Raw genomic sequence first — 55807 nt, 5'->3', positions numbered from 1 at the left:
GTTATCTCCGCTGCCTCTTCTGCTGCAACTGATAGCCGACACTGCCGGACTCTCCAGGTCGGGGACGGCGACCTCAATTTTCTGGTTAGTCGGCAATATTGGCGCCACGATAATGATCGCGACGTTGGGGGTTATCGCCGACCACGGTGATTGGGGAATGGCAGCGGTATTGCTGTGTCTGGTTCTGGTTGTCCAGATAACGATTTCTCTCATGGGCTTTCGAATGGTCGGCGCTCGCACTACCTGACTTCATACGGTTCTGTGTAGATATCCGTTGCTGCGGTCACGGCCGCTTAGGGTTTCGCTCTTACAGCGACTCACTTTTGAAAAGCGCAAAAGTAAGCAAAACGCTCCTGCCCTCGCATCCGGCGCCTCGCCTAGGCTCGGCGTTCCCTCACTCCGGCATTGCTCCGGGGGCACGCCGCCACAGGCCATCCATGGCCTGGGGCGGCTAGCTCGGCATCCATGCCGAGCTGCCCCCTACGCAATGCCTGCGTTCGGCCTTCTGGAGGGGGCAGGAAGAGCAAGAGCAAGAGCAAGATCAAAAGCCAAAGCAAAACCGAGCGCGTTTTACGCGCTTTCGTAGGAGTCGGCTTGCCGACGAATTGGCCCATAAGCCATACATCAGCCCTTGCTGACGCCTGCGCTCGGCTTCCTGAATAGCCAGGAAAATCAAAAGCCAAAGCAAAGCCAAGCGCGTTTTACGCGCTTGTTGAGTTCAATGGCGTGCAGGGCTCTTGCTCTGTTCGCCACTGAATCACCTCCAGCACCGCGCAACCCTCCCGGGTGAGCAGATGCACCCCTCGGGTGACTCGCGTCAGGTCGCAGTCGGCAATGTCTTTCAGGTTAAGCGTGGACAGCGTGTCCATCAGATCCCGCACCACGGTGAAACGATGGGCCGCACTGCTGGCCAGATCGCTCAGAGAGGCTTGGGTGTCGAGGTAGAAAACGGCTTGGTTGGCGTCGTGGGTGTCGACGGCGGTAAAGCGCGAGAGTGGCTGGTCAATCATCGGTACAGCTCCTGTGCAGGGAGCAATCACCTGAGTTGCCGACGACGAAGAAAATGACCGCTGTGCGCGCCTATGACGACCGGAGAATCACCGCGCACAGCTGTCATAACATCTTGTCGCGGGCACCGGAAAGGTGATTGCAAAGGTGTTGTTGACGCTGATGCTGCGTTGTATTTCGACCGGCCAAGGTCGTCGCGGATTTTGCTGCGAGGGGGAACTATAGGGGCGGGGAGTGGGGACCAGCAACGGTGGATTGGAGGGGATGTTTGAGTGGGTGTGTCTAGCGGCAGCAATGGCTGCGGTAAGGTAAATCGCGTTCTGTTTTTTCAGGCGTGTATGAGAGACAGCTATCGGCCAGAAGCGGTCCTTTAGAGTAGGAAAAATAAATCCGCCCCGTAAGTCTGTGATCCGTCCCAAATCTTCTCGAGGACGAAAAAGGACGAAAAGTGTTTTCATCTATCATTGCAGGCGCTAGCCGCCCACAGGACTTATCATGCGCGTCCTAGAAAATGCTTCGCTTGTCTAAATTCAAATGGTTCGGAGGCAATGTTCGGCAGTGTTCAAGAAAATAAACGGATGGCTGTTGAGCTATCTCGCAATTGTGTTGCTGTTTAGTGGGGCGTACTACGCCATCTGGGGAGCCCGGCCAGACAGTTTTATCATTAACAGTTAACTGAACTTGGACCCACTGTCGGATATTCCGTTGCTTGCCTGGCAGGAAATGGATACTCACGCCACGACCGGTGCTCCTAACATGGGTGAGATCAGTGCAAAGCTGGCAGGCATCAAAGCCGGAATCAACGAACTTGACCTCAAGGTAAGGTCGTTGGACCAGCAAGTCGACTCTGGTCGCGCAGAACTCGCCGAGGTCGGCAGGCGCAATCAAACTATCACCATGGCCAATGGCGAGCATTATCGGCTGGACATTACCGCAGAGGCTAGCCGAAGTGTTGTTGATGCCGAGCGAGTGTTGAAGGCGTTTTCGGAGCGTGACTCGTCAGAGCGGGATTATGGTGTCGCGGAAGCTAACCTGAGGGTGAAGCTTGCAGAGATGCGGGTCGTCCAGGCTGAACAAATGGCCGAGGCTCACCGATATTTCATCAGCAACATCGGGCAGTTTGGCGATCCCCAGCTTATGGCACAGATGGATCAACTGCATGACAAGACCCAAGCCCAGGCCCGTGAGCGTGAACAGGCTTGGGAGCTGCTTAGCGAGAAGCGTACAGAACTCATCGACGTTGCCCAGACGTGGCGCAAACAACGCCTAGACGCCGTATCATGGTTGGATTTCCTCTTTTTCAGTATCGGTATTTCCACGACAACTACGTATGGTGATGTGGTCGGCAACTCAAGGTTGGTGCGTAGTCTGATCGCGTTACAACTGTTGATCTGCGTGTTCGTGATGGCAGGCTTCGTGTCGTCGGTGGTATCCAGGTCTGGACGGCGGGGTGGTGGCACATCGCCTAGCCCCGCTCCGGACATCAGAGCATCCTAGGGGGCTCGCGTCCTTCAAAAGAAAAGAATGCGCAATTTTTTCATTTGAATGGTGAACCTCCTCGGGGTCGAATCGAGCACCAACGAATTATGCATACCGCTTCAGCCTTCGCTGCCAATTTCTCCAATGACGGTTGTGCCTGAGTTAAAGCGTGTTAAAAATCCGACTGTTTTCAACAAAGTTGGCCGAAATCTGCCTGATCAGGCGTTGACCAGCTCCATGATGTGAGTGGCATGGACATCTTCTATTCGCATGAAACCGCAGCGCAGGTAAAACGCGTCGCCTCCAGAAGTATCGGTGGAAAGACGCACCTTCTGAAAGTGAAGAGCAGCCTGTGCAACCAACGCGTTTACCAACGCCTGACCGACGTGTTGATTCCTCGCCGCAGGTGCCACGTACACTCGCCGGAGCCTTGCGGTATCGGGGTTATTATAGGGATCAACTGATAGTCCTCCGATTCCTATGACTTGCTGGTTCGAATACGCAGCCATGAGACATTCACCGGGCGCATTGAAGCGATTAGTTCCAGAGTGCCACTCCGAAATCAGGCGCGTAAGAAACCTGAAACCTTCTGCAACTGCCTCTTTCTCCAAGGTAAGAACTTCCGCCGGCAGATGCGTAATCTGTTGAATCTCGATTAGTTTCATTCATTATCCCTGATTCAGTGTGAATCCTTTTGGCTGATCGAGGATGCATCGGACGCATGCTATGAGCGATGCAAGTGGCCGCTACCGACCATAGCTGCCGTTCACCCTAACCGCTACCGGCCAGGAGCTACCATCAAGAGGCTACTAATTTAGGGGCGATTCAAACGACCCGAAGCAGATTCCATACCTTGCAATTTGTGGATCTTGGGTCTGCCGGCAGGAAAGCAGTTCTAACTTCCAAGCCGTGAGTCCAACGCCCTGCGCGCTTGCTCAGACTCATCCAATGCTTTGGTTAAGGCATTCATCAAGACAGAAGTAAAAGTCGTTTTGGATGGAGCACTGGGATCGGTGCGCAACTTGTTCATCACCAGGTTGCTCACGCTCTGATCAGGGCATGCCCCATACGCATCAGTTCAGTGCCCCGGTGATCCCCAGCTACTCTGGAAGCTTGGCCCATCCGATATGGGAGGTTGGGTTGGTCGACTGATTTGAATCGTAACCGGGATCGGGAAATCCACACCCACCATCGCTACCTCGCCTTGCTTGAGGTTCGGCAGAAATGCTGCAGCGGAGCGATCAATCTCACCGCACGCTCGTTCAACGACTTCACGGTCACGGTCGTTCGTGAGCCGGTGGACGAGCAGGGTACCCATCTGACTGAGCACGCCTTCGGTTATGTCGCGCGGTCGCTGGGTCGCCAGGCAAATGTTCAGCCCGTATTTTCGACCCTCCTTCGCGATCAGTTCAAAGGCATCCAGATTCTGTAGGTCATCCTCGTTTCCGACGGTTTTGCCCAGAAAATTATGGGCCTCGTCTAGGATGGTGATTAACGGCCTTTTCCTGAAAACCTCACCCCGGGCTCGCTGCAGTAGAAGTCTGCCGATAACGTTGGCCACAACCTCACGGGCGTTGAACTCGTATCCAATTGAGCTCAAGCAGACCCTGAACAGTTTCTTGTCGCTGTTAATGAAGTTGTCCAGTTGATCTACGAAACTGGGAAGGCCGGCAGCGGGACTGAAGACGCAGCCCAGCGACGGCGATTCCATCACGCCGAGGATGCGGGTCATCAGGGATGAGCAGTGTGAGATCTCGTTACTTGCACCCCCAAAACGCTCTGAGTCGTTGAAAGCGGTCGGGTAGCAACACTCCTGCACCAACTGAGGTACCAGCTTGCGAGGGTTAAATGGCGTTGTTGGATTTCCTACCAGACTTGCATTGGTGCCTCTGTTCATGGCCTCGCGATAGACCTCTTTCGATTGGTCTACCTTCCAGACGATGTGCTTCGGGAACAGATCAGGTGCGAGATGTACGAGTCGGAGGCTTTTGATCGCCTCCCTCAGCTTAGGGCCTTGGGTTTTGCCCGATGGCTGGAAGAGGGCTATGAAGTCGGACTCGGTGAAGCTCGTCGGCGGAATCGCGACTTCTACAGAGCCTCCAGCCAGGTGGAGAGGGCTGCCAAGGTGGCAATGAACCGTGTCATCGCCAACGAGCGATCGGTATTCGCCCGTGGCATCGATCAGCACGACTTTGGCTGAGAAGCGGCGACACTCCTCGATCAGCTTGGATGTCGTCCAGCTCTTGCCTCCGCCTGTGGAACCCAAGATTGCGCAGTGCCGTCCGAATATTTTTTCGGGAGTGACGGCAATAGGAAATCCGCCATCCCCGGCAACGTGACCAAGACTCAACGCTACCTCAGGTGGCGCACCGTCTACCCCCGTTGAGGTCAACAAAGGGATCTGAGAAATAAATTCTCCGGGGGCGGAGTAGACCCGATCGCCAAGTCGTGGGTATGAGCTAACTCCTGCTGTGACTCGCAATGAATGCGGGTTTACGGAGCCCAGAAGGCGTATGAAGCCGATTGCATCGATTTGGCGGCTACCGGCAAAGTCCTGTGAAATCTCCGAGCGATCCCTGTCAGGCAGCGTCACCTCAGTTATGCGACCTAGCAGCACTGCTTGCTGGCCTTCAACGAGCACAAGCTCGCCGACCTCACCTTTGCCGTAACGGTTGTGGCCCAAGTACTGGCCGCTCACATTCCCGGCATGCGCCAGGTTCGTCTTTACCAGGTGGGCGCTCACACTCGAAACCACACCAATTTTGAGATTGCTGGCCAGAATCCCGTCGAGAGCACTCATGCGTTTTGGCTCCCCAGGCGCCTGACGGCATTCGCCAACTGCTCTGCTGGTGAAGCTGTTCTCAGGTGCGGAATGTGGCTGACCAGATCGCTGAACGAACCACTGACGAAGTGGATGTCCAGGCCACGCTTGGCGAGGTCATGGAATCTGCCCCAATAGTCGCTTGAGCCATGGTGTCCCCGGTTATGCAGGTGCGTGATGCATTGGAAATCGCAGAGTATGAGTTTCAGACTCGGGTTAGATTGGATGGCTGAGAAGATTGGCTCGGAGAGGTGATCATCGTTGAAGCCAAAGCCCGCCACGATGAGGCAACTGTTGGGCTGACGCAGAAACTCCAGGTAGCGCGACAGAAGCTCTAGGTGAGGCTGCAGGAATGCCTGCTGGTATTTGCCTTTGGCTGGGTAGATGAGGCACGCGTTCGCAGGTGTAGGCGCTGTGTCCTCATAGATGTCTTTTCCCTCTCTGCTCCAACTGACCGATCCATGCAACTTCAGTAGCTGGAACACACCTTCGGCGAACTCATGACCTTCCACCTCTCGCCTGACGATGTCGTAGCTGAAATGCTTTCCATCGAACCGCCGCCTACGGGTATAGGAAAATCCATCAATGGCCATCATCCCGAGGTCAGAGGCTGCTGTCTCGAAGCACATGTCATAGTTTGTGGTAAAGACCTTCAGGCGAGGATCTCGGACTCGTCGTCTCGCCAGCTTCTGCAGCAACTGCCTGTATGCAGAAATTTCGGCGTTCGGGGCCCGAAGGAATGCCGAGCATGCATCCAGGATGACTGCTTTGACCTCGCTGACGAACCCTTCAACGGTCACGTCTTTGTTGAAGGCGAGATAGGCGTCGCACTGAGAAAGGAAGTGCTCGATGTTTGGATTGATGATTTCTTTGTACCGCACCACATCCATCACGCGCGCTGCCGCTTCAGTGGGATCCCCTGAGCCGGGTGTGCACATGGAGCGCTTCCATAGATCCCACATGCTTGGCCCGCCTGGTGCACCAAGCGAAGTCCCACTTCCTGCCAAAAAGCCAAGATTGGGAACTTGCAGTGCCGCAGCGAGCATGTCCGACAGCGCTGTGCGGTTGGAAACGATCCTTGCAGGATCAGGTGGTGGTGCGCCCTTGAGGACGATATAGGCTTCTTCATTCAAAGGCGCCCAATCAGATGCCCCTGGTGCCAAGTAGGCCTGAAGGCCCTTGCGGTTGGCATCAAGCTCCACAGGTTTGTCAGCAGGTGGCGGGGGGGCTATGGCATCTTCAGAAGAGGTTGCGGCTGGTGGGGCGCTTTCGTTGGACATCAACACGATCCTTGAAGGTGTGGCGTATCCCGATGGCGTGCTATGGGCCAGTCGAGTGCGCGTGATGAAACCTGTGGGCAACGCAGTGTTGGCATAATGACATCGGTGCTACGACGCCGGAAGGGCATTATGTCTCGCCTTTATCAAATCCCTCTTTAGGTCGAGCATTTTCTCCTAAATGGCAACCGGCCTCGACAGCCCTAAACATCCTACCGGGCATTCTCAGGATGTGGAGGACGTCATAGATCCGCATGCTGCAGGTGCGTACATCGCGTACTGTAAACAAGCAAGGTAGACCATCATGGGCCCCGGTCAGGGCCTTTCGGATAGGGGTTTAGGAGGTGAAATGGCTTGGAAAATCGAGCAGTGGATGCGGGATGTGTTCCCTGGTGCAGATAGAATTTACGAAGATTATCGAGGACTGCCGAGACGTGAGCTAGCTATTACTGCCGGCGCGGTTCTCGATCTCGCACTTGTCGAAATTCTATCCATGACGCTGACAGGGCCAGAGCAGGAAATACATTCGTTTCTAGGCATTAACGGCGATGGCCGTGCACCGTGTGGCTCGTTTGGTGCCAGGATCCAACTCGCGTTGCTCCTGTCGATAATCTCTGAAAGGGATGCCGCGATCCTCAGAGCGATCAAGAATATTCGAAATCAGCTCGCCCATCAGGTCAATATAGATTTTGACTCTTCATCGGTTCTACCTCTGCTTAATAAGCTCCATGACAATTTTCAAGAGCTAGCGGAGAGCTTGAAGGCGTCAGGAAGTCTTTCAAGCGCATCCCGTTCAGCGTATTCAATCAAGCCTTTTTTAGCCACGGAAGCTGAGGCCGGAGCTGGATTGTTGCTGGTCATTTTTTGCATCTACCAGGCATACCTGCATCGCATTTATGAACGGTTGTCCGCCACTAAACAGGGCTGATTTTCTGAATGCGGTAACGTCCGTTACGGGTTGAATGATGCCGGCCGTACATGGATGCTTTTTTCGACCTATAGCTGCTCCTTGGGAACGACCGCTTTGGGTCGAAAACCGCCGCGCGAGAACGACCGCTTGTGGCCGATAACTGTCCGTCACGAATGCTTGTTAATGGCCGTTTGCTGTTGGCCGTGATCATTGCAGCACGCAATATTTTCGGTCCATCGATTTGCTCCTCTGCTCATTCTTGGTCATGGGTGACGACTGAGGGGCTGCTCCAGGTATTGCGGTGCAGGACCTTCTTTTTGTGCTGGTAGGTACCAGGACTCCTGGGAGGGATAACGTGGAGTGTCACTCGAAGTTCGAACTGTATAGATAGCCTCCCTTGAGATCGCTGCGCCCGCTTCGAGGTCGTTCGCAGCCTTCGGCAGCGGCTACATGTAACGCACACAGCATTAAAACAGGCCGGCCGGTAGGCCGCCGTCTGCTTTTGCTCTTGCTTTGGCTTTTGATCTTCCTGCCCCTTTAGACACGATGGCCGAACGCAGGCATTGAGCCGTGGGTAACCCGGCAGGACGCCGGGTTAGCCGCACTGGGCCATGGATGGCCCATTGCGGCGGCCCACGGTTCAATGCCGGAGTGAGGGCATGCCGAGCCTAGGCGAGGCACCGAGTGGAGGGGCAGGAGCCCTTTGCTTACTTTGGGGCTCTTCCAAAGTGAGTCGCTGTAAGAGCGAAACCATAAGTGGCCGTTACCGCAGCAACGGATTTGTCCACTTACCTCAATGCACAATCTGCGCAAGAAACGCCTTAGCCCTCTCACTCTTCGGCGCCCCAAAAAACGCCTCCGGCGGCGCATCTTCAACGATGCGCCCACCATCAAGAAACAACACCCGCTCCGCCACCTGCCGCGCAAACCCCATCTCATGAGTCACACAAAGCATGGTCATGCCGCTGCCAGCGAGCTTCACCATCACATCCAACACCTCACTCACCATCTCCGGGTCCAGCGCCGAGGTCGGTTCATCAAACAACATAATCTTCGGCTCCATGCACAACGCCCGTGCAATCGCCACGCGCTGTTGCTGCCCACCTGAAAGCTGGCTCGGGTATTTGTTCGCCTGGTTCTCGATGCCCACCTTGGCCAGGAATCCCCGCGCCAGTTCTTCAGCTTTTTTCCGCGACAACCCGCGCACGGTCATCGGTGCCAGGGTGCAGTTGTCCAGCACGCTCATGTGCGGGAACAGGTTGAAGTGCTGGAACACCATGCCCACTTGGCTGCGCACCTGGGCGGCTTCGCGGGTGTTTTGCGAGAGGTCGGTGCGGTCCACCAGGATGCGGCCTTTTTCGGCAATCTCCAGGCGGTTTATGCAGCGGATCAAGGTCGATTTACCCGAGCCGGAAGGCCCGCAGAGGACGATGCGTTCGCCCTGGCGCACTTTGAGGTCGATGTCGTGCAGGACGTGGAAGGCGCCGTAGAACTTGTTCAGCCCGGCAATATCGATCACCACTTCACGCGGGTCGGCAATGGGCTGGGCGGGCGCTTGGGAGGCGGCGGGAAGCGGGGCGGTCTGGGTCTGCATGGCGGTTCTCCGTCGGTCAGTTGAAGCGCTCGGCGCGGTAGGGGGTGGGGTCGGTAAAAGGCGTTTCGCCGGTGACCATTTGCGCCAGCAGCTGGCCGCTCACCGGGCCCAGGGTCAGGCCGTGGTGGGCGTGGCCGAAGTTGAACCACAGGCCGGGGTGGCGCGGGGCGGGGCCGATCACTGGGCACATGTCCGGCAGGCACGGGCGGCGGCCCAGCCAGGGTTCGGCGTCGAGGCGTTCGCCCAGGGGGTAGAAGTTTCGGGCCAGGGCTTCGCAGCGGCGCAGTTGGATTTCGTTGATCGGGTCGTCGCAGTCGGCGAATTCGATGCCGGTGGTCAGGCGGATGCCGCCCACCATCGGCGCCAGGACGTAGCCGCCCACCGGGTCGAGGATCGGGTGCTGCAAGCGGGTGCCGGGCAGGGCGGCGTAGTGCATGTGGTAGCCGCGCTTGATCGCCAGGGGGATGCGGTAGCCCAGGGGTTCGAAGATGCCGCTGGCTTGCGGGCCCAGCGCCACCACCACTTCCTGGGCGGTGATGGGGCCGAGTTCGCTGTGCACCTGCCAGCCGCCTTCGACCTGGGTCAGGCTCAGGGCGTCGCCGATGACGAATTGGCCGCCGCGTTGCTTGAACAGTTCGGCGTAGCCGCGGGTCAGGCCGCCGGGGTCGCTGACGGTCTTGGGGTCGAGCCAGTGCAGGCCGCCCACCACGTCTTGGTGCAGGCCGGGTTCCAGGGTCAAGAGTTCGGCGCGGTCCAGTACCCGGTAGTTGAGCTGGTAGTCGCGCAGGTCGGCGGCGGCGCGTTGGGCGAAGTCGAAGGCCTCTTGGTCGTTGAAGGCTTCGAGCCAGCCGCCGTCGGCGATCAGTTGCAGCATGTTGGCCGGGCGGGCCAGGGCCAGGTGTTCGCTCACGCAGCGTTCGATCAGCGGCAGCATGGCGCGGGTGGCGGCGGCCAGGCCCTTGGGCGAGGAGTGGCGCCAGTATTGCAGCAGCCAGGGGCCGGCCTTGGGCAGGTGGCGCAGGCTGTAGCGCACGTCCGATTGCTGGTTGAGGCCGTAGCGCACCAGCTTGGTCACTTCCCGGGGGAAGGCGTAGGGAATCACGCTGGCGCGTTCGATCAGCCCGGCGTTGCCGTGGCTGGTGCCGTTGCCCGGGGGCTGGCGGTCCAGCAGCACTACTTGGCGGCCGCGGGCCTGCAGGTGCAGGGCGCTGCTGACGCCGACGATTCCGGCGCCCAGGACGAGGGTTTGGCAATGCATGTTTCAGTCCTTATGACAGGGGCCGCGCGGCGGCCCGCTCAAGGGTTCAGTTCAGGTGCCGGCCCAGGCGGCCTTCCAGGTACTTGAGGCTGCGCCGCACCACTTCGACGATCAGCAGGTACAGCACCGCGGCCCATAGGTAGATCTGGAAATCGAAGCTGCGGGAGAAGGCCAGCTTGGTCACCCCCATCAGGTCGTAAATGGTCACCAGGGAGGCGATGGCGCTGGCCTTGATCATCAAAATCAGCTCGTTGCCCAGCGGCCCGATGGCGATCAGCAGCGACTGCGGCAGTATCACTTTGCGAAACGCGGTCCAGCGCGACAGGCTCAGGGCCTTGCAGGCTTCGCGCTGGCCCTGGGCCACGGCCAGCAGGCTGCCGCGCAGGATCTCCGCCTGGTAGGCGGCGGTGTTCAGGGTGAAGGCCAGCAGGGTGCAGAACCACGCATCGCGGAAGAACCACCACAGGCCCACGTCCTGCCAGAAGCCTTTGAACGAACCCAGGCCGTAATACAGCATGAACAGCTGGGCCAGCAGCGGCGAGCCGCGGAAGAAGTACACGTAGGCCCCGGTAAAACGCCGCAGGAACTGATTGCTGGACAGCCGCCCGAGGGCGATCAGCAGGCCGAGCACGGCGCCCAGGCTGAAGGAAATCGCCACCAGCTTGGCGGTCACCAGCAGGCCGTCGATAAAGCGCGGGCCGTAGCGTTCCAGCAGTTCCTGGTTGAGGAACAGGTTCAGCAGGTCATCCAGGCTCATGGTTGCAGGCTCCGTTGCGCACGGTTGAAGCGCCGTTCAAGAAAGCTGAACAGGTGCCCCGACAGCGCCGAGAAGAACAGGTAGCCAAAGCACGCCACGCTGTAGAACAGCATGGGTTCCTTGGTCACGCTGACCGCGAGGTTGGTCTGGCGCATCAGGTCCACCAGGGAAATGGTCGAGACCAGGGAGGTGTCCTTGAGCAGCGACAGCCAGTTGTTGGAAAGCCCCGGCAGGGCGATGCGGGTCAGTTGCGGCAGCAGCACCCGGGTGAAGGTGGTGCGGCGCGACAGGCTCAGGGCGCGGGCGGCTTCATATTGGCCCTTGGGCAGGGTCTTGAACGCGGCCAGCCAGATCTCGCTGGAGAAGGCGGCGAACACCAGGCTGAAGGCGATCATCGCGGCGACGAAGGTGTTGATCGCCACTTCACCGGGGTAGCCCAGGGCGCCGAGGATCTTCTGCGCGGCAATCTGGCAGCCGTAGTAGATGATCAGCAGGGTCAACAGCTCCGGCAGGCCGCGAAACACCGTGGAAAAGGTCGTGGCCCAGGCCCGCGCCCAGCGGTTTTTCGAGCGCGCGGCCAGGGCTACGGCGAGGCCCAGGGGCAGGCCGATGGGCACGCAGGCCAGCGCCAGGGCGATGGTCACCAGGGCCCCGGCGAGCAAGGCCGAGCCCCAGCCGCCGCTGGCAAAGGACAGGAGTGACAGCTGTTCGAACATGCGCGAACCCTCTGGAAAAATAAACCGTGCAGGACGCCGCCGCGCTCAAGGGAACGCGGGGCAAGGGCAGCGGCAAAGGCGGGCGGTCAGTAGATGTCGAAGGCGAAGTAGCGGCTGGAGATTTTCTTGTAGGTGCCGTCGGCAACGATCTCGTCCAGGGCCTTGTTCAGGCGCTCGCGCAGGGCGTTGTCTTCCTTGCGCACGGCGATGGAAGCGTCAGCGGTGGTGCCGTTGACGTCGCCGATAATCTTGCAGCAATCCTTGCCGGTGCTTTCAGCCCAGGCCAGCAGCGGGAACTTGTCGGCGATCACCCCGTCCACGCGCCCGGCCGCCAGGTCGCTGTTGGCTTCGTCCAGGGTCGGGTAGAACTTCACGTCGGCACCGGCCGGGCCGTAGTGGTCCTCGGCGTAGATGGCCTGGGTCGAGGAGGCCTGGGCGCCCACGGTGCGGCCCTTGAAGTTGGTCTGGGCGTCGGTGATGTCCGAGTCCTTGGGCACCGCCACCGACAGCGGGGTGCGGTAGTAGTGGTTGCTGAAGGCGATCTTCTTCTTGCGCTCGTCGGTGGCGATCATCGAGGCCACCACGGCGTCGTATTTCTTCGCCAGCAGCGCCGGGATGATGCCTTCCCAGTCCTGGGCAACGATCTGGCATTCAACCTTCATGCGCTCGCACAGGGCGTTGGCGATGTCCACGTCAAAGCCGTGCAGCTGGTTGTTGGAGTCCACGTAGTTGAAGGGCGGGTAGGCGCCTTCGGTGGCGATCTTCAAGGTTTCGGCCTGGGCCGTGGAGGCGGCGATGACCAGGGCGCAAGCGCCGGCGAAGCGGAGGACGTTGTTCATGGAGCACCTCGGTTATTTATTGTTTTGGTCGGGCGGACGATGTGTAACCAACAAACTCGTTATGCAGGGCAGCGGTGGCTTCCAGGCGTTTTTCCACCTCGGGTCCCAGGTGTTTGCACACCTCGTTGACCAACAGGTGCACCAGCGACAGCATGGCCGCGGTGGACTCCCAGAACAGGTTGAATTCAGTGGGCACGCGGAACACCTCGTCGGCGTTCTGCTCGGCCCAGTCGCAGAAAGTGTCGGTGACCAGGGTCACCGGAATCCCCGCCTCGCGGGCCTTGTGGCACAGGGTCAGGGCGTGGCGCGAATAGCGCCGGGCCTCGAACACCACTAGGGCGCAGTCTTCGGCGGGGCTCAGCAGCACGTCGGCGAAATGCCCGGCGGCGCCGTCCACCAGGTGCACGCCGTCGCGCAGGTATTGCAGCAGGTGGACCATGGAGGCAGCGATGCCGCGCTCGGTCTGGAACCCCGCCACGTACACCCGGCGCCGGCTGGCCAGGCGCTGGACCACGGTCTGCCAGGCCGGGGTCAGGCTGTATTCGTAGACCTTGACCAGCGCCGCCACTTCCAGCTCGAAGCTGCGGGGCAGGCCCTGGGCCGCCGGGTTGGGCTGCTGGCGAAATTCCTGCAAGCGGTCGCCCACTAGCCACGGGCCTTCGCCGAGGTCGTTCTTCAGGTCGTTTTTCAGGTCCTTGAAATGGCTGTAGCCGATGGCGCGGCAGAAACGCCCGACGCTGGATTCGCTGACGCCGAGTTTTTCGGCGATGTCGGCGGCGGTCTGGAAGGGCAGTTCATAGAGGTTGGCCAGCATGTAGCTGGCAATCGCCCGGCCCGACGCGGTGGCGCTGGACAGGCTGCTTTCAAGGCGTTGCTTGATGGGTTGGCTCATGGTTGTTTTCATTCTTGTGGGCCGTTGACAATGGAAAATGAATGTTTTCTGTCATGAAGTCAATATTTGACAGTTAACTGGCGTGACGCGATAGTCAGGCACCTTCCAATAACAATTCCAATGGAGCCTCCATGTCCCACGCGACCCTGGCGCAGGCTGATGTCGAGTACCTCGACCTGCCGGCCTTGACCGACTTGCTGCAACGCATTTTTCTTCGCCACGGCACCTCTGCCGAGGTGGCCCGGGTGCTGGCAGACAACTGCGCCCGCGCCGAGCGCGACGGTTCCCACAGCCACGGGGTGTTCCGCATTCCCGGTTACTTGTCGTCCCTGGCCAGTGGCTGGGTGAATGGGCAGGCGCTGCCGCAAGTGGAGGATGTGGCCCCCGGCGTGGTGGCGGTGGACGCCGCCGGCGGCTTCGCCCAGCCGGCCCTGGCGGCGGCCCGCGAGCTGCTGTTGAGCAAGGCCCGCAGCGCCGGGATCGCGGTGTTGGCGATTCGCAATTCCCATCACTTCGCCGCGCTGTGGCCGGATGTCGAGCCCTTCGCCGAAGAAGGCCTGGTGGCCTTGAGCCTGGTCAACAGCATGACCTGCGTGGTGCCCCACGGCGCCCAGCGCCCGCTGTTCGGCACCAACCCGATTGCCTTTGCCGCCCCCCGCGAGGGCGCCGAGCCGATTGTCTTCGACCTGGCCACCAGCGCCATTGCCCACGGCGATGTGCAGATCGCCAAGCGCCAGGGCCAGCAGTTGCCACCGGGCATGGGGGTGGATCGCGACGGCCAGCCCACTTGCGACCCGGCAGCGATTCTCGACGGCGGCGCCTTGCTGCCCTTTGGCGGGCACAAGGGCTCGGCATTGTCGATGATGGTGGAGCTGCTGGCGGCGGCGCTGACCGGCGGCAACTTCTCCTTCGAGTTCGACTGGTCGCAACACCCGGGGGCGCAAACGCCCTGGACCGGGCAACTGCTGATCGTCATCGACCCCAACCACCTGGGTGGTGGGCGTTTTGCCCAGCGCAGCGGCGAGCTGGTGCGGCAGATGCAGGCCGTGGGCCTGGAGCGCATGCCCGGCGACCGGCGCTACCGCACCCGGGCCAAATCGCTGGAGCACGGCATTCCCCTGGCCGTTGCCGAACTGGCGCGACTGCGCGCTTTGGCGGCCGAGGCTTAAGGCCTTATCCCTTGGCACCGGGGTCGATAAACCCTTGGTGCTACTCCCGGTAGTGGGCCCGGTAGCGGGCCGGTCGTGGATCGGATTTGCCGCTCCCTGCCAGCCCCTCCAAAGCACCGTGAACTTGCCCCCAAGGCAGCCTATGGGCGGCCTTGGGGCGTTTCGATAATCGCCTCCGACATTTCGTCCCCCGTTTGCGGAGCGCGCCATGCATAACAATAAGAACTGCCAGTACCCTCTGATTCCGGCCCTGCTCGTCGGCCTGTCGACCCTTGGCCTGGGCACTGTCGCCGAAGCCGAGATCATGCTGTACGACAAGGACCAGACCACCTTTTCCACCGACGGCTACATCAATGCCTTCTACGTCAACAGCCAGGTCGACCGCGCCGGCGACCAGTACGACCGCCGTCAGGCGCGGGTGAAGATGGGCTTTCTGCCCAACTACCTGGGCTTCAACATGGGCAAGCAGGTGGACGACCTCAAGCTCGGCGCCCGGGCCTCGTTCTGGGTGACCATCAACGACAGCGAAACCAACGGCACCGACACCGCCATCGACGTGCGCCAGTTCTACGGCACCGTGGCCAACCCGGAGTGGGGCGAGGTGCTGATCGGCAAGGACTTCGGTCTGTTCGCCCGTTCCAACATCCTGCTCGATGAAATGCTTGCCGGGTACGGCCAGGTCAGCGACAGCCTGGGGCTGGTGGACGGCGGCGGGGTGTCGTTCGGCAACATCGGCAGCGGTTATCCCTATCCCTTTCCCTCGTCGCAGATCACTTATCGCAGCCCGGTGATGGACGGCCTGAGGGTGGCGGTGGGCATCCTCGACCCGGTGGACACCAACGACAGCAGCGCCCTAGGCAAGGCCTACCAGAAGAACCCGCGCACCGAGAGCGAGATCACCTACCAGTTCGACCTGGGCGGGGCCAAGTTCTACAGCTGGCTCAACGGCAGCTACCAGACCTCCGACAACACCGACCCCAACGTGCAGTCGGTGACCTCCAAGGGCCTGGGCTATGGCCTGCAGGCGAAGATGGGCGGCCTGTCCCTGACCGGTTCCGGGTTCCAGGCCAAGGGCATCAACCCGTTCTTCACCAACAATGCCGGCGAGGCCACCCTGCGCAATGTCGACAGCAAGGGCTACCTGCTGCAGGGCTCTTACAAGCTCGGCAAGAACCGCCTGGCGCTGTCCTACGGCAAGACAAAGGACGATGGCAACGGCGTGGTCGGCAGCGGCGCCGACTACCAGACCCGGGGCGTAGCGCTGTTCCACGACATCAACGACAACCTCAAGCTGGTGGCCGAATACAACCAGTTCGAGATCGACGGCCACCACACCAATGCGCAGAACGAAAACACCGACACCTTCGCCGTGGGTGCGGTGCTCACCTGGTAAAAGCAGCGGCAAGCGGCAAGCGGCAAGCTGCAAGTGGTTTGCGTCTGTTCTTGTGGCCTCTGGGTTGCCGCCAGTCGCGAGGTTGCCCACGCCCTTGTGGCGAGCGAGCTTGCTCGCGCTGGAAGGCGCAGCCTTCCCAAGGTCTGAATCCGCGGTCTATCTGGTAGATCGCGGGTTCAGGGTTTGCGGCCGCTGCGCGCCCGAGCGGGAGCAAGCTCCCTCGCCACAACCCGCGCCTACGCCCATGGAACCGGCTACCCGCTACCCAAGTAGCATTCGTGCCCCGGGGCCGGCTTCGTACACTCATTGCTCAGACAACCCGCGCCGGAGGCGACGATGCAGCAAGCCCAGAGCGAGGGCGTGGTCAGTGCCATGTCCCAGGCCGTCGATCCGCAGCAGGTGGCCCAGGACCTGGCCAGCCAGTTGCTGCATCCGCACCTGGGCTTCGTGCTGTTCTTCTGTTCCGCCGAATACCCCCTGCAAACCCTCGGCCCGGCCCTGCAGCAGAGCTTCGGCGGCATCCCCCTGGTGGGCTGCACCAGCGCCGGGGAAATCACCCCGCAGGGCTACGGGCGCAATTGCGTGACCGCCATCGGCTTCGACCATCGGCACTTTTCCATCGCCGCCGAACTGATCGACCAGATGGAGCACTTCAGCCTGATCGACGCCCAGCAGATGGTCGAACGCCTGGTGGGCCGCTGCCGCAGCAACACCCTGGCGCCGATCAAGGGCAACAGCTTCGCCCTGACTTTGCTGGACGGCCTGTCGAGCCGTGAGGAGATGGTGCTGGCGGCCCTCAGCGCGGCCCTGGGGGACATTCCGCATTTCGGCGGTTCGGCTGGCGATGACAACTACCTGACCCACACCCACGTGTATTACGGCGGCGAGTTCCACAGCGGCGCGGCGGTGGTGGTGCTGGTCAACACCTGGCTGGATTTCGAGGTGTTCACCACCCACCACATCCAGCCCCGGGAAGAAAAACTGGTGGTCACCGGCGCCGACAGTACCTTGCGCCGGGTCTATGAACTGAACGCCGAGCCCGCCGCCGAGGAGTACGCGCGGCTGATCGGCGTGCCCCTGGCGCAGCTCGACCATCGGGTGTTCGCCGCCCACCCCCTGGCGGTGCGCATCAACCAGCACTATTACGTGCGCGCGGTGCAGCAGGTGCACCCGGACCTGAGCCTGAGTTTCTACTGCGCGGTGGAAAACGGCATCGTCCTCACCGCCATGACCCCCGGCCCCTTACTGCCCAACCTGCAACAGCTGTTCGACGGCTTGCAGCAGCGCCTCGGCGGGTTGTTGCTGACCATTGGCTGCGACTGCTTTTTGCGCCGCCTGGAGTTGGAGGGGCAGGGCAGCCTGGAGCAGATCGGGGCCTTTTTGCGGGAACAACGGGTGATGGGTTTCAACACCTACGGAGAACAGTTCAATGGCATGCACATCAACCAGACCTTCACCGGGGTCGCCATTGCCCGCAGTCGAACTCCGGCCCGCCGCTGAGCTGCAAGCGCAGCTCGACTGCCTGCAGAGCGAGAACCGCAAGCTGCGGCGGATCAACGAGGCGCTGATCGAACGGGTCGAATCCGGCATCACCCGCGGCAACGACCCCTATGCGGCGTTCCAGCATTCGGTGGTGCTGGCCGAGCAGGTGCGCGAACGCACCGACGCCCTGAACCAGGCCATGGCCGAGCTCAAGGCCGGCAACCATTTGCTCAGCGAAGCGCGGCTGCGGGCCGAGACGGCGCACCAGCACCTGATCGACGCCATCGAGAGCATCTCCGACGCCTTCGTGCTGTTCGACCAGGAGCAGCGCATCGTCCTGTTCAACAGCCGCTTCCGCGCCTTCTGGAGCCACAGCCGGGTGCGGATCATGGCCGGCATGCGCCTCTCGGAAGTGCGCCGGCTGATGACCAGCACCGGGCTGTTCAGCGAAGAACCGCGCAGCGCCGGCGACGAACAACTGCTGTATCGCCTGCACAACGGCCGTTGGCTGCAGGTCAGCGAGCGGCCGACCCGGGAAGGCGGGCGGGTGATCCTGTTCACCGACATCACCGAGGTCAAGCACAGCGAAACCCTGCGCCGGGAGCAGGCGGTGGCGCAAAAGTCCCACCTGCTGCAACGGGCGGTGGACAACCTGTCCCAGGGCGTGGCCATGGTCAGCGCCGAGGGCGTGCTGGAGTTGTGGAACCGGCGCTTCCTCGAACTCAGCGGGTTGGCCCCGGTGGCCGCGCACCGCTTGTTTGCCGAGGTCATCGGCGACAGCGAACTGCGCCTGCTGAGCCCCGACAGCCGCGACGCCAACGGCCGGCCGATCCACGAATGCGAGCAGCGCCTGAGTGATGGCCGGGTGCTGGAGATCCGCACCCATCCGCTGCCCACCGGCGGTTTCGTCAACACCTTCACCGACATCACCGAGCGCTACCAGCACGCCGAGGCCCTGAGCGAAAGCGAGCGCTGGATTCGCCTGATCACCGACCATGTACCGGCGCTGATTGCCTACCTGAATGCCGACCTGGTGTACGAGTTCACCAACAAGGTCTACGAGGAATGGTACTGCTGGCCGCGGGGCGTGATGCTCGGCCAGAGCCTGCGCGAGGCGCACAGCGAACAGCACTACCGGCGCCTGGAAAGCTATGTGGAACGGGCCCTGGCCGGGGAAAGCGTGACCTTCGAATTCGCCGAAACCAACGTCAACAACCAGGAGCGCTACATGCTGCGTTCCTACGTGCCCAACCGCCTGGCCAATGGCGAAGTGGTGGGGATCTTCGTGCTGATCCGCGACATCACCGAGCGCCGGCGCACCGCCGAGGCGCTGCATCAGGCCTACCAGAACCTGGAGCTGCGGGTGCGCGAACGCACCGCCGAGCTGACCACCCTAAACCAGCAACTGCTGCGCGAGATCGAAGAGCGCAGCCGGGTGGAATCGCGGCTGCGCGAGGCCAAGGCCGAGGCCGAACGGGCCAACCTGTCGAAGACCAAGTTCCTTGCCGCGGTCAGCCATGACCTGCTGCAACCCTTGAACGCCGCGCGGCTGTTCACCAGCGCCTTGCTGGAGCGTCGCGATCCCCAGGCCAGCAGCGCCCTGGTGCGCAACGTCAGCAACTCCCTGGAAGACGTGGAAAACCTGCTGGGCACCCTGGTGGACATTTCCAAGCTCGATGCCGGGGTGATCAAGGCCGATATCGCGCCCTTTGCCTTGAGCGAACTGCTGGAAAACCTCGCCGCCGAGTACGCCCAGGTGGCCCGCAGCGAGGGCCTGGAATTGCACTTCGTGGCCTGCTCGGCGCTGGTGCGCAGCGACATCCAGCTGCTGGCGCGGATTCTGCGCAACCTGTTGAGCAACGCCATCCGCTACACCCGCCAGGGCCGCGTGGTGCTGGGCTGCCGGCGCCAGGGGCACTGGCTGTCGATCGAAGTCTGGGACAGCGGCATGGGCATCGCCGCCGAACGCCTGGAAGAAATCTTCCAGGAGTTCAAGCGCGGCGAAGAACAGCGCCCCGACCAGGACCGCGGCCTGGGCCTGGGGCTGGCCATTGTCGAGAAGATTGCCGGGATACTCGGGCACCGCATCGGCGTGCGCTCCTGGCCCGGGCGCGGTTCGGTGTTCAGCGTGCAAGTGCCGCTCAGCGCCAGCGCGCCCTTGCCAGCGCCGCGCCTGGAGCTGGGCGATGCCCTGCTGGAACGTTTGCAGGGCGCGCGGATCTGGGTGCTAGATAACGACGCGGCGATCTGCGCCGGCATGCGCACCTTGCTTGAAGGCTGGGGCTGCCAGGTGATCACCGCCTTGTCCGAAGAAGACCTGGCGCGCCAGGTCGACGACTACCGCGCCGAGGCCGACCTGCTGATTGCCGACTACCACCTCGACCAGCAACAGAACGGCATCGATGCGGTAGCGCGAATCAACGCCCGGCGCGCCCTGGCGATCCCGGCGATGATGATCACCGCCAACTACAGCAACGAGCTCAAACAGCAACTGCGCGAACTGGGCCACACCCTGATGCACAAACCGGTGCGCCCGATGAAACTCAAGACCGCCATCAGCCACTTGCTGAGCGGCAAGCTTCAAGCGGCGAGCTTCAAGCTGTAAGCGCCAAGCTTGAGGCTTGCCGCTGCTTCACCTCCGCAGGTAGGCGCCGAAATCGATGTCCCCGGCACTCAGGATCGCTTGCACCCGGTTGTGCACGTTGAGCTTGCGCAAAATCGCCGAGACGTGGGCCTTTACCGTGGTTTCGGCAATGTCCAGGGTGTAGGCGATCTGCTTGTTGGATTCGCCCTTGGTCATGCGTTCCAGCACCAAGAGCTGTTTGCGGGTCAGGGCCTGCAGCAGTTCCGGGGGGAAGCTCGGGGTCTCGCTGCTGCGCCGCCCCGGTTGGCTTTTCTGGGTGCGGATGATGTCCGGCGGCAGGTACACGTTGCCGTTGAGGATCTGTTCGATGGCCTCGGTCATCTGCGAGCGCGCCGAGGATTTGGTGATGAAGCCGACGGCGCCGTAGGTGATGGCCTGGAGCACGATCTGTTTGTCCTGCTCGGCGGAGACGATCACCACGGGGATGGTCGGCGCTTCGTTGCGCAGGGTGATCAGGCCGTTGAGGCCGTGCATGCCGGGCATGTTCAGGTCGAGCAGGATCAGGTCCAGGTCGTCGTGCTCCTGGGTCAGGGCCAGGGCGCTGTCCAGGTCGGCGGTTTCCATCACCTCGCTGCCGGGAAATCCGTCGCTGATGACGTTGTGGATGGCTTCGCGAAACAGTGGGTGATCGTCGGCTATCAGAATTTTATACATGGCCTTTCACCTCGTTATTGTGATTGTGCGGGAGACACTGGCGGCTTTCAGGGAAAGGCTTCCGGCTGGGCCGCCACCACGGGCAACCCGGCGGCCTCCCAGGCGTCCAGGCCGTCGCGATACCAGTAGAGGGAGGTATAGCCCAGGGCTGCGGCGCGTTTTACCGCGTTCCAGCTCAGCCAGCAATCGGCGCGGCAATAAAACACCAGCGGTTGTTGCCGGTTGCCAGCGCTGAGCTGTTGCAGGTAGCGGCTGAAGTGGTGCTGCCACTCGGGGCTCAGTTCGCCGTCGCCGGTGTTGGCCAGCCAGTGGCTGCCGGGCAGGTTGGCGTGGGGCTCGCTGTCGATGAAGCGGCCTTGCAGCCATTGCCGGCGATAGACGTCGATCAGCAGGGGTTTGGGTTGCGTCTGGAGCAGGGCCTGCAAGCCTTGGGTGTCGATGATCTGCGCGGCCTCTACCTGCGTGGGCGTCGGGCTGCGGTAGAGGCTGGTGCGATAGCCGTCGGCGGAAAACAGCGGAGTCTCGGCTTGGGCCATTCCCAGGGTCAGGCTCAGGGACAGCAGGGCCAGGGTCTGCAGGGCACGGGGCATAAGGGTTTTGTCCTTCTTGTTATGCGCCCATTACATGTCAGGGCGATGGCATTTGTGAATGCGACCATCGACAGCAAAAGCAGTACCAAAGTCGTAGATGCTGGCAGGGCGACGCTCTCGCGCTTGTCTGTAGCCGCTGCCGCAGGCTGCGCAGGAGACGCCAAACCTGCCAGCGCGATCCATCAGGGCAACCCACGGGGGGGGGTATTCGCTGCAATGTGCCGGTTTGCGGATCGCTGGAAGGTCCTGCGGCCCTTTTCGCAGCCTCGCCCTAGGCTCGGCAGCGGCTACAGGGGCTCTTTCATCCGGGGAAAACTAGGCGGTGCTTTTGCGCAGGGCGGCGTGCTGGGGGTTGAAGGTCAGCACCGCCAGCACGGAGAACACCAGGGTCAGGCCCAGGCACACGGCCAGGGCCAGCAGGTTGAAGCGTTCGTACAGGGCGAAGCGCACCAGTTCCACGGCGTGGGTGAAGGGGTTGAGGGCGCACAGCCAGTACAGCCAGGGGCTGGCTTCGAGCATCTTCCACAGCGGGTACAGCGCCGAGGACAAAAAGAACAGGGGGAAGATCACGAAGTTCATCACCCCGGCAAAGTTCTCCAGCTGGCGGATGGCGTTGGACAGCAGCAGCCCCAGGGCGCTGAGCATCAGGGCCACCAACAGCAAGGCCGGCAGCGCGGCCAGCAGGCCTATGGCCGGCGGTTGCACGCCATACAGCCAGGCCACGGCGAGGAAGGCGTAGACCTGCAGCAGCGAGATCAGCGAGGTGGCCAGCAGCTTGCTGGCCAGCAGGAAGGCCCGGGGCAGGGGGCTGGTGAGCAGCACGCGCATGCTGCCCATTTCCCGGTCGTAGACCATCGACAGCGAGCCCTGCATGCCGTTGAACAGCAGGATCATGCAGGCCAGCCCCGGGACGATGTAGACCTCGTAGGGAATGTAGGTGCTGTAGGGCTCCATGATGGCGATGCCCAGGGCCGCGCGAAAGCCGGCGGCGAACACCAGCAGCCACAGCAGCGGGCGCACCAGGGCGCTGAGAAAGCGTGTGCGCTGCAGCACGAAGCGCAACCATTCGCGCAGCACGATGCCGCGCAGGCACTGCCAGTAGGCGTTCATGCGAGCGGTTCTCCGATCGGCGCCGGGCGCGGCTGGGGATTCTGGGTCAGGCGGGCGAAGGCTGTGCCCAGGTCGCCGCCCTGTTGCTGGCTGATGGCGCTGGCCACGCCACTGGCCACCAGGCGCCCCTGATGCAGGATCAGCAACTGGTCGTCGGCCTGCACTTCATCCAGCAGGTGGGTGGTCCAGAGCACGCTCAGGCGCTGCTCCTGGCACAGCTGGCGAATGTGCCGGTTGAGCGCCAGGCGGCTGGCCGGGTCGAGGCCGGCGCTGGCTTCATCGAGCAGCAGCAGGCGCGGTTCGTGCAGCAGGGCGCGGGCGATTTCCACCCGTCGGCGGTGGCCGCCATTCAGGGCACGGACGCTTTCCCGGCGCCGCTCGCTCAAGCCCTGGCGCGCCAGTTCGGCGTCGATCCGCGCCTGCCCCTGGCGCCGCGACAAACCGTGCAGCGCGGCGTGGTAGTGCAGGTTCTGCTCGACGCTCAGGTCCAGGTCCAGGGTGCTTTGCTGGAACACCACGCCGAGCTGGCGCAGGGCGGCGCGGGCGGCGTTGCGCAGCGAGCAGCCGCCGACGCGGATGTCGCCTTGCTGCAGGTCGTAGAGCCTTGTGAGCAGGGCGATCAGGGTCGACTTGCCGGCGCCGTTGGGGCCCAAGAGCGCGGCAAAGCGCCCTGGGGGCAGGCTCAGGCTGACCTGATCGAGGGCCTGGCGCGGGCCGTAGGCGAAGCTCAGCTGGCTGACCTCCAGGGCGTTCATGGGGTCACCACCACGCCCCAGGGATAGCGCCCGACCTTCACCGACTTGAGCACCTTGAGGCTGTTGACGTCGATTACCGAAACATCGCCGCTGACCCCGTTGGTGGCCAGCAACTGGCTCTGGTCCGGGGTGAATGCCAGCTGCCAGACCCGCCGCCCCACTAGCAGGTAGTCGAGGATCTCGTAGGTCTTGGCGTCGATCACCGCCACGTGGTTGGCCGGGCCCAGGGCGACGAAGGCGTACTTGCCGTCGGCGCTGAGCTTGATGCCCACCGGCTGCACTTTGTCCGGGTGCACGCCCTTGATCTTGAAGTTCAGGGTCTTGAGCACCTGGCGCGTGGCCACGTCGAGGATGGTCACGGTGCCGCCGATTTCCGCCGAGGCCCACAGCCTTGAGCCGTCCTGGTTGAACTCGACGAAGCGCGGGCGCTGGTCCACCAGGGTGCTGTCGGCCAGGGTCTGGGTGCTGGTGTCGATCCAGTGCAGCATGTTGGTGGTTTCGCTGGTGTTGACCGCCCACTTGCCGTCGGGGCTCACCGCCATGCCCTCGGGCTCGACCCCGACGTTGATCTGACCGAGGACCTTGGCGGTCTCGGTGTCGATCACCGTGACCAGCGCATCGTCCTCGTTGGATACGTACAGCCAGCGGTTGTTGGGGTGCAGGGCGAACTGCTCGGGGTCCTTGCCGGAGGGCAGCTCCTTGATGATCTTGCGGGTCGCCACGTCCATCACCTGGACCCGGTCCGAATCGCTGGCGCAGATGTACAGCAGCTTGTTGTCATGGGACAGCAGCAGCCCGCGCGGGCGCTGGCCCACCGGCAGGGTCGCGGTGACTTCCAGGGTCTGCATGTCGATCAGGCTCAGGCTGTTGTCCTTTTCATTGGACACCCAGGCGGTGGCGGCCATGGCGTGCCCGGCGGCGAACAGCAGGGCCGCGCACAGGGCGGAGCGGCAGAGAAGAGGGCGGCGCATGGCGGATTCCTTGTTGTTGTGGTTATCGGATCAGGGGTAGCGGCAGGTCACTTCGGGGCGGTCGTAGCCCAGGCTGTCCATTTCGTTGAAGGGGTGCAGGAAGCCGTCCTGGGGCGAAGTGCTGACCAGGGCCCGGGGCTGCACCAGGGGAATCGGCTGGCGCAGTTCGCCGTTCCACGGCCGGTAGCTGAGCTTGCGGCCCTTGAACCCGTCCAGGGGCAACTGCTCGCTGAGCAGCAGCGTCTGCAGGGCCCGAGGCTCGGCCTGGCGCAGTTTGCTCACCGCGCTGGCGACGCTGCGCACGGCCATCCAGGCGGCGAAGTCGCGGTCGTTCATCCAGCGTCCGGCCTGGGCTTCGAAGCGCTTTTGCAGTTGCGCGGCGCCGAAGGTTTCCACGCTCTTGTGCCAGCCGGTGGGGGTCAGGCCCTGGGTGCCGGCCACCGGGCGCGGGAACCAGGTCTGGTAGGGCAGGTATTCGCCGAAGTCGCCGCGCTCGTCGGCCACCAGCACCACGTCGTATTCGGCGGTCTGGGTGAACAGCGGCATGTCGGCCTGGGCGCTGCGGCGCTGGTCGTTGTCGAAGGTCCAGGGTTTTTCCGCGACGAGCTTCACGCCGAAGCGCTGGGTGGCCCGGCGCAGGGCATCGGCATAGGCCCGGTCATCCTCGGTCTGGCCGACGATGAGCAAGGCCCGTTGCCATTTGCGCAGCACCATGAACTGCACCAGGGCGTCGGCCAGCATCGCCCGGCCGGGCAGGCTGTGCAGCACGTTGCTCAGGCATTGGCTGCTGCGCAGGGCGTCGTCGGGGCTGCCGGCGTTGAACAAGAGGCTGTCGGGCAGGGCGGCGGACAACTGGCGCAGGCTGGCTGCCGGGGCATTCACCACGAACAGCCGCAGGCCCTGATCGTGCTGGGCCTTGGCCGCTTGCAGCAAGGCTTCGGGGCTGTCGACGCTGGCGCTGTCGAGCTGGAACTGCTGCTTGAGAAAGCGCCCGGTGCTGTTGCTGTCGACAATCGCCAGCTGCGCGCCTTGCAGCCCGGCGTCGGCAGGCTCGGGGATGATGTTGGACAGCAGCGGGCCGGGGTCGGGGCGATAGCCCAGGTAGCCGATGCGCACTTGCAGCGATTCCTCCGTGGCCTGGCTGGCGGCCATGGGCAACAGGGCCGAGGTCAGGGCCAACAGGCAGGTCAGGATAAGCGGGGCAGGCTGGTGCATAAGGCACTCCACGGCAGGTGGCGCCAGCATAGGAACAGCGTCGGGGCGGGGAAATATGCAGAAAGTAGCGCTCGGGCAGTACCAAGGTAGTAGCCCGGCGCGGGTGCGGCGGTCTTAGCATGGTCCCAGCGGCCCCGACCCTGGCCGAACCCGCCCCGAGCCCTGAGCCCGAACCTTGAGAGAGATGCTCATGCGCATCATCAAAGTGCTGCTCCTGCCCTTGCTGCTGATCCTCAGCCTGATCGGCGTCGACCGCCTGCACGGCCCGCGCCCGGTGCTGCCCCAAGCGCTGCCGCTGGTGCCGGGGCGCTAGGCATGTCGGCGCTGTGGCGGATCAACCTGTGGGTCACGGCATTCTTTGCCGTGGTGACCCTGGCCTGCGCCGCCTTGCTGCTGCATCAGGCGGTGGCCGATGTCGAACGTGAATTGCAGTCCGCCGAGGCGGTGGTGGAGTACCTCAGCGACAGCGCCGCGCGCAACCCGGCGGGCCTGCAACCGCACCTGACCCAGAGCCTGCGCCATGTGCGGGTGCACTGGCTGGCGCCTGACGAGGCGGCCCGCATGCCGGAAGAGGCCGGGCTGGACGCCTGGCTCGGCCGCCAGCTGTTCAGCGAGCGCCGCCACAGCGCCCGCGAACTGGACCTGGGCGACGGCCGCAGAGTTCTGATCGCCGTGGACGCGCGGGATGAGATCGACGAAGTCTGGGATTCCCTGCAACAGCTGTTGAGCCTGTGCGGCCTGGCCCTGTTCCTGAGCCTGCTGACCATCCGTTGGGCCGTGCGCCGCGGCATGGGCTTGCTGGATGATTTGCTGCGCGCCTTGCAGCAGGTGTCCGGCGGGCAACTGGCGGTGCGCCTGCGCGAAGCCGGCCTGCCGGAGGCGCGGCAACTGGCCGGGCACTTCAACCGCATGACCGCGACCCTGGAACAGACCCGCGCCGACAACGCGCAACTGACCCAGGCCCTGCTGGCGGTGCAGGAGCGTGAGCGCACCTACCTGGCGCAGACCCTGCACGACGACCTCGGGCAATACCTGGCGGGCATCCGCGCCCAGGTCTGCCTGCTGCGCATGGTGGCCGACCAGCCGACGGTGGTGGAGCACACGGCCCAGGCCCTGGAGCTCAACTGCGAGCGCTTGCAGCAAGGCTTTCGCGCCCTGGTGCAGGACCTGTACCCGGTGGTGCTGCAGCACCTGCCGCTGGCCGAAGCCTTCGGCCTGCTGGTGAGCCAATGGCAGGACAGCCAGGGCATCGACTGCCAATTGCGGGTCGGCGCCGACCTGCCAGCGTTGCCCAGCGCCAGCAAGACCCACCTCTACCGCCTGCTGCAAGAAGCGCTGACCAATGTCGCCCGGCACGCCGACGCCAGCCAGGTACGGGTGCGCCTGCAACGCAGCGCCCGGGGCCTGCGCCTGCTGGTGCGCGACAACGGTTGCGGCGCGCGCCAGCCCCAGCGCCCCGGCGTCGGCCTGCACTCGATGGCCGAACGGGCCCGCAGCCTGGGCGGCGAACTGCACATCCTCAGCCGTCCCGGCGCCGGTTGGGCGCTGGCCTTGAACATGCCCCTGAACATGCCCCTGGAGGCCTGATGAACATCTTGTTGGTGGATGACCACGCCGTGGTCCGCCAGGGTTACGCCAGCCTGCTGCGCGCGGTATTGCCGGCGATGCAGGTGCGCGAAGCCGCCAGCGGCGAAGAGGCCTTGACCCGGGTTGCCGAAGAAGTGCCGAACCTGGTGATCATGGATTTCGGCCTGCCGGGCATCAGCGGCCTGGAGACCACCCGCCGCCTGCGCCAGCGCCTGCCGCAGCTGCGGGTGCTGTTTTTCAGCATGCACGACGAACTGCCCCTGGTGCGCCAGGCCCTGGAGGCGGGTGCCTCGGGCTACCTGACCAAGAACTCTGCGCCCCAGGTGCTGATCGAAGCGGTGCACCGAGTACTGGCCGGGCATGCCTACATCGAACAGCCCCTGGCCACGCAACTGGCCTGCACCCCGGCGCAGAACAGCAGCGACCCGCGCTTGCAGAGCATGACCCAGCGCGAGCTGGAGATCTTCGTGATGCTGGCCAAGGGCACCCCGGTGCGGGTGATTGCCGAGCAGCTGTGCATCAGCGCCAAGACTGTGTCGAACCATTTGACCTTGCTCAAGAGCAAGCTGCAGGTCAGTTCCCATGCGGAGTTGGTGCATTTGGGGATTGATATGGGGGTGGTGCGGGTGAGCAGCGGCTAGCTACAAGTGGTAAGCGGCAAGATAAATTCAGTATTTTGCTTATTATTTTGCTAATTCACGGGATAAAAATCAGATTTATGAAGTTATTGGGTTCTTCATAAATTTCCAGCATAACTCTATAATTTTGAGTGTTATGTGAGATTTAAGGATTTAACACTCGATATGCTGAATTTAACGCTTGCCAGGCCGGATGAGGTGCTCAAGCTGCTTTGCACCCGCCTGCGCCAGGAACGCCTGTCCCAGCAGATGACTCAGGCCGAAGTCGCCGCCCGTGCCGGCATCGGGGTTGGCACCCTGTCCAATCTGGAGGCCGGGCGTAGTGTCGCATTCGACAGCGTGGTTCGCGTGGCGATGGTGCTGGGGCGTCTTCGCGAGCTGGAGCAATTGTTCCTGCCGCAGCTGGACAGCATCGACGACATCCTCCGTTATGAACAGGGCGCCCAGCGGCAGCGCGTCAAAAGGAAGTCCGCCGATGCTTAAGCAAGTCGATGTCTACTACGACGGTTGGGGGGAGCACTGGCGCTGGGGTTCGCTGGTATCCACGACGGCGCTGACCGGCCGCCCCTTGATTGCCTTCGAGTACAGCGAGGAGGCACAGGATCGCGGCCTGGAACTGTCGGCCTTGCGCTTGCCGCTCAAGGGCCCGAGGCTGCGTCGGGACTTTCCCGATCATCAACTGTGGCTGCCGGGGCCGGTCTATGACTCGCTGCCTGACGGTTGGGGCATGTTGCTGATGGATCGCTTGTTCAAACGCCGTGGTCTCAACCCCGCGCAGATTGGTCCTTTGGAGCGACTGACCTATATCGGCACCCAAGCCATGGGCGCGATGTCGTTCGAGCCTGTGGCGCCGGAGCTGTTCATGGCGCCTGAAGAGGTTCCCCTTGAGCGACTGGCTGCCGAAGTTCAGGAGGTGCTCAATGGTCAGGGCGGGGAGTTTCTGCAGCGACTGCTGCGCATGGGCGGCTCGCCGCAGGGCGCTCGACCCAAGGCCTTGCTCTATCGCGACCCTGCGGGAGGGCGTTTCAGCACGGCGGCGGCATCAGGCCTGGAAGCCTGGTTGATCAAGTTCCCGGGAGCGGGTGAACACCCCGAGGTCTGTGCTATCGAAGCTGTCTACGCGCAATGCTTGCGCGAATGCGCCATCGAAACGTCGGACAGTGAACACTTCGAGCTACCCAATGGGCAGGCGGCCTTCGCCACCCGAAGATTCGACCGGCACAAAGACATGCGCGTGCCCATGCAAAGCCTCGCCGCCTTTACCGGTGCGGACTACCGAGCAGCCGGGGCGCTGGACTACAGCAATTTCCTGCGGGCAACCCAGTACTGCTGCAATGATGTGCGGGAAAAGGCGCAGGCCTTTGCCCGGATTGTGTTCAACGTGGCGTTCAACAACCGTGACGACCACCCGAAGAATTTTGCCTACCTTATGTCGTCGAGCGGCCAGTGGAAGCTGGCGCCGGCTTACGACGTGACCTTCTGCGAGGGGCCGGGCGGCTATCACCAGATGGACGTATTGGGCGAGGCGTTGCACATCACTCGCAAGCACTTGCTCAGGCTCGCGGCGGTGGAGGCGGAACTCTCGGTGAGGGAGGCCACCGATATCATCGAGCACATCTGCCAGGTTGCCAGCGGCTTTGCCCGCAGCGCCCGGTCCCGGTTCCCGGGTGGCATCAGCGTGGACACCCTGAGCATGATTCAGGCGCGCATCGACGAAAACCTTGCGCGACTCAGCTAGCGTGGCTGTAGCTGCTATTGAACTGGCGATTGTTCCAATAGCAGGTACAGCGAGGCGCTTGGTCATGCCTGGGGCAACGGCCTACTTATCCCAACTCCCCGGACACCCCTGGCACCCCTCCATATTGGCATCCTGAAAATTCCCATAATGCTGCCGCGCCCCGCGCAAATCGGCGCGTTCCAGATTGCTCTCGCCGAACTTGGCCTCTTGCAGATTGGCCTCACTCAAATTGGCCCCTTGCAGATCCGCCTTGCTCAACCAGGCCATTTCCAGATCCGCCGCCTGCAGGTTGGCCCGGTGCAGCTTGGCCCCGGACAGCCGGGCAAATTGCAGATAGGCCGCGCTGAGGTTGGCGTTCTCAAATTGCGCGCCCTGGGCAAACAGGCCCCAGCCCTGGATCGCCATCAGCTTGGCGTCGGTGAAGTCCGCCAGCCGCAGGTTGCTCTGTTGCAGGCTGGCGCGGGTCAGGTTGGCGCCTTGCAGGCGGGCTTTTTCCAGGTTGGCCAGGTCCAGCTGGGCATGGCGCAGGTCGGCGCCAGAGAGGTCGGCGCCGGCCAGGTTCATCTTGCGCAGGTCCTGGTTGGCCAGGTTGGCGCCACGCAGGTTGGCGCCGGGGCATTGGCTGGCTTCGGCGATCAGGCAGCCGTTGACGGTCAGCGGGACGTCGTTGCCGTCGTCGTCGACGTTCATGGCCAAGGCGGGGGAGAGGCTCAGCAGCAGGGCCAGGGGCAGGTAGTTCATGGTGCGGTTCTCCAGGCGGGAGTGAAGGCGGGTGAGGCGAGGGCGCGGGCTGGCGCTCGGCCGGCGCCCTGGGGGGGGCGTAGCCGTGGTGAACCCGGCCCCTGGGGTGTGTCGGGCACATCCCTGGGGCTGGTTTTGGCGCCGCTGCGCGGCCCAGCGGGAGCAAGCTCCCTCACCACAAGTTGGTCAGCGTTGGGCGGTCTTGTTATCCCAACTTGGGATCTTGAACACCCAGAACGAGCCGCCTTGGGCCACCGGCTTGGTCAGTTCGGCCATGTCGCCGCCCCACAGCGGCACCGCGCCGCCGTAGCCCACGGTCACGCCGATGTACTGCTCGCCGTCCTGTTCCCAGGTGATGGGCGGCGAGACGATGCCGCTGCCGGTCTGGAATTTCCACAGTTCCTTGCCGGTCTTGGCGTCGAAGGCCTTGAAGAAGCCGTCGCCGGTGCCGGTGAACACCAGGTTGCCCTTGGTCGCCAGGACCCCGGCCCACAGTGGCAGGTGTTCCTTGTGCTCCCACACCAGCTTGCCGGTGGTCGGGTCCATGGCCCGCAGGGTGCCGACGTGGTCGTCGTACATGCGCTTGATACGGAAACCCATGCCTAAGTAGGCCGAGCCTTTCTTGTAGTTCACTTCCTCGGTCCAGTACTCCTCCTTCCACTGGTTGCCAGGGATGTAGAACAGCCCGGTGTCCTGGCTGTAGGCCATGGGGTTCCAGTTCTTGCCACCGAGGAACGGCGGCGAGACTTCCACCGGCTTGCCCTTGGTTTCACCCGGCAGCGGCTTGGCCGGACGCTGGCCTGCGTTTTCCACCGGGCGCCCGGTCTTGAGGTCGATGTGGCTGGCCCAGGTGATGTTGTCGACGAAGGGGAAGGCGTTCTGCAATTTGCCGTTGTTGCGGTCCACCACGTAGAAGAAGCCGTTGCGGTCGGCGTGGCCGGTGGCCTTGACCACCTTGCCGTCCTTGCCCTTGTAGTCGAACAGCACCAGTTCGTTGTTGCCGGAGAAGTCCCAGGCGTCGTTTGGCGTGTGCTGGTAGAACCATTTGACTTCGCCGGTGCTCGGGTCGACGCCGACCTGGCCCGAGGTGTACAGGCTGTCGTAGTCGTGGGGGTTGCCGTCTTTGGCGGTGCGCGCCCAGGTGTTCCATGGCCCGGGGTTGCCGGCGCCGACGATAATGGTGTTGGTTTCGGCATCGAAGCTGGCGCTCTGCCAAGGGGCGCCGCCGCCGTGGCTCCAGGCCTCGACCTTGCCGGTTTCGGTGGTCTTGTCGTCGGGCCAGGACGGCGCCTTGACGTCGCCGGTGGGGGTGCTGTCCTTGCCGTTCAGGCGGCCCATGTGGCCTTCGACGAAGGGCCGCATCCACACCTCTTCGCCGGTGTCCGGGTCGCGGGCGAACAACTGGCCGACCACGCCGAATTCATCGCCGGAGCTGCCGTGGATCAGCAGCACCTTGCCGCTGGTCTTGTCTTTGATCAGCACTGGGGCGCCGGTCATGGTGTAGCCGGCGCTGTGGTCGCCGAATTTCTTGTTCCACACCACCTTGCCGGTGTTCTTGTCCAGGGCGATGACCCGGGCGTCGAGGGTGCCGAAGTAGATCTTGTCGCCGTAGATCGCCGCGCCGCGGTTGACCACGTCGCAGCACGGGCGAATGTTGTCCGGCAGGCGGTGGTTGTAGGTCCACAGGCGTTTGCCGGTCTTGGCGTCCAGGGCGAATACCCGGGAGTAGGAGCCGGTGACGTAGACCACGCCGTTGCTGACGATGGCCTGGGATTCCTGGCCGCGCTGCTTCTCGTCGCCGAAGGAGTAGGACCAGGCTGGGGTCAGCTTGAACACGTTCTTGTCGTTGACCTGGGCCAGGGGGCTCCAGCGCTGGGCGTTGGTGCCCATGCCGTACTGCAGCACGTCCTGGGTGGTCAGGTGGTCGTTGGCGATGTCTTCCCAGGTCACGTTCTGGCTGGCAGGTGCCGCCGGGGCGGTGGCCGCTGTGGCCGCCGCGCCCAGGGACAGGCTGCCGGCCAGCAGCAGGGCCTGGACGGCAAGGCTCAGGGGGGAGAGGGCGGGTAGCGATCTTATTGTCATGGTTGCAGTTCCCAGTGGAGGTTTTGGCCTGACTAGGGTCTGCCCCGGGGCGGGTGTTGAGATACGGAAAAAGTCCCGCCCTTGCCGGGAATAGTTCCCGGTCGGCACCTGATTTAGGCCCGCGCCACAAGCCCTACTACCAAGGGAGTAGAGCGCGACCACCAAAGCAGCATACGGCCGCCCGCCGGCTGTTTCTAAGATGGCGCCATGGCCTCTGTAGCTGAGGTCTTGCGTGCAATCTTGAGGGCATAACAATGACAACAAAACGCAACGCCTTGCTCGCGGTAGGGCTGCTGACCGGTGCCTTGGCCACCGGCGCCGTATGGGCCCATGGCAACGTGGTGCCCCAGGCGGTGGAAACCAAGGGCCTGACGCCGATCAAGGACGCCGGGGTGAGCGTCGATGGCGACGGCTGGGCTTCGGTCAACCCGTACCGCACCTCGCCCGAGCACGACAAGGCGGTGGAAATCGGCGCCTCGGCCTACAACCAGAACTGCGCCGCCTGCCATGGCCTGGAAGCCAAGTCCGGCGGTATCGCTCCAGACCTGCGCATGCTCGACGCCGGTGAAGCCGGGGATGAATGGTTCGTCGAGCGGGTGCGCCACGGCGCGGTGCGCGATGGCCGGGTGTACATGCCGAAGATGGCCGACTACCTGAGCCAGGAAGCCCTGTGGGCGGTGCGCACCTACCTGGACAGCGTGCGCGTCGAGGAGTGATCGCCATGGGCCGCTTCGCCCTGTTCCTGGCTGGCCTGCTGCTGTGTTGCGCCACGGCCCAGGCCGGGGTGCGCAACTACGACACGATGATTGCTTCCGGTGAACTGAAGGTGGCGGTGTACCAGGATTTTGCCCCCTACAGTTTCGAGGACCAGGGCCAGCCCCGAGGCGTCGATGTGGAGCTGGCGCAAGCCCTGGCCGAGGCCCTGGGGGTGCGCCTGCAACTGATCTGGGCGCCGCCCGGGGAGAAGCTCGACGACGACCTGCGGGACTACATCTGGCGCGGCAGCCCGCTGCGCCACCAGCAGTTGGCCGACCTGATGATGCGCGTGCCCTACGATCACGACTACGCGCAAAAGCGCAACGAACTGGGCGAGCTGGCCAACGATCACGTGGTGATGTTCGGCCCCTATCAGGAGGAGCGCTGGCAGGTGGCATTCGACCGCCGCCGGCTGGATTCGGTGGCCAGTGTCGCGGTGTTCCAGGAGCACCCCATTGGCGTCGAGGTGGACAGCGTGCCGTCGTTCTACCTGACCTCGGTGTTCAACGGCATGCTCAGTGCCAAGACCCACCATTACCCCAGCGTGCAACAGGCGTTCGGCGCCTTGCGGGCCGGGCAGGTGGACGCGGTGATGGCCATGCGCGGCGAGATCGACTGGCAGCTGCACAAGGCCGCTGATCCGCAGTTGGCCCTGGCGGAAAACGCCTACCCGAACATGGGCAAGCAGGTGTGGGAGATCGGCATGGCGGTGCATGAAAGCAACCGTCAGTTGGCCTATGCCGTGGAAGAGGCCCTGGAAGGGCTGATCCGCGACGGTCGCCTGCAGGCGCTGTACGCCCGTTATGGCCTGCGTTACGAGGTCCCAGAGATGTATCAATAGGAGCTGCGATGAACTGGCGAGCGACCTGTCTGCTGGCGTGCTGGCTGCCCTTGGCGACCCCGGCGCTGGCCGCCGATCCGCAGGCCCCGGGCCCGGACCCGGTGCCCTCGGTGATGTGGGCCTTCTACCACAAGCAATTGCTGGGGGAGGCGGCGTTCGTCTTCGATGACCGGGTCAAGCTGCTGGCGCCGCCCTTTGCCGAGGATGCGCGGCAGGTGCCGCTGGAGATCGACGCCCGTGCCTTCACCGGCGAGGTGGTGCGCATCCTCGCCTGGGCCGAGCTCAACCCCTTGCCGCGCATCGTCGATTTCGAACCGGGGGAGCGGGTGCTGCCCTGGCTGTCGATCCGCATCCGCATCGAGCAGGCCACGCCGCTGCGCGCCGCGGTGCTGACCCGCGATGGCCTGTGGCACGTGGGCTCGACCCTGATCGATGCCGCGGGCGGCGGCTGTACCGCCCCCAGCGTGGTGCGCACCCAGCCCGGCTGGGAAGAGCACATCGGCGAGGTGCTGGGCGGGCGTTATCCCCGTGGGGAGGCCAGCCGCCTGCGCCTGCAGATCTCCCACCCGATGGACAACGGCCTGGTCAGCGGCGTCCCCGAATTCTTCCTCAACCACGCCGAATTGCGCGACCAGAACGATCAGCGCCTGGCCAGCCTCGAACTGTTCCCGGCGGTCAGCGAAAACCCCAACCTGGGGTTCGATATCCAGGGGCCGGGGCAGACCCGCTTGCTGTTGCGCGACAACAGCGGCAACCAGTTCGAGGCCAGGCTGCCCTGACCGCATCCTTTGACCCACCCGAGCCGAGGCGCGCCATGCGTTGGATCCTGCTGTTGCTGCTGTGCCTGGGCCTGCCGGCCCGGGCCGACCTGGACTATTCACTCAAGCCCCGGCAGATCGCCGCGGGCACCTGGCTGCTGGAAGGCAGCACCGACAACTTCGCCAAGGCCAATGGCGGCAATATCGTCAACACCGGGTTCATCGTCACCGACAGCGGGGTGGTGGTGATCGACAGCGGGCCGTCCAAGCGCTACGGCGAAGCCCTGCGCCGGGCGATTGCCGCCACCACCGACAAACCGGTGATCCAACTGCTGCTGACCCACCATCACCCCGACCATGTGCTGGGCAACCAGGCCTTTGGCGACGTACCCATCGGCGCCCTGGCCGGCACCGCCGACCTGCTGCGCCAGCAGGGCGAGGCCATGGCCGAGAACATGTACCGCCTGGTCGGCGACTGGATGCGCGGCACCGAGGTGGTGCTGCCGACCCAGGTGCTTGAGCCCGGGGTGCTTGAGGTGGGCGGGCATCGCTTGCGCCTGCTGGGCCTGAGTGGGCACACCGGCGCTGATCTGGTGATTCTCGACGAGAACACCGGGGTGCTGTTTGCCGGTGACCTGGTGTTCTACGAGCGCGCGCTGACCACCCCCAACAGCCCGGGGCTCGGGGTCTGGCTCAAGGACCTGGACACCTTGCAGGCCCTGCCGTGGAAGCTGATCGTGCCTGGCCATGGCCCGCTGGCCAGCGATACGGCGCCCTTTGCCCAGATGCGTGACTACCTGGGCTGGCTGGACGGGTTGATGCGCGACGGCGCGGCCCAGGGCGACGATATGGCGGAGATGATCCGCCGCCCGATCCCCGAGCGTTTTGCCGGCATCAGCCTGACCCGCTACGAGCTGATCCGCAGCGTCAGCCACCTGTACCCGCGTTACGAGCGCCAGCGCCTGCAGCGCCTCGATTAGAAGCAGCAGAGAAGCAGCAGAGAAGCAGCGGCAAGCGGCAAGTGATGAGCGGTGGTGAGTCAGTATTGTGGCGAGGGAGCGGCAGCAAGTAGCAAGCTTCAAGCTTCAAGCGGCAAGCTGCACCGCTCTTCTCTTGCCGCTTAAAGCTTGCCGCTTGCCACTGCCCCTCCAGTACCAAGGAACTAGAAAACTCCGCACTGCGGGCAATTGTTGGCAAACAGGCCGGGACCAAGAATTCCCGGCAGACCGGGAAAATTTCCCGGGAACAACAATAACCGCCGAGGTAGCCGTCATGACCCAACCCCCACGTCGTCCCTTTTTCGCCGTGAGCCTGGTGCTCAGCGCCATGCTGCTGTCCAGCGCGGCCCTGGCCGCCGTCACCGATGAAGAGATCCTCCAGGACCCGAAGAACCCGCAGCAGATCGTCACCAACGGCCTGGGCGTCCAGGGCCAGCGCTACAGCCCGCTGGACATGCTCAACGTCGATAACGTCAAGGAACTGCGGCCGGTCTGGGCTTTCTCCTTCGGTGGCGAGAAGCAGCGCGGCCAGCAGGCCCAGCCGCTGATCAAGGACGGGGTGATGTACATGACCGGTTCCTACTCGCGGGTGTTCGCGGTGGATGCGCGTACCGGCAAGAAACTCTGGCAGTACGATGCGCGCCTGCCGGACGACATCCGCCCGTGCTGCGACGTGATTAACCGCGGCGTGGCGCTGTACGGCGACCTGGTGTTCTTCGGCACCCTGGACGCCAAGCTGGTGGCCCTGAACAAGGACACCGGCAAGGTGGTGTGGAGCAAGAAGGTCGCCGACCACAAAGAGGGTTATTCCATCAGCGCGGCGCCGATGATCGTCAATGGCAAGCTGATCACCGGGGTCGCCGGCGGCGAGTTCGGCGTGGTCGGCAAGATCCAGGCCTACGACCCGAAAAACGGCGAGCTGCTGTGGATGCGCCCCACCGTGGAAGGCCACATGGGCTACGTGTACAAGGACGGCAAGGCCGTCGAGAACGGCATTTCCGGCGGCGAGGCGGGCAAGACCTGGCCGGGCGACCTGTGGAAGACCGGCGGCGCGGCGCCGTGGCTGGGCGGCTACTACGACCCGGAAACCAACCTGCTGCTGTTCGGCACCGGCAACCCGGCGCCGTGGAACTCCCACCTGCGCCCTGGCGACAACCTGTATTCCTCGTCGCGCCTGGCCCTAAACCCGGACGACGGCACCATCAAGTGGCACTTCCAGAGCACCCCCCACGACGGCTGGGACTTTGACGGCGTCAACGAACTGATCTCCTTCAACTACAAGGAGGGCGGCAAGGAGATCAAGGCCGCCGCCACCGCCGACCGCAACGGCTTCTTCTACGTGCTCGATCGCACCAACGGCAAGTTCATCCGCGGCTTCCCCTTTGTCGACAAGATCACCTGGGCCACCGGCCTGGATAAGAATGGCCGGCCGATCTACAACGAGGCCAGCCGTCCCGGCGCGCCGGGCAGCGAAGCCAAGGGCAGCTCGGTGTTCGTCGCCCCGGCCTTCCTTGGCGCCAAGAACTGGATGCCCATGGCCTACAACCGCGACACCGGGCTGTTCTATGTGCCGTCCAACGAATGGGGCATGGACATCTGGAACGAAGGCATCGCCTACAAGAAGGGCGCGGCGTTCCTCGGCGCGGGCTTCACCATCAAGCCGCTGAACGAGGACTACATCGGCGTGCTGCGGGCCATCGACCCGATCAGCGGCAAGGAAGTCTGGCGCCACAAGAACTTCGCGCCGCTGTGGGGCGGGGTACTGACCACCAAGGGCAACCTGGTGTTCACCGGCACGCCTGAGGGCTTCCTCCAGGCCTTCAACGCCAAGACCGGCGAGAAGGTCTGGGAATTCCAGACCGGCTCCGGGGTCCTGGGCTCGCCCGTGACCTGGGAAATGGACGGCGAGCAGTACGTCTCGGTGCTCTCCGGCTGGGGCGGCGCGGTGCCGCTGTGGGGAGGCGAAGTGGCCAAGCGGGTCAAGGACTTCAACCAGGGCGGCATGCTCTGGACCTTCAAGCTGCCCAAGACTTAAAAGCAGCGGCAAGCTTTTAGCTGCAAGCCACAAGAAGAAGCCTCGGCAGACTTGAGGCTTGCAGCTTGCAGCTTGCAGCTCAAGTCTGCTTCTACGACCAAATGACGAGAGCCCCCCTGCCAACGATGCATTCGTCCGGCAGGCGGGGCTCTCTACCATCGGTGCATCGCCTGTCGTCGGACAGGCCTCGACCAGCAGAGGCTCAGCATGATCTACGCACAACCCGGAACCCCAGGCGCCGTCGTGTCCTTCAAGCCACGCTACGGCAATTTCATCGGCGGCCAGTTCGTGCCACCGGTGGAGGGCCAGTACTTCACCAACACCTCGCCGGTCAACGGCGAAGTGATCGCCGAATTCCCCCGTTCCAGCGCCGCCGATATCGACAAGGCCCTGGACGCCGCCCATGCCGCCGCCGAGGCCTGGGGCAAGACCAGCGCCCAGGACCGTTCGCTGGTGCTGCTGAAGATCGCCGACCGCATCGAGCAGAACCTGGAGATCCTCGCGGTCAGCGAGACCTGGGACAACGGCAAGGCGGTGCGCGAAACCCTCAACGCCGACGTGCCCCTGGCCGCTGACCACTTCCGCTACTTCGCCGGTTGCATCCGCGCCCAGGAAGGCGGCGCCGCGGAGATCAACGAACTGACCACCGCCTACCATTTCCACGAACCGCTGGGCGTGGTCGGGCAGATCATCCCGTGGAACTTCCCGCTGCTGATGGCCGCCTGGAAACTCGCCCCGGCCCTGGCCGCCGGCAACTGCGTGGTGCTCAAGCCCGCCGAGCAGACCCCGCTGTCGATCATGATCTTCGCCGAGCTGATCGCCGACTTGCTGCCGGCCGGGGTGCTGAACATTGTCCAGGGCTTTGGCCGCGAAGCCGGCGAGGCCCTGGCCACCAGCAAGCGCATCGCCAAGATCGCCTTCACCGGCTCGACCCCGGTGGGCTCGCACATCATGAAATGCGCCGCCGAGAACATCATTCCGTCCACCGTGGAACTGGGCGGCAAGTCGCCGAACATCTTCTTCGAAGACATCATGCAGGCCGAACCGAAGTTCATCGAAAAGGCCGCCGAGGGCCTGGTGCTGGCGTTCTTCAACCAGGGTGAAGTCTGCACCTGCCCATCCCGCGCCCTGGTGCAGGAGTCGATCTACGAGCCGTTCATGGCCGAGGTGATGAAGAAGATCGTCAAGATCAAGCGCGGCAACCCGCTGGACACCGAGACCATGGTCGGCGCCCAGGCATCGCAGCAGCAGTACGAGAAGATCCTCTCCTACCTGCAGATCGCCCAGGAGGAGGGCGCCGAGCTGCTCACCGGTGGCGCCGCCGAGCGCCTGGAAGGCGACCTGTCCAGCGGCTATTACATCCAGCCGACCCTGCTCAAGGGCCACAACAAGATGCGCGTATTCCAGGAAGAGATCTTCGGCCCGGTGGTGGGCGTGACCACCTTCAAGGACGAAGCCGAAGCCCTGGCGATTGCCAACGACAGCGAGTTCGGCCTGGGCGCCGGGCTGTGGACCCGCGACATCAACCGCGCCTACCGCATGGGCCGGGCGATCAAGGCCGGCCGCGTGTGGACCAACTGCTACCACCTGTACCCGGCGCACGCCGCGTTCGGTGGCTACAAGAAATCCGGGGTGGGCCGCGAGACCCACAAGATGATGCTCGACCACTACCAGCAGACCAAGAACCTGCTGGTGAGCTACGACATCAACCCCCTGGGCTTCTTCTAAGGGCAACAACAGGCGCGGTGGTTGGGTGCCGCCGCGCTTGTGCGGGACGGACACGGGGAGGGCTCATGGGTGGGCACCTCCCCGTGTGCGTTGTTACCGGGGCGAGCCGCACCACCGCCATCCCTGTAGGAGCCAGCTTGCTGGCGAAGAGGCCCGCAAGACCACCCCCATTTCCCCCTACCAACGCACCCCGCCGATTCGTCCCAAAGTAGCATTCGGCCGCCGCGCGCCCCGTGCATTAATGCCGCTACCGGAATTCCCCGGCACAACAAGAGGCTTGACCCCATGTGGCATAAACCCGCGTACACCGATCTGCGTATCGGCTTTGAAGTGACCATGTACTTCGCCAACCGCTGAGCCGTCCCGCTCCGGCCGGTACTGGTGTCGACCGGAGCCCTTTGCCCTTCAGGAGCACCTCATGCATATCCGCATTCTCGGGTCCGCGGCGGGCGGCGGTTTTCCCCAGTGGAACTGCAACTGCCGCAACTGCGCCGGGGTGCGCGACGGCAGCCTGCGCGCCCAGCGCCGCACCCAGTCATCCATCGCCCTGAGCGACCACGGCAGCGAGTGGATCCTGTGCAACGCCTCGCCGGACATTCGCCAGCAACTGGAATCCTTCCCGACCCTGCAACCGGCCCGGCAGCTTCGGGACACGGCACTGGCCGGGGTGATCCTGCTGGACAGCCAGATTGACCATTGCACCGGCCTGCTCAGCCTGCGCGAAGGCTGCCCGCATCAGGTCTGGTGCACCGAGATGGTCCATCAGGACCTGAGCAGCGGCTTCCCCCTGTTCAACATGCTCAGCCACTGGAACGGCGGCTTGCAGTGGCAACCCATTCACCTCGATGGCCGCGAGTTCAGCCTGCCGGCCTGCCCGGACATCGCCTTGCGGGCCATTGCCCTGCGCAGCAGCGCGCCGCCGTATTCGCCCCATCGTGGCAACCCGCACCCGGGGGACAACATCGGCCTGTTCATCGAGGACCGGCGCAGCGGCGCCAGCCTGTTCTACGCCCCGGGGCTGGGGCAGGTGGATGAGGCCCTGCTGGAATGGATGGATCGCGCCGACTGCCTGCTGGTGGATGGCACCCTGTGGCGCGACGATGAAATGCGCATCTGTGGCGTCGGCGACAAGCTGGGCAGCGACATGGGCCACCTGGCGCAAAGCGGCCCCGGCGGCATGCTTGAAGTGCTGGAGCGCTTTCCCCGAGCGCGCAAGGTGCTGATCCACATCAACAACACCAACCCGATCCTCGACGAAGACTCCGCCGAACGCGCGGAACTGACCCGCCGCGGCATCGAAGTGGCGTACGACGGCATGGACATCCAGCTCTGAGCGAGCAGCGGCAAGCTTCCAGCTGCAAGCTCAAAGCTGGCTTACCGCTCTGGCATTGCTTGTCGCTTGAAGCTTGCCGCTGCGCGCAACGCGCGCGTTGCTTTCAGCAACGGATGCTTTAGGCTGGCGTTCTCCTTTCAGAACAATAAGAAAACAGGCTTCCCCCATGAGCCAGAATCTCAGTCTGCTGCGCAAATTCGTGTCTCCGGAAATCATCTTTGGCGCCGGTTGCCGGCATAACGTCGGCAACTATGCGAAGACCTTCGGCGCGCGCAAGGTCCTGGTGGTCAGCGACCCCGGGGTGATCGCTGCCGGTTGGGTCGCCGACGTCGAGGCCAGCCTCCAGGCCCAGGGCGTCGACTATTGCCTGTACAGCCAGGTGTCGCCCAACCCGCGGGTGGAGGAGGTGATGCAGGGCGCCGAGGTCTACCGCGAAAACGCTTGCGATGTGATCGTCGCCGTCGGCGGCGGCAGCCCCATGGATTGCGGCAAGGGCATCGGCATCGTGGTGGCCCACGGGCGCAGCATCCTCGAGTTCGAGGGGGTGGACATGATCCGCGTGCCGAGCCCGCCCCTGATCATGATTCCCACCACCGCCGGCACCTCGGCGGACGTCTCGCAGTTCGTGATCATCTCCAACCAGCAGGAACGGATGAAGTTCTCCATCGTCAGCAAGGCGGTGGTGCCGGATGTGTCGCTGATCGACCCGGAAACCACCCTGGGCATGGACCCGTTTCTCTCCGCCTGCACCGGCATCGACGCCCTGGTGCATGCCATCGAGGCTTTCGTTTCCACCGGCCACGGCCCGCTCACCGATCCCCATGCCCTGGAAGCCATGCGCCTGATCAACGGCAACCTGGTGCAGATGATCTCCAACCCCGGGGACATCGCCCTGCGCGAGCAGATCATGCTCGGCAGCATGCAGGCCGGGCTGGCGTTCTCCAACGCGATTCTTGGCGCGGTGCATGCCATGTCCCACAGCCTGGGGGGCTTTCTCGACCTGCCTCACGGCCTGTGCAACGCGGTGCTGGTGGAGCATGTGGTGGCCTTCAACTACAGCGCGGCGCCGGAACGCTTCAAGGTGATTGCCGAAACCTTCGGCATCGACTGTCGCGGGCTCAACCAGCGGCAGATCTGCGGGCGCCTGGTGGAGCACCTGATCGCCCTCAAGCACGCCATCGGCTTCCACGAAACCCTGAGCCTGCATGGGGTCAGCAGCAGCGATATTCCGTTCCTCTCGCAGCATGCGATGGACGATCCGTGCATCCTCACCAACCCTCGCGAATCCAGCCAGCGTGATGTCGAGGTGGTGTATGGCGAGGCCCTCTGACGACCAGCAACGGGCCTTGGCCGGGCTCCTGGGGCTGGGCAACCACTCGGCGCGCAAGAGCCATTACCCGGAGCTGGCGGCGCGCCTGGAGGACCTGGAAACCGAACGCAATCGCTACAAGTGGCTGTTCGAGCACGCGGTGCACGGCATCTTCCAGGCCAGCCTGCAGGCCGGCCTGCGCGCGGCCAACCCGGCCCTGGCGCGCATGCTGGGGTATCAGGACCCCCAGGAAGTGCTGTTTTCCCTGGCCGATTTGGCGGGCAATCTGTTCGTCGGCGGCGCCGCGGAACTGGCGGTCATTGGCGAGCAGTTGCAAAGCCAGCGCAGCCTGCTGGGTTATGAAACCCAATTGCGACGCAAGGACGGCAGCAGCATCGACGTGCTGATGAACCTGCTGCTCAAGCCCGACCAGGACGGGCTGGTGGAAGGGTTCGTCGCCGACATCACCGAGCGCAAGCTGGCCCAGCAGCGCCTGGAACAGCTCAACGACCAGTTGGAGCAGCGGGTGGCGGCGCGTACCGATGAACTGCTGGAAGCCAACCGCAACCTGCAGCAGCAGATCGCCCGGCGCGAGCGCATCGAGCGCGACCTGCGCGAGGCCCGGGACGCCGCCGAGGCGGCCAACCGCAGCAAGGACAAGTACCTGGCCGCCGCCAGCCACGATCTGCTGCAACCCTTGAATGCCGCGCGCCTGTTGATCTCCACCTTGCGCGAGCGGCGCCTGCCGGCGGCCGAGCAACTGCTGGTGGAGCGCACGCACCAGGCTCTGGAGGGCGCCGAGGACCTGCTCACCGACCTGCTGGACATCTCCAAGCTCGACCAGGCAGCGGTCAAGCCGGACCCGGCGGTGTATCGCCTGGATGAATTGCTCGCGCCGCTGGTCTCGGAGTTCCAGTCGGTGGCCGAGGCCGCGGGCCTGGAGCTGCGGGTGCGCTTCGGCGACTTTGCCCTGTTCACCGACTTGCGTTTGATGACCCGGATTCTGCGCAATTTCCTCAGCAATGCCTGCCGCTACACCGAGCGCGGCAGCATTTTGCTGGCGGCGCGCCGTCGCGGCGATCAGCTGCGGCTGGAGGTGTGGGACACCGGGCGCGGCATTGCCGCCGACCGCCTGGAGTCGATTTTCCTTGAGTTCAATCAGCTGGATGTAGGCCGCGCCGCCGACCGCAAAGGGGTGGGCCTGGGGCTGGCGATCGTCGAGCGCATCGCCAAGATCCTCGGCTACCGGGTGCAGGTGCAGTCGCGGCCAGGACGCGGCTCACGGTTCAGCATCCAGGTGCCCCTGGCGGACCGAGTGCCGTTGCCCATCAGCTTGCAGGCACCGCAGCCGGGCACCGGCAACCCGTTGCCGGGGCGGCGTTTGCTGGTGCTGGACAACGAGCTGAGCATCCTTGAGAGCATGGCCGCGCTGCTCGGTCAGTGGGGCTGCGAAGTGCTCACCGCCACCGATCAGGCGGCCGCCCTGGCGGTGCTCCAGGGCCGGGCGCCGGAGCTGATCCTGGCGGATTTTCACCTGGATCACGGGGTCACCGGGTGCCAGGTGGTGCAGCAGCTGCGCGAGCACTTCCAGCAGCCGCTGCCGGCGGTGATCATCACCGCCGACCGCAGCGACCAGTGCCGCCGGGCCTTGCAGCAACTGGGGGCGCCGCTGCTCAACAAACCGGTGAAACCGGGCAAGTTGCGGGCCGTGCTCAGCCAGTTGCTGGGCTAGGGCCGGGCCTGTTCCAGGGGGCATTCCAGTACCCAGTGGCCGAGGCGCTGCCCTATCCGCCGGCGCCGGGCTCAGAGGATGCCCAGCATCCACAGTAGGCCCAGGTACACCGCGGCGCCGCCCAGGGGCCAGACCACCAGCAGGCGGGTCTGGCTGAAGAACGACGGCGCGGCTTCCACCAGGGTCGAGTCCTCCAGCTGTTGCAGGGTCCTGGCGGGCACGCCGTCCTCGACCGGGGCGTTGAGCTGGGCCTCGATCAGGGGTTCCACGGCTTCGACCTTGCGCATCAGCGTCCGGCCCGAGGCGAACAGGGCGGCGCCGACGAAGATCAGCAGGTAGATCAGCAGGAATTTCCAGTGCGAGGCGTTGCTCAGGCGCAGGAAGTCTGGGGTCGGGCTGTTGTCCCAGAACCAGTCCAGGGCCCGGGTGTTTTCCGAGACCATCAGGGTGAACTGCTGAATCGGGCGGTTGATGGTGCTCGCCATGGCGGTGTAGCTGTCCAGGCGCCAGTGGAGCATTTTCAGGGTGGAAAACACCGTGGAAATCAGCGCGCCGGTGAACATCAATGTGCCTGCGCCGATCTGCAGCCGGTACTTCAATTGGGCCCGGGTGTAGTTCATCTGTGCGTCCTGCCAGGAAAAAAGTCGCGCCATACTATATTTCGCCGGCACGGGCCGATAGGGGCGCTGCTGCCCAGGCTATGCTTTGCTCCCTCTTTACTCGGACGAATCAGCCCATGCTGCAGGTGCAAGGCGTTTTCAAGAGCTACCCCACGCCCCAGGGCCCACTGGCGGTGCTGCAGGGCGTGGACCTGCAGCTGCAGCACGGCAGCAGTCTGGCGCTGATGGGCGAGTCGGGCAGCGGCAAGAGCACCCTGCTGCATCTGGTGGCGGGGCTCGACCGGGTCGACGCCGGCAGCATCCGCATCGGCGGGCAGCATCTGGAGCAGATGACCGAGGGCCAGCGCGCCGATTGGCGGCGCACTGAAGTGGGCCTGGTGTTCCAGCAGTTCAACCTGATCAGCAGTCTGCGGGTGGAGGACAACCTGAGTTTCCAGGCGCGCCTGGCCGGGCGCTTCGATCCGCGGTGGCAGGCGCAGTTGGTGGAGCGCCTGGGCCTGGGGGATTTGCTGCGGCGCTATCCGGAGCAGCTCTCCGGCGGCCAGCAGCAACGGGTCGCCCTGGGCCGGGCCCTGGCTGCGAAACCCGGCTTGCTGCTGGCGGACGAACCCACCGGCAGCCTCGACGAGGCCACCAGCGACGAGGTGCTGGACCTGCTGCTGGAGTTGCTGGCCGACAGCCCCACCGGCCTGCTGATGGTGACCCACAGCCAGCGCGTGGCCAGCCGCCTGCAACAGACGGTGGTGCTGCATCGCGGTCGTCTGGCCGACCCGGTCGGGGGTTGAGATGCGGGTCTTGATGACGACGATGCAGGCGCTGCTGAGCCATTGGCGCCAGCATCCGGTGCAGTTCTTCAGTGTGCTCACCGGGTTGTGGCTGGCCACCAGCCTGCTGACCGGGGTCCTGGCGCTCAACAGCCAGGCCCGGGACAGCTACGCCCGGGCCAGCCAACTGATTGGCGGTGAACCCCAGGCCAGCCTGGGCACGGCCGATGGCGCAAGTTTTCCCCAGCAACGCTTTGTCGACCTGCGTCGCGCGGGTTGGCCGGTGTCGCCGGTGCTGCAAGGGCGCGTGCAGTTGCAGGGGCATGACGACTGGCGCCTGCAACTGATGGGCATCGAGCCGCTGTCGTTGCCCGCCGGTTCCGCCATCGCCGGCAAGGCCCTGGCAATGCAGCAGGTGGTGGAGTTCTTCAGTCCGCCGGGGCGCACCTGGATTGCCCCGCAAACCCTGGCCAGCCTGGGTTACCACGAGGGCCAGCAGCCGGTGGCCAGCAATGGTCGGCGGCTGCCGCCGTTGCAGGTGCAGGCGGACATGGCGCCGGGGCTGCTGCTGATGGACATCGGCTTTGCCCAGCAAGTGCTCGACCAGCCGGGGCAACTCAGCCGGCTGCTGCTGCCCAGGGACTTTGCCGCCCAGGCGCCGCCCTTGCCGGCGCCGCTGGCGGGGCAGCTGGTGCTGCACCCCGGCGACTCGGAGAACAACCTGGCGCGCCTGACCGAGAGTTTTCACCTCAACCTGAATGCCCTGGGGTTTCTGTCCTTCGTGGTCGGGCTGTTTATCGTGCATGCCGCCATCGGCCTGGCCCTGGAGCAGCGCCGCGGCCTGTTGCGCACCTTGCGCGCCTGTGGGGTCAGTGCGCGGCAGTTGATCTTCAGCCTGACCCTGGAGCTGGGGGCGCTGGCATTGCTGGGCGGGGTCGCCGGGGTGGTCAGCGGCTACTGGCTGGCCGGGCTGCTGCTGCCGGATGTCGCCGCCAGCCTGCGCGGCCTGTACGGCGCCGAGGTGGCGGGGCAGTTGAGCCTGAGTCCCTGGTGGTGGCTCAGCGGGATTGGCCTGAGCCTGTTGGGCGCCTTGCTGGCCGGCGCCGCCAGCCTGTTGCGGGCGGCGCGCCTGCCGCTGTTGGCCCTGGCCAACCCCCAGGCCTGGCATCAGGCCCATGCCCGCTGGCTGCGCCGTCAGGGCGTGGTGGCTGGCGGCGCAGTGCTGGTGGCCCTGGCGGCCTGGCAATGGGGCGATAGCCTGGCCAGCGGCTTCGTACTGATGGCGGCCTTGCTGCTGGCGGCGGCCCTGGGCTTGCCGGTGTTGCTCGATGCGCTGCTGGGGGCCTTGCTGGGGCGCCGGCGTGGGGTGCTGGGGCAGTGGTTCCTGGCCGATTGCCGCCAGCAATTGCCGGCCCTGAGCCTGGCCTTGATGGCCCTGCTGCTGGCGCTGGCGGCGAATATCGGCGCCGGCAGCATGACCGCGGGGTTTCGCGAGACCTTCAACGACTGGCTGGAGCAGCGTCTGAGCGCCGAGCTGTACGTCAATCCGCAAAGCCCGGAGCAGGCCCGGCAGTTGCTGGCGTGGTTGCCGCAACAGGCGCAAGTGACAGCCGTGCTCCCCAGTTGGCAGGTGGCGTTGCAGGTGCACGGCTGGCCGGCGGACCTGTACGGGGTGATCGACCATCCCAGCTACCGTGCGCACTGGCCGCTGCTGGAAGCCGACGGCGCCGAGCCCTGGGCGCAACTGGCGAGCCAGGACACGCTGATGCTCAGTGAACAACTGGCCCGGCGCCTCAAGGTCCGCCCCGGCGACCGCTTGAGCCTGGCGGTGCCGACCGGCCAGTGGGCGCCCCGAGTGGTGGGGATCTACGCCGACTACGGCAACCCCAAGGGCCATGTGCTGGTGAACGCCGGGCACCTGCTGCGCCACTGGCCGGACTTGACGCCGAACCGTTTCAACCTGCGCCTGGCGCCGGCGGCGGTGCCGGCGGCGGTGCCGGCGCTGATCGGCGCCCTGCAACAGCAATTTCATCTGGATGACAGCCGGGTCATTGATCAGGCCCGGCTCAAGGGCTGGTCGCAACAGGTCTTCGAGCGCACCTTCGCCGCCACCGCGGCCCTCAACAGCCTGACCCTGGGAGTGTCCGGGGTGGCGCTGTTCATCAGCCTGCTGACCCAGAGCCAGAGCCGCCTGGGCCAGTTGGCGCCACTCTGGGCCCTGGGCGTGGGGCGGCGTCAATTGCTGCTGCTGAACCTGGCCCAGACCTGGCTGCTGGCCGTGCTGACCCTGGTCCTGGCGCTGCCCCTGGGCATCGTCCTGGCCTGGTGCCTGGACAGCGTGATCAACGTCCAGGCCTTCGGTTGGCGTTTGCCGTTGCGGGTCTTCCCCGGGCAGCTCGTGCAACTGCTGGGGCTGGCGATGCTGGCGACCCTGCTGGCATCGGCCTGGCCGCTGCTGCGTTTGCAGCGTGCGCAACCGGCGGATCTGCTGAGGAGCTTTGCCCATGAAGATTGATCGCTTGAGCCGGGTGCTGGCGGCGCTGCTGCTGGCCTTGCTGGCCGGTTGCGAGCCTTCCGCCGAGCCGCCCCAGGGGTTTGCCGGGCTGGGCAGCGAGGCCGCGACCTTTACCCCGGTGCTGCCGGGGCGCAGCTTCAGCTTTCCCGCCGATCATGGTCCCCACGATGGTTTTCGCATCGAGTGGTGGTACCTGACCGCCGACCTCAAGGACGCTCAAGGCCGACGTTTCGGCGTGCAATGGACGCTGTTTCGCAGCGCCCTGCGCGCCGCACCCGAACAACCCGGCTGGAGTGCGCCGCTGGTCTGGCTGGGGCACGCGGCGGCGACGTCCGCCAGCAGCCATCACGCCGCCGAGCGCTATGCCCGGGGCGGGGTGGGGCAGGCCGGGGTCACGGCGCAGCCGTTCCAGGCCTGGATCGATGACTGGCGCTTCACCAGCCTGTCCAGCGCGGACAATCCCCTGGCCCGGATGCAGGTGCAGGCCAGCGGACCGGGGTTTGCCTATCAGTTGCAACTGTCCAGCAGCCGGCCCCTGGTGCTGCAGGGGGAGGGTGGTTACAGCCGCAAATCCGATCAGGGGCAGGCGTCCTATTACTACAGCCAGCCGTTTTTCCAGGCCACGGGCCAGTTGCAGATCGACGGCCAGCGTTACCAGGTCAGCGGCCCGGCCTGGCTCGACCGTGAGTGGAGCAGCCAGCCCCTGGCCGCCGATCAGACCGGTTGGGACTGGTTTTCCCTGCACCTGGACAGCGGCGAGCGGCTGATGCTGTTCCGGGTTCGGGAGAGCACGCGCGCGCCCTACATCACCGGCACCTGGATCAATGCCGACGGCAGCACCCAGAGCCTGGGACGGGAGCAGATCCGCATGACAGCGCTGGACGCTGCCCAGGTCGAGGGACGGCGCCTGCCGATCGCCTGGCACTTGAGCATCCCCGACAAGGGGCTGGACATCAGAACCCGGGCCTTGAATCCCCAGTCGTGGATGAACCTGAGCATTCCCTACTGGGAAGGGCCGGTCACGCTGGAGGGCAGCCACAGCGGCAGCGGTTATCTGGAGATGACCGGGTATTGAGAGGCGCTGCGAGGGGCGGCGTCCAGCGTTGCAGTTTTATTCAGATTCGGCCCACGGACATTCCCTGGCCGTTGCACTAGAATGCCAAGCGTTCGCCCGGTGCAAGGGCTCTTTACCGGTGCATGGATTGCCAAGGCCAGAGCACTGGGCGAACACCCTTCCTAGTCGCGTTCGGCGATTTCCCAGCTTTACCCCTCCTTGGATTGCGCATGCCCCGGATCCGCCTGAGCGGCGCTTACAGCGCCAGCGGTTGCAGGCTCACCTGACGGGCCAGCAGGCTGACACAGGCGGGCAGTGGCCGGGTGTACCCGTGCACGCTCAGCAGGACGATGGAACCGCCGATGGCCAGGGCCGCGCCAGCGTCCTCGTCGACCTGGAGCAACTGCCCGGTGATGTGCAGCCCGTCGCTGTCCCGATCGATTCGCGGCTCAGGCCCGGTGCCGGGCCACAGGTTGTGCTGCCAGCGGAACTCATCCTCCAGACTCAGTTCCACGTCGTGCTCCTGGGCAACCTGGGGCGGCGCTCCCAGCCATAGGCCCCGGCCTTGGCCGAAAGCGCAGTTGAAGTCGACCCACAAGGCAGACGACGGATCGCTGTGCAGGGCGGTGAGGGTGATGCGCATGTCAGGTGTTTCCGTTTTGGGGGGCAAGGGCGCCGCTGTCCATGGACCGTTCCGGCGTCAAGGCTGCAGGGACCGGCAGCGCCTGGCAAGTTGCCCGGGGCTTTTTATTGCGCTGTTGCCCAGCAGGGGCACAGAATGCCGCCGACCCGACCGGGCGGCCGCTGCACGGCCCAACTGCTGGAGATTAGGGATTGATCTGGTTGAAGCGTTTTCTGATGGTGATGGGCGGGTTGGCGCTGGCGCTGATTGCATTTTGGGTGGCCTTGACGGACTTCACCAAGGCTCCAGCCCATCGGCTGGCCGAGCACCCCAATGCCCAGTGGCAGGGCGCCGCCGACGGTGGGCATTACATTGAAATCACCCGCGCCGAGCCGCCTTATTACTTCATTCAAGTGCGTTATGAAAGTGGCCACTTGTGGGATGAAGGCTGGCTTAAATATGAGGGGCGCGACGCTGAAACCTTGACTGCCAATAAAGTGCTCGCATTCGATGGCGATGGGGTGATTTACCTGCAACTGCGCAAAGTGCTGAGCGCTGATAAGTCCGCGGCCCATTGACGGCGCCAGGTGCGGGAGGGGTGAGCGAGCCAAGCGGGGCGGCGCGATTAATACCACTTGTTGTATAAATCCGAATACTACTGTGCAAGAAGTTGCGCATAAGAACTTAAACATATTTGTACTAGAGGTTTATCGGTCCATATAAGAAAAATCCTATATTTTTGCCTGGGGTGTTCCGTTAGGGTTTTGCCACCTGAATGGATATCCGGTAGTTCCAGTGCGCACTTTGTTTCCCACCTTTGTCAGATTTTTCAATAAAGAGCGTAATCAACGCCTTTATGCGAGCCGGGTGGCGGGCATGGAAAGTGGCCACCCATGAGCTACTCGCGCAAGCTGTATTCCCATCACCTCAAACTCGCCCAGTCCCCTGTGCACGAGCACAGCTTCGCTGGCGATGACGTCCGCTTCTCCAACGAATACGAAGCCCTGGAAAGCGAGCTGGGCAAAGCCCAGTCGCTGCATGCCAACGGTCAGATCGACTGGCTGAAGGTCCAGGAGCAAAGCGAAGCCCTGTTGCGTGATCAATCCAAGGATCTGCGGGTCGCCGCCTGGCTGACCTGGGCCTTGCATCAGCGTGAGTCTTTCCCTGGCCTGCTGGCGGGCCTGGGGCTGGTGCGCCACCTCTGCGAACACCATTGGGACCAGGTTTACCCGGCCAAGCCGCGCACCCGCGGCGCAGCGATCGCCTGGCTGGTGCCGCGCCTGCAGGACGCCCTCGACGACGATGTGCCGGTCAAGGACCAGTTGCCGTTGTTCCGCCGTCTGGTGGAGCAGATCCAAGGGCTGGACGGCATCCTGACCCGGCACCTGGGGGACGAAGCGCCGCTGCTGTTGCCCATCTGCCGGCGTCTGCAGGGCATGGTCACCCGGGCCGCGGATCAGCAGCCGGAACCCGGAGCCGTGGGCAGCGTGGTGGCCCAGGTCAAACAGGCGGCGGCACAGCTGTTCACCCCCGGTTCACCCATCGATAACGAAAAGGATGCGCACAAGGCCCTGCGCGCCCAGCAGGACAACGCCCGGCCGCTGTGCGCCTGGTGGCTGCGGCAGAAGGCCACCGACCAGCGTGCCCTGCGCCTCAATCGCACCCTGATGTGGCTGTCCATCGATGCGGTGCCCGAGCGCAATGCCGAGCAGGTCACCGCCTTGCGCGGGCTGCCGGCGGACAAGCTGCGTCACTACCAGGAACGTTTCGCCCAGGGCCAGTACGCCGACCTGCTGGTAGAGCTGGAGGCCAGTCTGGCTCGTGCGCCGTTCTGGTTTGACGGCCAGCGCATGGTCTGGGAGTGCCTGCAGGAGCTCAATGCCGAGTCGGCCATGCGTGAGGTGGAGTTCCATTTCGCCTTGCTGCTGCAACGCCTGCCCGGTCTGATCGAGCTGCGTTTCCATGACGGCGTGGCCTTTGCCGATCCGGCCACCCGCGCCTGGATCAGCGCCCAGGTCCTGCCCCATCTGCAAAGCGCCGACGTGCCGCGCAAGGTCGAAGCGGACAGCCACCTGCCGGCCTGGGAAGAGGCCCTGGAAGAGGTGCTGCCGATCCTGCGCAAGGACGGCCTCAAGGCCGCGGTGCAGGTGCTCAAGCAGGGCCTGCAGAACGCCCAGGGCGGGCGGGTGCGGTTCTTCTGGCAGTTGAGCCTGGCGCGCCTGTGTTTCACGGCCAAGAAGTACGAACTGGCCAAGACCCAGCTGGAGACTCTCGATCAGCAACTGCAGCACTCGGGCCTGCAGGCCTGGGAGCCGCAGTTGGCGCTGGAGGTACTGCAGCTGCTGCACAACTGCTGCGAGCTGTTGCCGCAAAACCACGCGGTGCGCGAACGCAAGGAAGAGGTTTATCGCAGGCTGTGCCATCTCGATCTCGAGGTGGTACTCGAATAGGCCCCAGGGCCAACAACCCAAGGAGAAGTGTCATGGCCAAAGAAGGCTCTGTAGCCCCCAAGGAACGGATCAACGTCACGTTCAAACCCGCCACCGGCGGCGCTCAGGAAGAGATCGAACTGCCGTTGAAACTACTGGCGATCGGCGATTACACCCAGCGCCTGGACGAGCGCAAGGTCGAGGATCGCAAACCCATCAGCATCGACAAGATGACCTTCGACGAGGTCCTGGCCAAGCAGGAACTGCGCCTGACCCTGAGCGTGCCCAATCGCCTGCAGGACGATGGCGGCAGCGACGAGCTGGCGGTGCAATTGCGGGTTGATTCGATGAAGGACTTCAACCCGGCCAGCCTGGTGGAGCAGGTTCCGGAACTGAAGAAACTCATGGAACTGCGCGACGCCCTGGTGGCGCTCAAGGGGCCATTGGGCAACGCCCCGGCCTTTCGCAAAGCCATCGAAGGCGTGCTCGCCGATGACCAGTCCCGGGATCGGGTCCTGGGTGAATTGGGTCTGAACGCCGCCCCCGCCCTGCAAGACTGAGCCCTCAACCGCCAAGGAAGCTAGAACATGAGCAGCAGTGCCGCACAGCAGAAGCACCAGGACAGCAGTGAATACAGCATTCTCGACAGCATCATCGCCGAGACGCGCCTGACCCCGGATGACGAGGCCTATGACATCGCCAAGCGCGGAGTCTCGGCCTTTATCGAAGAGTTGCTGAAACCGCAGAACAGCGGCGAGCCGGTGAAGAAGGCCATGGTCGACCGGATGATCGCCGAGATCGATGCCAAGCTCAGCCAGCAGATGGACGAGATCCTCCACCATCCCGATTTTCAGTCGCTGGAGTCGGCCTGGCGTGGTTTGCAGTTGCTGGTGGACCGCACCAACTTCCGCGAGAACATCAAGATCGAGATCCTCAACGTCTCCAAGCAGGACCTGCTGGACGACTTCGAGGACTCTCCGGAAGTGATGCAGGCCGGCCTCTACAAACACATCTACACCGCTGAATACGGCCAGTTCGGTGGCCAGCCGGTGGGCGCCATCATCGCCAACTACTTCATGTCCCCCAGCTCGCCGGACGTGAAGCTGATGCAGTACGTGTCCAGCGTGGCGTGCATGTCCCACGCGCCGTTCATTGCCGCGGCGGGGCCGAAGTTCTTCGGCCTGGAAAGCTTTACCGGGCTGCCGGACCTCAAGGACCTGAAGGACCACTTCGAAGGCCCGCAATTTGCCAAGTGGCAGAGCTTCCGCCAGTCCGAGGATGCCCGTTACATCGGCCTGACCTTGCCGCGCTTCCTGTTGCGCAACCCTTACGATCCGGAAGAAAACCCGGTGAAATCCTTCGTCTACAAGGAAAACGTTGCCAACAGCCACGAAGACTACCTGTGGGGCAACACCGCCTACGCCTTCGGCACCCGCCTGACCGACAGCTTCGCCAAGTTCCGCTGGTGCCCGAACATCATCGGCCCGCAGAGCGGCGGCGCGGTGGAGGACCTGCCCCTGCACCACTTCGAAAGCATGGGTGAGATCGAAACCAAGATCCCCACCGAGGTCCTGGTTTCCGACCGTCGCGAGTACGAGCTGGCGGAAGAGGGCTTCATCTCCCTGACCATGCGCAAGGGCAGCGACAACGCCGCGTTCTTCTCCGCCAGCTCTGTGCAGAAACCCAAGTTCTTCGGCATCAGCGCCGAGGGCAAGGCCGCGGAGCTCAACTACAAGCTCGGCACCCAGCTGCCCTACATGATGATCGTCAACCGCCTGGCCCATTACCTGAAGGTGCTGCAGCGCGAGCAACTGGGGTCCTGGAAGGAACGCACCGACCTGGAGCTGGAACTCAACAAGTGGATCCGCCAGTACGTGGCCGACCAGGAGAACCCCAGCAGTGAAGTGCGTGGCCGGCGTCCCCTGCGTGCCGCGCAGATCATCGTCAGCGACGTCGAGGGCGAGCCGGGCTGGTATCGGGTCAGCCTCAACGTGCGGCCGCACTTCAAGTACATGGGGGCGGACTTCACCCTGTCGCTGGTGGGCAAGCTGGACAAGGAATAGGGCAGGAGCTGAGCCATGCGTCGATACGGCAGCCTTTTCGAACGCTTGAGCGGCGAGGCAGAACAGCGCGTCGGCTGGAGTCGCGAAGTGGCCGCCATGGCATCGGTGGCTGCCCACCTGGCGAAGATGCTCAGCACCCGGGCGGGCAGTGTGCAGACACTGTCCGACTACGGGCTGCCGGATCTCAACGACATGCGTCTGAGCCTGCACGACGCGTTGAGTCAGGCGCGCGAGGCCATCGAAGGCTTTATCGAGACCTACGAACCCAGGCTGTCCAACGTGCGGGTCAAGCCACTGCCCCGGGACCACGATCCCCTCAAGCTGGCCTTCAGCATCGAAGGCCTGCTGGAGGTGGAAGGGGTCAGGCGCCAGGTGAGCTTCGCCGCACGCCTGGATGGCAGTGGACAGGTACGGATCAAGTAAGGAGTGCACAAGGATGTCTGGAAAACCTGCGGCACGGCTCAGCGACCCAACGGCTTGTCCGATTCCCGGGCATGGGGTCAATCCCATCGCCAGCGGCTCGGCAGATGTGCTGTTCGACGGCCTGCCGGCGGCTCGCCAAGGTGACGTGTCGGCCTGTGGCGGTGCCTTGAGCGGCGCCCTGAGCAGCAGCGTGTTCATCAATGGTCGGCCGGCCGCCACCCTGGGGTCGCTGGGCAGTCATGGCAACACGGTGATAGGTGGATCAGGGACGGTGATCATTGGCGATACCCATGTCCCGGCACCGTTTGTGGCGCCGTTGCCGGTGCAGATCAATTGGCCGTTCGACCAGCAGTTCGTGGTGCGCTCCAGATCGGGAACTCCGCTGACAGGGCGTGCCTACACCTTGCTCACTGCCTCGGGCAAGGAGATCAAGGGGGTTACCGATGGGCAGGGGAAAACCGCAAAGATTGCTGCGCAGTCGGCTGAAAGCGTCACGCTGGTGCTTGAACCCCAATCTTCTCTTGTGATTGCGTGAGGCATGCATATGTCTGATCCGGCTCCGATAACCGCTCAGCTCACGGCCTCGGCCGACATGAAGTGTGCAGAAACGACGGTTGAGGATTTCCAGATCACCGATATCCCTGCGGTGATGCGCACGCTCGGCTGGGTGGAGGCTGCCCGGATCATGCAACGCTGGTTTGATGGCGAGGTTTTCGTCATGAGTCCGGAGGAGAAAAGGGGACGATTGGCAGTAGACAGAATTACTCAAGAGAAACTGTTTGTTGATCTCGATTTTGATTGGTTATCGAGTGCTTCCTCGCACACTGGAGTTCTTGTTGATGAACTGCTAGGGAAACTATCCAGTGCTAGCCAATACAACGAGATTTTTGGACGTAAGAGAGGTGGGGTAGAGCAACTGACAAAAGGGCTTTTGCAGTTTATGCAGCGAATGCAAAACCTCAATATTTTGGATGTGGAGGGGCAGGATCTGATTGCCGGTTTTCATGACTATAGTCAATTGAATGCCATTGAGCTGGAGACTACTACACAGACAAATTTCAGGGAGATTTCTACAGGCCGACTCGACAAAGCCCTGAATCCGCTGGACGACGTTTATGGTGCGTTGGGTGGTTTTACCCTAAAGATTGCAATAACCAAGTTTTCCACGCTACCTAAAACCAAGGGAAGTGCGGCGTTATTGAAAATTCATGAAGTTGGTTGTTATGTGCGTGATACGTATGAGTTTTTGAATGCTGATGAAGATCAACTGTTAGGCTATTGGAACTCTCAAGGTGTTGTTAAGCCAGATCCTATTGAGTATCTGGCTGAGCCCGAATATGTTGTGCGTGGGTCGGTGCGTTATTTTAAAGTAACCAACGATAGCTTTAACTGTTATCGGGCGCAGCATCGCCGAGGAGGTGACCTATTTGTCTACTCCAGCGTGAAGAAGGTCCCGGTATCGATTCTCATCTATCTGTCGGATGCCGACTTTGGTGAGTTCTTGCAT

Annotated in this window: 52 protein-coding genes (2 of these 52 only partly in view); 32 read left to right on the top strand and 20 right to left on the bottom strand. The window is 63.7% G+C overall.

All coding sequences use genetic code 11. The features are described from left to right. Positions 1 to 247, top strand: partial view of an MFS transporter gene (locus GGI48_RS04115; RefSeq protein WP_260620619.1) — the end only. It extends 944 nt beyond the left edge of the window; only the last 247 of its 1191 coding nucleotides appear in the window; its start codon lies off the left edge, out of view; its stop codon occupies positions 245 to 247. 454 nt (positions 248 to 701) lie between these two features. Here GGI48_RS04115 and GGI48_RS04110 read toward each other — a convergent pair whose 3' ends face one another. Beyond that, entirely contained in the window at positions 702 to 1010 is a 309-nt protein-coding gene (locus GGI48_RS04110) for a hypothetical protein (protein ID WP_179597138.1), read from the bottom strand. Positions 1011 to 1764: 754 nt separating this feature from the next. On the opposite strand from GGI48_RS04110, the gene GGI48_RS04105 reads away from it, so the two are divergent. Continuing rightward, positions 1765 to 2505: an ion channel gene (locus tag GGI48_RS04105; protein WP_179597136.1), complete on the top strand. Its 741-nt coding sequence runs from the start codon at positions 1765 to 1767 to the stop codon at positions 2503 to 2505. Positions 2506 to 2705: 200 nt separating this feature from the next. Here the strand turns inward: GGI48_RS04105 and GGI48_RS04100 are convergent, their stop codons facing one another. From GGI48_RS04100 to GGI48_RS04090, 3 genes are all read right to left on the bottom strand, one after another. Next, positions 2706 to 3152, bottom strand: coding sequence for a GNAT family N-acetyltransferase (locus GGI48_RS04100; protein ID WP_179597134.1), 447 nt, complete (start codon positions 3150 to 3152; stop codon positions 2706 to 2708). 413 nt (positions 3153 to 3565) lie between these two features. Next, positions 3566 to 5287 carry an ATP-binding protein gene (locus tag GGI48_RS04095; protein ID WP_179597132.1) on the bottom strand — a complete coding sequence of 574 codons (1722 nt, stop codon included), beginning with the start codon at positions 5285 to 5287 and terminating at the stop codon, positions 3566 to 3568. Continuing rightward, positions 5284 to 6588: an SIR2 family protein gene (locus GGI48_RS04090; protein ID WP_179597130.1), complete on the bottom strand. Its 1305-nt coding sequence runs from the start codon at positions 6586 to 6588 to the stop codon at positions 5284 to 5286. Before GGI48_RS04090 ends, GGI48_RS04095 begins: the two co-directional genes overlap by 4 nt. A gap of 346 nt (positions 6589 to 6934) precedes the next feature. On the opposite strand from GGI48_RS04090, the gene GGI48_RS04085 reads away from it, so the two are divergent. After that, positions 6935 to 7513 carry a hypothetical protein gene (locus GGI48_RS04085; protein WP_260620618.1) on the top strand — a complete coding sequence of 193 codons (579 nt, stop codon included), beginning with the start codon at positions 6935 to 6937 and terminating at the stop codon, positions 7511 to 7513. A gap of 775 nt (positions 7514 to 8288) precedes the next feature. Here the strand turns inward: GGI48_RS04085 and GGI48_RS04080 are convergent. From GGI48_RS04080 to GGI48_RS04055, 6 genes are all read right to left on the bottom strand, one after another. Continuing rightward, the gene (locus GGI48_RS04080) at positions 8289 to 9089 is read right to left on the bottom strand and encodes an amino acid ABC transporter ATP-binding protein (protein ID WP_181956932.1); all 801 of its coding nucleotides are present in this window, start codon (positions 9087 to 9089) and stop codon (positions 8289 to 8291) included. A 16-nt stretch (positions 9090 to 9105) separates the two neighbouring features. Then, a complete protein-coding gene (locus GGI48_RS04075) occupies positions 9106 to 10347 on the bottom strand; it encodes an NAD(P)/FAD-dependent oxidoreductase (RefSeq protein WP_179597128.1) in 1242 nt (413 codons plus the stop codon). A 46-nt stretch (positions 10348 to 10393) separates the two neighbouring features. Further along, entirely contained in the window at positions 10394 to 11104 is a 711-nt protein-coding gene (locus GGI48_RS04070) for an ABC transporter permease (protein ID WP_016962591.1), read from the bottom strand. Next, positions 11101 to 11820 carry an ABC transporter permease gene (locus GGI48_RS04065; protein WP_179597126.1) on the bottom strand — a complete coding sequence of 240 codons (720 nt, stop codon included), beginning with the start codon at positions 11818 to 11820 and terminating at the stop codon, positions 11101 to 11103. The genes GGI48_RS04070 and GGI48_RS04065 overlap by 4 nt, the downstream gene beginning before the upstream one ends. A gap of 86 nt (positions 11821 to 11906) precedes the next feature. Next, positions 11907 to 12659, bottom strand: a complete 753-nt coding sequence (locus tag GGI48_RS04060) for a transporter substrate-binding domain-containing protein (protein ID WP_123723547.1) — start codon at positions 12657 to 12659, stop codon at positions 11907 to 11909. A gap of 16 nt (positions 12660 to 12675) precedes the next feature. Further along, a complete protein-coding gene (locus GGI48_RS04055; RefSeq protein WP_047285528.1) occupies positions 12676 to 13551 on the bottom strand; it encodes a MurR/RpiR family transcriptional regulator in 876 nt (291 codons plus the stop codon). Between the two features lie 131 nt (positions 13552 to 13682). Between GGI48_RS04055 and GGI48_RS04050 the strand changes: the two genes are divergently transcribed. From GGI48_RS04050 to nahK, 4 genes are all read left to right on the top strand, one after another. Further along, positions 13683 to 14720 (top strand): Ldh family oxidoreductase, encoded by a 1038-nt coding sequence (locus GGI48_RS04050; RefSeq protein WP_179597124.1) that lies wholly within the window; start codon positions 13683 to 13685, stop codon positions 14718 to 14720. Between the two features lie 208 nt (positions 14721 to 14928). Next, complete coding sequence (locus tag GGI48_RS04045) at positions 14929 to 16113, top strand: porin (RefSeq protein ID WP_179597122.1); 1185 nt, start codon at positions 14929 to 14931, stop codon at positions 16111 to 16113. A gap of 336 nt (positions 16114 to 16449) precedes the next feature. Continuing rightward, positions 16450 to 17613, top strand: a complete 1164-nt coding sequence (gene nosP / locus GGI48_RS04040) for a nitric oxide-sensing protein NosP (RefSeq protein WP_179597120.1) — start codon at positions 16450 to 16452, stop codon at positions 17611 to 17613. After that, positions 17543 to 20200: a hybrid sensor histidine kinase/response regulator NahK/ErcS' gene (gene nahK, locus GGI48_RS04035; RefSeq protein WP_179597118.1), complete on the top strand. Its 2658-nt coding sequence runs from the start codon at positions 17543 to 17545 to the stop codon at positions 20198 to 20200. The genes nosP and nahK overlap by 71 nt, the downstream gene beginning before the upstream one ends. 27 nt (positions 20201 to 20227) lie before the next feature. Here nahK and GGI48_RS04030 read toward each other — a convergent pair whose 3' ends face one another. The 6 genes from GGI48_RS04030 to GGI48_RS04005 form a co-directional block, all read right to left on the bottom strand. Next, a complete protein-coding gene (locus GGI48_RS04030) occupies positions 20228 to 20893 on the bottom strand; it encodes a response regulator transcription factor (protein ID WP_011060504.1) in 666 nt (221 codons plus the stop codon). Positions 20894 to 20940: 47 nt separating this feature from the next. Next, entirely contained in the window at positions 20941 to 21483 is a 543-nt protein-coding gene (locus tag GGI48_RS04025) for a PQQ-dependent catabolism-associated CXXCW motif protein (RefSeq protein ID WP_179597116.1), read from the bottom strand. 315 nt (positions 21484 to 21798) lie between these two features. Beyond that, entirely contained in the window at positions 21799 to 22593 is a 795-nt protein-coding gene (locus GGI48_RS04020) for an ABC transporter permease (protein WP_179597114.1), read from the bottom strand. Next, positions 22590 to 23348 (bottom strand): ABC transporter ATP-binding protein, encoded by a 759-nt coding sequence (locus tag GGI48_RS04015; RefSeq protein WP_179597112.1) that lies wholly within the window; start codon positions 23346 to 23348, stop codon positions 22590 to 22592. The genes GGI48_RS04020 and GGI48_RS04015 overlap by 4 nt, the downstream gene beginning before the upstream one ends. Next, positions 23345 to 24319 carry a YVTN family beta-propeller repeat protein gene (locus tag GGI48_RS04010; RefSeq protein ID WP_047303315.1) on the bottom strand — a complete coding sequence of 325 codons (975 nt, stop codon included), beginning with the start codon at positions 24317 to 24319 and terminating at the stop codon, positions 23345 to 23347. Before GGI48_RS04010 ends, GGI48_RS04015 begins: the two co-directional genes overlap by 4 nt. A 30-nt stretch (positions 24320 to 24349) precedes the next feature. Next, complete coding sequence (locus GGI48_RS04005) at positions 24350 to 25534, bottom strand: ABC transporter substrate-binding protein (protein ID WP_179597110.1); 1185 nt, start codon at positions 25532 to 25534, stop codon at positions 24350 to 24352. Positions 25535 to 25724: 190 nt separating this feature from the next. Between GGI48_RS04005 and GGI48_RS31095 the strand changes: the two genes are divergently transcribed. From GGI48_RS31095 to GGI48_RS03985, 5 genes are all read left to right on the top strand, one after another. Beyond that, complete coding sequence (locus GGI48_RS31095; protein ID WP_259699551.1) at positions 25725 to 25847, top strand: hypothetical protein; 123 nt, start codon at positions 25725 to 25727, stop codon at positions 25845 to 25847. A 2-nt stretch (positions 25848 to 25849) separates the two neighbouring features. Beyond that, on the top strand, positions 25850 to 27121 hold the full coding sequence (locus GGI48_RS04000) for a sensor histidine kinase (protein WP_179597108.1): 1272 nt from the start codon (positions 25850 to 25852) through the stop codon (positions 27119 to 27121). Beyond that, on the top strand, positions 27121 to 27762 hold the full coding sequence (locus tag GGI48_RS03995) for a response regulator transcription factor (RefSeq protein WP_179597106.1): 642 nt from the start codon (positions 27121 to 27123) through the stop codon (positions 27760 to 27762). The genes GGI48_RS04000 and GGI48_RS03995 overlap by 1 nt, the downstream gene beginning before the upstream one ends. Before the next feature lie 162 nt (positions 27763 to 27924). Next, positions 27925 to 28242, top strand: coding sequence for a helix-turn-helix domain-containing protein (locus GGI48_RS03990; RefSeq protein WP_179597104.1), 318 nt, complete (start codon positions 27925 to 27927; stop codon positions 28240 to 28242). Continuing rightward, on the top strand, positions 28235 to 29497 hold the full coding sequence (locus tag GGI48_RS03985; protein ID WP_179597102.1) for a type II toxin-antitoxin system HipA family toxin: 1263 nt from the start codon (positions 28235 to 28237) through the stop codon (positions 29495 to 29497). The genes GGI48_RS03990 and GGI48_RS03985 overlap by 8 nt, the downstream gene beginning before the upstream one ends. Before the next feature lie 81 nt (positions 29498 to 29578). Here the strand turns inward: GGI48_RS03985 and GGI48_RS03980 are convergent, their stop codons facing one another. Beyond that, positions 29579 to 30238: a pentapeptide repeat-containing protein gene (locus GGI48_RS03980; protein WP_179597100.1), complete on the bottom strand. Its 660-nt coding sequence runs from the start codon at positions 30236 to 30238 to the stop codon at positions 29579 to 29581. A 186-nt stretch (positions 30239 to 30424) separates the two neighbouring features. Beyond that, positions 30425 to 32320: a quinoprotein ethanol dehydrogenase gene (gene exaA, locus GGI48_RS03975; RefSeq protein ID WP_103742390.1), complete on the bottom strand. Its 1896-nt coding sequence runs from the start codon at positions 32318 to 32320 to the stop codon at positions 30425 to 30427. Between the two features lie 254 nt (positions 32321 to 32574). Here exaA and pedF point away from each other — a divergent pair, with 254 nt between their 5' ends. The 10 genes from pedF to GGI48_RS03925 all read left to right on the top strand — a co-directional run bounded on the left by pedF (position 32575) and on the right by GGI48_RS03925 (position 43810). Further along, complete coding sequence (pedF, locus tag GGI48_RS03970) at positions 32575 to 33036, top strand: cytochrome c-550 PedF (RefSeq protein ID WP_016967318.1); 462 nt, start codon at positions 32575 to 32577, stop codon at positions 33034 to 33036. Between the two features lie 5 nt (positions 33037 to 33041). After that, complete coding sequence (locus GGI48_RS03965) at positions 33042 to 33917, top strand: ABC transporter substrate-binding protein (RefSeq protein WP_179597098.1); 876 nt, start codon at positions 33042 to 33044, stop codon at positions 33915 to 33917. Positions 33918 to 33925: 8 nt separating this feature from the next. Then, positions 33926 to 34696, top strand: a complete 771-nt coding sequence (locus GGI48_RS03960; RefSeq protein ID WP_179597096.1) for a quinoprotein dehydrogenase-associated SoxYZ-like carrier — start codon at positions 33926 to 33928, stop codon at positions 34694 to 34696. A gap of 35 nt (positions 34697 to 34731) precedes the next feature. Next, entirely contained in the window at positions 34732 to 35655 is a 924-nt protein-coding gene (locus GGI48_RS03955) for a quinoprotein relay system zinc metallohydrolase 1 (protein WP_179597094.1), read from the top strand. A 292-nt stretch (positions 35656 to 35947) separates the two neighbouring features. Beyond that, entirely contained in the window at positions 35948 to 37708 is a 1761-nt protein-coding gene (pedH, locus tag GGI48_RS03950) for a PQQ-dependent alcohol dehydrogenase PedH (RefSeq protein WP_179597092.1), read from the top strand. A gap of 207 nt (positions 37709 to 37915) precedes the next feature. Next, on the top strand, positions 37916 to 39436 hold the full coding sequence (locus tag GGI48_RS03945) for an aldehyde dehydrogenase family protein (protein WP_047303328.1): 1521 nt from the start codon (positions 37916 to 37918) through the stop codon (positions 39434 to 39436). Positions 39437 to 39721: 285 nt separating this feature from the next. Next, the gene (gene pqqA / locus GGI48_RS03940) at positions 39722 to 39793 is read left to right on the top strand and encodes a pyrroloquinoline quinone precursor peptide PqqA (RefSeq protein WP_011060521.1); all 72 of its coding nucleotides are present in this window, start codon (positions 39722 to 39724) and stop codon (positions 39791 to 39793) included. Between the two features lie 61 nt (positions 39794 to 39854). Continuing rightward, on the top strand, positions 39855 to 40769 hold the full coding sequence (gene pqqB / locus GGI48_RS03935) for a pyrroloquinoline quinone biosynthesis protein PqqB (protein WP_179597090.1): 915 nt from the start codon (positions 39855 to 39857) through the stop codon (positions 40767 to 40769). Between the two features lie 166 nt (positions 40770 to 40935). Beyond that, a complete protein-coding gene (ercA, locus tag GGI48_RS03930) occupies positions 40936 to 42099 on the top strand; it encodes an alcohol dehydrogenase-like regulatory protein ErcA (RefSeq protein ID WP_179597088.1) in 1164 nt (387 codons plus the stop codon). Further along, positions 42083 to 43810, top strand: a complete 1728-nt coding sequence (locus GGI48_RS03925) for a NahK/ErcS family hybrid sensor histidine kinase/response regulator (RefSeq protein ID WP_047303334.1) — start codon at positions 42083 to 42085, stop codon at positions 43808 to 43810. Before ercA ends, GGI48_RS03925 begins: the two co-directional genes overlap by 17 nt. A gap of 71 nt (positions 43811 to 43881) precedes the next feature. Here GGI48_RS03925 and GGI48_RS03920 read toward each other — a convergent pair whose 3' ends face one another. After that, the gene (locus GGI48_RS03920) at positions 43882 to 44463 is read right to left on the bottom strand and encodes a YniB family protein (protein ID WP_260620617.1); all 582 of its coding nucleotides are present in this window, start codon (positions 44461 to 44463) and stop codon (positions 43882 to 43884) included. 83 nt (positions 44464 to 44546) lie between these two features. Between GGI48_RS03920 and GGI48_RS03915 the strand changes: the two genes are divergently transcribed. Genes GGI48_RS03915 through GGI48_RS03905 form a run of 3 tightly spaced genes read left to right on the top strand, consistent with a single transcriptional unit; the run spans position 44547 to position 48784 of the window. Further along, the gene (locus GGI48_RS03915; protein ID WP_179597086.1) at positions 44547 to 45215 is read left to right on the top strand and encodes an ABC transporter ATP-binding protein; all 669 of its coding nucleotides are present in this window, start codon (positions 44547 to 44549) and stop codon (positions 45213 to 45215) included. Between the two features lies 1 nt (position 45216). Further along, positions 45217 to 47709, top strand: a complete 2493-nt coding sequence (locus GGI48_RS03910; protein WP_179597084.1) for an FtsX-like permease family protein — start codon at positions 45217 to 45219, stop codon at positions 47707 to 47709. Then, positions 47699 to 48784 carry a lipocalin-like domain-containing protein gene (locus GGI48_RS03905; RefSeq protein ID WP_179597082.1) on the top strand — a complete coding sequence of 362 codons (1086 nt, stop codon included), beginning with the start codon at positions 47699 to 47701 and terminating at the stop codon, positions 48782 to 48784. Before GGI48_RS03910 ends, GGI48_RS03905 begins: the two co-directional genes overlap by 11 nt. A 235-nt stretch (positions 48785 to 49019) precedes the next feature. Here GGI48_RS03905 and GGI48_RS03900 read toward each other — a convergent pair whose 3' ends face one another. Beyond that, entirely contained in the window at positions 49020 to 49406 is a 387-nt protein-coding gene (locus GGI48_RS03900) for a hypothetical protein (protein ID WP_179597080.1), read from the bottom strand. 200 nt (positions 49407 to 49606) lie between these two features. Here GGI48_RS03900 and GGI48_RS03895 point away from each other — a divergent pair, with 200 nt between their 5' ends. The 7 genes from GGI48_RS03895 to GGI48_RS03865 form a co-directional block, all read left to right on the top strand. After that, positions 49607 to 49963, top strand: coding sequence for a hypothetical protein (locus tag GGI48_RS03895; RefSeq protein WP_260620616.1), 357 nt, complete (start codon positions 49607 to 49609; stop codon positions 49961 to 49963). 315 nt (positions 49964 to 50278) lie between these two features. Continuing rightward, the gene (gene tssA, locus GGI48_RS03890; RefSeq protein ID WP_179597076.1) at positions 50279 to 51835 is read left to right on the top strand and encodes a type VI secretion system protein TssA; all 1557 of its coding nucleotides are present in this window, start codon (positions 50279 to 50281) and stop codon (positions 51833 to 51835) included. Positions 51836 to 51867: 32 nt separating this feature from the next. Then, positions 51868 to 52374 (top strand): type VI secretion system contractile sheath small subunit, encoded by a 507-nt coding sequence (gene tssB / locus GGI48_RS03885; RefSeq protein ID WP_016965108.1) that lies wholly within the window; start codon positions 51868 to 51870, stop codon positions 52372 to 52374. A 27-nt stretch (positions 52375 to 52401) separates the two neighbouring features. Next, positions 52402 to 53877 carry a type VI secretion system contractile sheath large subunit gene (gene tssC, locus GGI48_RS03880; RefSeq protein WP_016965107.1) on the top strand — a complete coding sequence of 492 codons (1476 nt, stop codon included), beginning with the start codon at positions 52402 to 52404 and terminating at the stop codon, positions 53875 to 53877. A 15-nt stretch (positions 53878 to 53892) separates the two neighbouring features. Continuing rightward, positions 53893 to 54300, top strand: coding sequence for a type VI secretion system baseplate subunit TssE (tssE, locus tag GGI48_RS03875; RefSeq protein WP_016965106.1), 408 nt, complete (start codon positions 53893 to 53895; stop codon positions 54298 to 54300). Positions 54301 to 54313: 13 nt separating this feature from the next. Beyond that, the gene (locus GGI48_RS03870; protein ID WP_179597074.1) at positions 54314 to 54835 is read left to right on the top strand and encodes a PAAR domain-containing protein; all 522 of its coding nucleotides are present in this window, start codon (positions 54314 to 54316) and stop codon (positions 54833 to 54835) included. Between the two features lie 9 nt (positions 54836 to 54844). Further along, positions 54845 to 55807 carry the 5' portion of a DUF6402 family protein gene (locus GGI48_RS03865; RefSeq protein ID WP_179597072.1) on the top strand. The gene runs 18 nt beyond the window's last position, so 963 of the gene's 981 nt are visible here — the first part of the coding sequence; its start codon is at positions 54845 to 54847; the stop codon falls past the right edge of the window.

The sequence above is a fragment of the Pseudomonas protegens genome (assembly GCF_013407925.2).
In the GTDB taxonomy this organism is placed as follows: Bacteria; Pseudomonadota; Gammaproteobacteria; order Pseudomonadales; family Pseudomonadaceae; genus Aquipseudomonas; species Aquipseudomonas fluorescens_AP.
Note: the sequence above shows the minus strand (reverse complement) of the source record. Positions and strands in the feature narration are given on the sequence as shown.

What these genes read in the sequence shown, in the direction of transcription:
- GGI48_RS04110 (WP_179597138.1), bottom strand. Translation starts at nt 1,010, where the DNA reads ATGATTGACCAGCCACTCTCGCGCTTTACCGCCGTCGACACCCACGAC.
- GGI48_RS04105 (WP_179597136.1), top strand. Translation starts at nt 1,765, where the DNA reads ATGGGTGAGATCAGTGCAAAGCTGGCAGGCATCAAAGCCGGAATCAAC.
- GGI48_RS04100 (WP_179597134.1), bottom strand. Translation starts at nt 3,152, where the DNA reads ATGAAACTAATCGAGATTCAACAGATTACGCATCTGCCGGCGGAAGTT.
- GGI48_RS04095 (WP_179597132.1), bottom strand. Translation starts at nt 5,287, where the DNA reads ATGAGTGCTCTCGACGGGATTCTGGCCAGCAATCTCAAAATTGGTGTG.
- GGI48_RS04090 (WP_179597130.1), bottom strand. Translation starts at nt 6,588, where the DNA reads ATGTCCAACGAAAGCGCCCCACCAGCCGCAACCTCTTCTGAAGATGCC.
- GGI48_RS04085 (WP_260620618.1), top strand. Translation starts at nt 6,935, where the DNA reads ATGGCTTGGAAAATCGAGCAGTGGATGCGGGATGTGTTCCCTGGTGCA.
- GGI48_RS04080 (WP_181956932.1), bottom strand. Translation starts at nt 9,089, where the DNA reads ATGCAGACCCAGACCGCCCCGCTTCCCGCCGCCTCCCAAGCGCCCGCC.
- GGI48_RS04075 (WP_179597128.1), bottom strand. Translation starts at nt 10,347, where the DNA reads ATGCATTGCCAAACCCTCGTCCTGGGCGCCGGAATCGTCGGCGTCAGC.
- GGI48_RS04070 (WP_016962591.1), bottom strand. Translation starts at nt 11,104, where the DNA reads ATGAGCCTGGATGACCTGCTGAACCTGTTCCTCAACCAGGAACTGCTG.
- GGI48_RS04065 (WP_179597126.1), bottom strand. Translation starts at nt 11,820, where the DNA reads ATGTTCGAACAGCTGTCACTCCTGTCCTTTGCCAGCGGCGGCTGGGGC.
- GGI48_RS04060 (WP_123723547.1), bottom strand. Translation starts at nt 12,659, where the DNA reads ATGAACAACGTCCTCCGCTTCGCCGGCGCTTGCGCCCTGGTCATCGCC.
- GGI48_RS04055 (WP_047285528.1), bottom strand. Translation starts at nt 13,551, where the DNA reads ATGAGCCAACCCATCAAGCAACGCCTTGAAAGCAGCCTGTCCAGCGCC.
- GGI48_RS04050 (WP_179597124.1), top strand. Translation starts at nt 13,683, where the DNA reads ATGTCCCACGCGACCCTGGCGCAGGCTGATGTCGAGTACCTCGACCTG.
- GGI48_RS04045 (WP_179597122.1), top strand. Translation starts at nt 14,929, where the DNA reads ATGCATAACAATAAGAACTGCCAGTACCCTCTGATTCCGGCCCTGCTC.
- nosP (WP_179597120.1), top strand. Translation starts at nt 16,450, where the DNA reads ATGCAGCAAGCCCAGAGCGAGGGCGTGGTCAGTGCCATGTCCCAGGCC.
- nahK (WP_179597118.1), top strand. Translation starts at nt 17,543, where the DNA reads ATGGCATGCACATCAACCAGACCTTCACCGGGGTCGCCATTGCCCGCA.
- GGI48_RS04030 (WP_011060504.1), bottom strand. Translation starts at nt 20,893, where the DNA reads ATGTATAAAATTCTGATAGCCGACGATCACCCACTGTTTCGCGAAGCC.
- GGI48_RS04025 (WP_179597116.1), bottom strand. Translation starts at nt 21,483, where the DNA reads ATGCCCCGTGCCCTGCAGACCCTGGCCCTGCTGTCCCTGAGCCTGACC.
- GGI48_RS04020 (WP_179597114.1), bottom strand. Translation starts at nt 22,593, where the DNA reads ATGAACGCCTACTGGCAGTGCCTGCGCGGCATCGTGCTGCGCGAATGG.
- GGI48_RS04015 (WP_179597112.1), bottom strand. Translation starts at nt 23,348, where the DNA reads ATGAACGCCCTGGAGGTCAGCCAGCTGAGCTTCGCCTACGGCCCGCGC.
- GGI48_RS04010 (WP_047303315.1), bottom strand. Translation starts at nt 24,319, where the DNA reads ATGCGCCGCCCTCTTCTCTGCCGCTCCGCCCTGTGCGCGGCCCTGCTG.
- GGI48_RS04005 (WP_179597110.1), bottom strand. Translation starts at nt 25,534, where the DNA reads ATGCACCAGCCTGCCCCGCTTATCCTGACCTGCCTGTTGGCCCTGACC.
- GGI48_RS31095 (WP_259699551.1), top strand. Translation starts at nt 25,725, where the DNA reads ATGCGCATCATCAAAGTGCTGCTCCTGCCCTTGCTGCTGATCCTCAGC.
- GGI48_RS04000 (WP_179597108.1), top strand. Translation starts at nt 25,850, where the DNA reads ATGTCGGCGCTGTGGCGGATCAACCTGTGGGTCACGGCATTCTTTGCC.
- GGI48_RS03995 (WP_179597106.1), top strand. Translation starts at nt 27,121, where the DNA reads ATGAACATCTTGTTGGTGGATGACCACGCCGTGGTCCGCCAGGGTTAC.
- GGI48_RS03990 (WP_179597104.1), top strand. Translation starts at nt 27,925, where the DNA reads ATGCTGAATTTAACGCTTGCCAGGCCGGATGAGGTGCTCAAGCTGCTT.
- GGI48_RS03985 (WP_179597102.1), top strand. Translation starts at nt 28,235, where the DNA reads ATGCTTAAGCAAGTCGATGTCTACTACGACGGTTGGGGGGAGCACTGG.
- GGI48_RS03980 (WP_179597100.1), bottom strand. Translation starts at nt 30,238, where the DNA reads ATGAACTACCTGCCCCTGGCCCTGCTGCTGAGCCTCTCCCCCGCCTTG.
- exaA (WP_103742390.1), bottom strand. Translation starts at nt 32,320, where the DNA reads ATGACAATAAGATCGCTACCCGCCCTCTCCCCCCTGAGCCTTGCCGTC.
- pedF (WP_016967318.1), top strand. Translation starts at nt 32,575, where the DNA reads ATGACAACAAAACGCAACGCCTTGCTCGCGGTAGGGCTGCTGACCGGT.
- GGI48_RS03965 (WP_179597098.1), top strand. Translation starts at nt 33,042, where the DNA reads ATGGGCCGCTTCGCCCTGTTCCTGGCTGGCCTGCTGCTGTGTTGCGCC.
- GGI48_RS03960 (WP_179597096.1), top strand. Translation starts at nt 33,926, where the DNA reads ATGAACTGGCGAGCGACCTGTCTGCTGGCGTGCTGGCTGCCCTTGGCG.
- GGI48_RS03955 (WP_179597094.1), top strand. Translation starts at nt 34,732, where the DNA reads ATGCGTTGGATCCTGCTGTTGCTGCTGTGCCTGGGCCTGCCGGCCCGG.
- pedH (WP_179597092.1), top strand. Translation starts at nt 35,948, where the DNA reads ATGACCCAACCCCCACGTCGTCCCTTTTTCGCCGTGAGCCTGGTGCTC.
- GGI48_RS03945 (WP_047303328.1), top strand. Translation starts at nt 37,916, where the DNA reads ATGATCTACGCACAACCCGGAACCCCAGGCGCCGTCGTGTCCTTCAAG.
- pqqB (WP_179597090.1), top strand. Translation starts at nt 39,855, where the DNA reads ATGCATATCCGCATTCTCGGGTCCGCGGCGGGCGGCGGTTTTCCCCAG.
- ercA (WP_179597088.1), top strand. Translation starts at nt 40,936, where the DNA reads ATGAGCCAGAATCTCAGTCTGCTGCGCAAATTCGTGTCTCCGGAAATC.
- GGI48_RS03925 (WP_047303334.1), top strand. Translation starts at nt 42,083, where the DNA reads ATGGCGAGGCCCTCTGACGACCAGCAACGGGCCTTGGCCGGGCTCCTG.
- GGI48_RS03920 (WP_260620617.1), bottom strand. Translation starts at nt 44,463, where the DNA reads ATGGCGCGACTTTTTTCCTGGCAGGACGCACAGATGAACTACACCCGG.
- GGI48_RS03915 (WP_179597086.1), top strand. Translation starts at nt 44,547, where the DNA reads ATGCTGCAGGTGCAAGGCGTTTTCAAGAGCTACCCCACGCCCCAGGGC.
- GGI48_RS03910 (WP_179597084.1), top strand. Translation starts at nt 45,217, where the DNA reads ATGCGGGTCTTGATGACGACGATGCAGGCGCTGCTGAGCCATTGGCGC.
- GGI48_RS03905 (WP_179597082.1), top strand. Translation starts at nt 47,699, where the DNA reads ATGAAGATTGATCGCTTGAGCCGGGTGCTGGCGGCGCTGCTGCTGGCC.
- GGI48_RS03900 (WP_179597080.1), bottom strand. Translation starts at nt 49,406, where the DNA reads ATGCGCATCACCCTCACCGCCCTGCACAGCGATCCGTCGTCTGCCTTG.
- tssA (WP_179597076.1), top strand. Translation starts at nt 50,279, where the DNA reads ATGAGCTACTCGCGCAAGCTGTATTCCCATCACCTCAAACTCGCCCAG.
- tssB (WP_016965108.1), top strand. Translation starts at nt 51,868, where the DNA reads ATGGCCAAAGAAGGCTCTGTAGCCCCCAAGGAACGGATCAACGTCACG.
- tssC (WP_016965107.1), top strand. Translation starts at nt 52,402, where the DNA reads ATGAGCAGCAGTGCCGCACAGCAGAAGCACCAGGACAGCAGTGAATAC.
- tssE (WP_016965106.1), top strand. Translation starts at nt 53,893, where the DNA reads ATGCGTCGATACGGCAGCCTTTTCGAACGCTTGAGCGGCGAGGCAGAA.
- GGI48_RS03870 (WP_179597074.1), top strand. Translation starts at nt 54,314, where the DNA reads ATGTCTGGAAAACCTGCGGCACGGCTCAGCGACCCAACGGCTTGTCCG.